31 protein-coding genes, 1 tRNA gene, 1 pseudogene and 1 other annotated feature are annotated in these 41,473 nt (G+C 56.3%); of the genes and pseudogenes, 19 read left to right on the top strand and 14 right to left on the bottom strand.

Going from position 1 to position 41,473, the window contains the following annotated elements:
- The 3 genes from QZL71_RS08340 to QZL71_RS08350 form a co-directional block, all read right to left on the bottom strand.
- On the bottom strand, positions 1–1,906 hold a 1,906-nt coding region (locus QZL71_RS08340), incomplete at its 3' end, for a YgiQ family radical SAM protein (RefSeq protein ID WP_294648469.1).
- 50 nt (positions 1,907–1,956) lie between these two features.
- The gene (locus QZL71_RS08345) at positions 1,957–4,842 is read right to left on the bottom strand and encodes a DNA translocase FtsK (RefSeq protein WP_294648470.1); all 2,886 of its coding nucleotides are present in this window, start codon (positions 4,840–4,842) and stop codon (positions 1,957–1,959) included.
- Between the two features lie 102 nt (positions 4,843–4,944).
- Positions 4,945–5,625: a ClpP family protease gene (locus QZL71_RS08350; protein ID WP_294648471.1), complete on the bottom strand. Its 681-nt coding sequence runs from the start codon at positions 5,623–5,625 to the stop codon at positions 4,945–4,947.
- Between the two features lie 261 nt (positions 5,626–5,886).
- Here QZL71_RS08350 and QZL71_RS08355 point away from each other — a divergent pair, with 261 nt between their 5' ends.
- From QZL71_RS08355 to QZL71_RS08375, 5 genes are all read left to right on the top strand, one after another.
- The gene (locus QZL71_RS08355) at positions 5,887–6,528 is read left to right on the top strand and encodes a redox-sensing transcriptional repressor Rex (RefSeq protein ID WP_005942917.1); all 642 of its coding nucleotides are present in this window, start codon (positions 5,887–5,889) and stop codon (positions 6,526–6,528) included.
- Positions 6,529–6,778: 250 nt separating this feature from the next.
- On the top strand, positions 6,779–7,396 hold the full coding sequence (locus tag QZL71_RS08360; RefSeq protein WP_005942920.1) for a thymidine kinase: 618 nt from the start codon (positions 6,779–6,781) through the stop codon (positions 7,394–7,396).
- 599 nt (positions 7,397–7,995) lie between these two features.
- Positions 7,996–9,387 (top strand): ABC transporter substrate-binding protein, encoded by a 1,392-nt coding sequence (locus QZL71_RS08365; protein WP_154259429.1) that lies wholly within the window; start codon positions 7,996–7,998, stop codon positions 9,385–9,387.
- A 204-nt stretch (positions 9,388–9,591) separates the two neighbouring features.
- The gene (locus QZL71_RS08370; protein ID WP_294648472.1) at positions 9,592–10,521 is read left to right on the top strand and encodes a carbohydrate ABC transporter permease; all 930 of its coding nucleotides are present in this window, start codon (positions 9,592–9,594) and stop codon (positions 10,519–10,521) included.
- Between the two features lie 10 nt (positions 10,522–10,531).
- Positions 10,532–11,389 carry a carbohydrate ABC transporter permease gene (locus tag QZL71_RS08375; protein ID WP_005942942.1) on the top strand — a complete coding sequence of 286 codons (858 nt, stop codon included), beginning with the start codon at positions 10,532–10,534 and terminating at the stop codon, positions 11,387–11,389.
- A gap of 84 nt (positions 11,390–11,473) precedes the next feature.
- Here the strand turns inward: QZL71_RS08375 and QZL71_RS08380 are convergent, their stop codons facing one another.
- On the bottom strand, positions 11,474–12,292 hold the full coding sequence (locus tag QZL71_RS08380; RefSeq protein WP_154256274.1) for a helix-turn-helix domain-containing protein: 819 nt from the start codon (positions 12,290–12,292) through the stop codon (positions 11,474–11,476).
- Between the two features lie 215 nt (positions 12,293–12,507).
- Between QZL71_RS08380 and QZL71_RS08385 the strand changes: the two genes are divergently transcribed.
- Together QZL71_RS08385 and QZL71_RS08390 are read left to right on the top strand one after the other, a co-directional pair.
- Positions 12,508–14,064 carry a glycoside hydrolase family 28 protein gene (locus tag QZL71_RS08385; protein ID WP_294648473.1) on the top strand — a complete coding sequence of 519 codons (1,557 nt, stop codon included), beginning with the start codon at positions 12,508–12,510 and terminating at the stop codon, positions 14,062–14,064.
- Positions 14,065–14,068: 4 nt separating this feature from the next.
- Positions 14,069–15,214 carry a glycoside hydrolase family 88/105 protein gene (locus QZL71_RS08390; protein ID WP_097780804.1) on the top strand — a complete coding sequence of 382 codons (1,146 nt, stop codon included), beginning with the start codon at positions 14,069–14,071 and terminating at the stop codon, positions 15,212–15,214.
- A 280-nt stretch (positions 15,215–15,494) separates the two neighbouring features.
- On the opposite strand, the gene QZL71_RS08395 is transcribed toward QZL71_RS08390, so the two are convergent.
- Positions 15,495–17,405, bottom strand: coding sequence for a hypothetical protein (locus QZL71_RS08395; protein WP_294648474.1), 1,911 nt, complete (start codon positions 17,403–17,405; stop codon positions 15,495–15,497).
- A gap of 7 nt (positions 17,406–17,412) precedes the next feature.
- Positions 17,413–19,512: an efflux RND transporter permease subunit gene (locus QZL71_RS08400; RefSeq protein WP_097780802.1), complete on the bottom strand. Its 2,100-nt coding sequence runs from the start codon at positions 19,510–19,512 to the stop codon at positions 17,413–17,415.
- Between the two features lie 249 nt (positions 19,513–19,761).
- Between QZL71_RS08400 and QZL71_RS08405 the strand changes: the two genes are divergently transcribed.
- The 4 genes from QZL71_RS08405 (at position 19,762) to QZL71_RS08420 (ending at position 23,318) form a co-directional block, all read left to right on the top strand.
- Positions 19,762–20,364: a TetR/AcrR family transcriptional regulator gene (locus tag QZL71_RS08405; protein ID WP_154259434.1), complete on the top strand. Its 603-nt coding sequence runs from the start codon at positions 19,762–19,764 to the stop codon at positions 20,362–20,364.
- Positions 20,365–20,431: 67 nt separating this feature from the next.
- Positions 20,432–20,507, top strand: a tRNA-Val gene (locus QZL71_RS08410).
- A 473-nt stretch (positions 20,508–20,980) separates the two neighbouring features.
- Entirely contained in the window at positions 20,981–21,562 is a 582-nt protein-coding gene (locus tag QZL71_RS08415) for a methyltransferase family protein (RefSeq protein ID WP_117950083.1), read from the top strand.
- A 274-nt stretch (positions 21,563–21,836) separates the two neighbouring features.
- A complete protein-coding gene (locus QZL71_RS08420; protein ID WP_294648475.1) occupies positions 21,837–23,318 on the top strand; it encodes a recombinase family protein in 1,482 nt (493 codons plus the stop codon).
- Between the two features lie 625 nt (positions 23,319–23,943).
- Here QZL71_RS08420 and QZL71_RS08425 read toward each other — a convergent pair.
- Positions 23,944–24,117 (bottom strand): annotated as a pseudogene (locus QZL71_RS08425) (argininosuccinate synthase domain-containing protein); the annotation flags it as partial.
- A 204-nt stretch (positions 24,118–24,321) separates the two neighbouring features.
- Here QZL71_RS08425 and QZL71_RS08430 point away from each other — a divergent pair.
- Positions 24,322–25,074 carry a DUF4866 domain-containing protein gene (locus QZL71_RS08430; RefSeq protein WP_097781449.1) on the top strand — a complete coding sequence of 251 codons (753 nt, stop codon included), beginning with the start codon at positions 24,322–24,324 and terminating at the stop codon, positions 25,072–25,074.
- A 113-nt stretch (positions 25,075–25,187) separates the two neighbouring features.
- Here the strand turns inward: QZL71_RS08430 and QZL71_RS08435 are convergent, their stop codons facing one another.
- The gene (locus QZL71_RS08435) at positions 25,188–26,522 is read right to left on the bottom strand and encodes a threonine/serine ThrE exporter family protein (protein ID WP_294648476.1); all 1,335 of its coding nucleotides are present in this window, start codon (positions 26,520–26,522) and stop codon (positions 25,188–25,190) included.
- Positions 26,523–26,631: 109 nt separating this feature from the next.
- Between QZL71_RS08435 and QZL71_RS08440 the strand changes: the two genes are divergently transcribed.
- Entirely contained in the window at positions 26,632–27,159 is a 528-nt protein-coding gene (locus QZL71_RS08440) for an FAD-binding protein (protein ID WP_294648477.1), read from the top strand.
- Positions 27,160–27,275: 116 nt separating this feature from the next.
- Here QZL71_RS08440 and QZL71_RS08445 read toward each other — a convergent pair whose 3' ends face one another.
- The 6 genes from QZL71_RS08445 to QZL71_RS08470 form a co-directional block, all read right to left on the bottom strand.
- Entirely contained in the window at positions 27,276–27,983 is a 708-nt protein-coding gene (locus QZL71_RS08445) for a FadR/GntR family transcriptional regulator (RefSeq protein WP_294648478.1), read from the bottom strand.
- Between the two features lie 111 nt (positions 27,984–28,094).
- Positions 28,095–29,105, bottom strand: coding sequence for a zinc-dependent alcohol dehydrogenase (locus QZL71_RS08450; RefSeq protein ID WP_294648479.1), 1,011 nt, complete (start codon positions 29,103–29,105; stop codon positions 28,095–28,097).
- On the bottom strand, positions 29,099–30,247 hold the full coding sequence (gene dgoD, locus QZL71_RS08455) for a galactonate dehydratase (protein ID WP_294648480.1): 1,149 nt from the start codon (positions 30,245–30,247) through the stop codon (positions 29,099–29,101). Before dgoD ends, QZL71_RS08450 begins: the two co-directional genes overlap by 7 nt.
- A gap of 89 nt (positions 30,248–30,336) precedes the next feature.
- On the bottom strand, positions 30,337–31,587 hold the full coding sequence (locus QZL71_RS08460) for an enolase C-terminal domain-like protein (RefSeq protein ID WP_097773820.1): 1,251 nt from the start codon (positions 31,585–31,587) through the stop codon (positions 30,337–30,339).
- A 29-nt stretch (positions 31,588–31,616) separates the two neighbouring features.
- Entirely contained in the window at positions 31,617–32,384 is a 768-nt protein-coding gene (locus tag QZL71_RS08465) for an SDR family oxidoreductase (RefSeq protein ID WP_207698472.1), read from the bottom strand.
- 54 nt (positions 32,385–32,438) lie between these two features.
- Complete coding sequence (locus tag QZL71_RS08470; protein WP_118526745.1) at positions 32,439–33,476, bottom strand: zinc-dependent alcohol dehydrogenase; 1,038 nt, start codon at positions 33,474–33,476, stop codon at positions 32,439–32,441.
- Positions 33,477–34,307: 831 nt separating this feature from the next.
- Between QZL71_RS08470 and QZL71_RS08475 the strand changes: the two genes are divergently transcribed.
- The 6 genes from QZL71_RS08475 to QZL71_RS08500 all read left to right on the top strand — a co-directional run.
- On the top strand, positions 34,308–35,381 hold the full coding sequence (locus tag QZL71_RS08475) for a TRAP transporter substrate-binding protein (protein WP_294648481.1): 1,074 nt from the start codon (positions 34,308–34,310) through the stop codon (positions 35,379–35,381).
- Between the two features lie 90 nt (positions 35,382–35,471).
- A complete protein-coding gene (locus QZL71_RS08480; RefSeq protein ID WP_179860418.1) occupies positions 35,472–35,969 on the top strand; it encodes a TRAP transporter small permease in 498 nt (165 codons plus the stop codon).
- Position 35,970: 1 nt separating this feature from the next.
- Entirely contained in the window at positions 35,971–37,251 is a 1,281-nt protein-coding gene (locus tag QZL71_RS08485) for a TRAP transporter large permease (RefSeq protein ID WP_207698469.1), read from the top strand.
- A gap of 207 nt (positions 37,252–37,458) precedes the next feature.
- Positions 37,459–37,710, top strand: coding sequence for a hypothetical protein (locus QZL71_RS08490; protein ID WP_294648482.1), 252 nt, complete (start codon positions 37,459–37,461; stop codon positions 37,708–37,710).
- 98 nt (positions 37,711–37,808) lie between these two features.
- Positions 37,809–38,065, top strand: a binding site (T-box leader).
- A 79-nt stretch (positions 38,066–38,144) separates the two neighbouring features.
- On the top strand, positions 38,145–39,089 hold the full coding sequence (locus QZL71_RS08495; protein WP_097777253.1) for a bile acid:sodium symporter family protein: 945 nt from the start codon (positions 38,145–38,147) through the stop codon (positions 39,087–39,089).
- Positions 39,090–39,321: 232 nt separating this feature from the next.
- Positions 39,322–41,473 (top strand): InlB B-repeat-containing protein (locus QZL71_RS08500; protein WP_294648483.1); only part of this gene is annotated, 2,152 nt, incomplete at its 3' end.

Raw genomic sequence — 41,473 nt, forward strand, 5'->3', positions numbered from 1 at the left:
TATGGCCCTTCTGGTTCGGGCGCACCGTATAGGTGCCGTCATTGTGGATCGTCACATCGGCGGCTTCGGCCCGGCGGGCAGAGCGCTGCACGGCGCGGCGGCCTGCGGCGGGCACCAGCAGGGGGATCAGGTCCTCCCGGTGGGTCATCTTCAGCGCCTTGACTACCTTCTCGGCGTTGCGAGGCTCGTAGTATTGCAGCAGCGCCCGCTGCAGCGCCTTGCCCTCGGGGGTCTTTTCCACAAACACCGGCTTCAGGGTGTAGGGGTCAAGGCCGGTGTAGAACATGCAGGTACTCACAGTGCCGGGGGTGGGGTAAAAATCCTGCACCTGTTCCGGGCGCATGTGGTTTTTGTAAAGATATTCTGCCAGATAGACTGCATCCTTGAGGGTGCTACCCGGGTGACTGGACATCAGATAGGGCACCAGATACTGCTTTTTGCCGGCCTTTTTGCTCAGCTCATAGAATTTATCCTTGAACTTGCTGAAGGTCTCGATGGGCGGCTTGCCCATATAGGCCAGCGTGTTGGGGGCACAGTGCTCCGGAGCCACCTTCAGCTGGCCGGACACATGGTACTCTACCAGTTCCTTGAAGAAGGTATCGTCCGGGTCGGCCATCAGGTAGTCGAACCGGATACCGCTGCGGATGAACACCTTTTTCACGCCCGGCAGCTCCCGCACCCGGCGCAGGATCTTCAGGTAGTCGCTGTGGTCCACGATCATGTGGGAGCAGGTGGTGGGGGCAAGACAGTGCTTGCCGCCGGTGCACATGCCCCGCAGCATCTGCTCCCGGCAGGAGGGAAAGCGGAAGTTTGCGGTGGGGCCGCCCACATCGTGGATGTAGCCCTTGAAATCCGGCTCGTGGGTCATGCGCTCGGCTTCTGCCACGATGCTGTCCGCGCTGCGGCTGGTGACACGCCGCCCCTGATGCAGCTGGATGGCGCAGAAGTTGCAGCCGCCAAAGCAGCCGCGGTTCTGGATGATGGAGAACTGCACCTCACGGATGGCGGGCACGCCGCCCATGCTCTCGTAGATGGGGTGGTAACGGCGGGTGTAGGGCAGGGCGTAGACCTTATCCAGCTCCCCGCGCACCAGCGGCTTTGCGGGGATGTTCTGCACCAGATACTTTTCGCTCTGCTTCTGCACGATGATCTGGCCGCTGACCACATCCTGATTGTCCATCTGGATGCGGCAGGCCTTGGCATACGCCGTCTTATCCGACGCCACCTTTTTAAAGCCTGCGCACTCCACGTAGCGCTCGGGCAGATGGTCGAAGTCGGTCATGTAACAGGTGCCGTCCACGTCCGTGATGCTCTCCACCGGCTCCCCGGCGGCAAGGCGGCGGGCGATCTCCACGGTCTGGTGCTCGCCCATGCCAAAGCTGATGATGTCCGCGCCGGAATCCTCGGCGATGCTGGGCAGAACGGTGTCCAGCCAGTAGTCATAGTGGGCAAAGCGGCGCAGGGACGCCTCCAGACCGCCCAGAATCACCGGCAGGTCGGGATAGGCCTGCTTGGCAAGGCGGGTGTACACGGTGGCGCTGCGGTCCGGGCGTGCGCCGCCCTTGCCGCCGGGGGAGTATTCGTCCTCGGCGCGGGGGATCTTTGCCACGGAATAGTGGCTGACCATGCTGTCCACGTTGCCGCCGCCGATGAAGAAGCCGTACTTCGGCTTGCCGAACCGCTTGAAGTCCTCGCAGTCGGTGTAGCGTGGCTGGGCCAGCACGCCGATCTTATAGCCCTCGGCTTCCAGCAGACGGCTGATGATGGCAGTGCCAAAGCTGGGGTGGTCCACATAGGCATCGCCGCCCACCACCACAAAGTCCAGCTGCTCCCACCCGCGGGCCTCCATATCGGCCCGGCTGATGGGAAGAAATTCGGTGTAGATCTTAGGGGAAGAGTTGTCCATTTGCTAATATCCTCATTCTTGGTTGAACACGGGCGAGTGCTCTTTTATTTTTATTCCTCCGGTTGGTTCATCTGCATTTCCAGCCACTGCTGGCGGCTGATAAGCACAGCGCGGGGCTTGGCACCCTCGTAGGGTCCGATGATGCCTTTTTGTTCCATCTCGTCCATGATACGGGCCGCGCGGGCGTAGCCCAGCTTGCAGCGGCGTTGCAGCAGGCTGGTGGAGGCCTGACCGGCATCGATGACCACCTCCACGGCCTGCTTGAACATCGGGTCGGTATCGGGATCCTCGTCGGAGTCCGCGCCGCCGCTGCCTTTCTTGCCGTCCTGAATGGCGTGCTTTTCCATGGCTTCGATCATGGCTTCGTCATACTGCACGGTGCCGCTCTGCTTGATGAAGTCCAGCACACGGCTGATCTCCTCATCCCGCACGAAAGTGCCCTGAATACGGGTAGGCTTGGGCGCACCCACGGGCATGAACAGCATATCACCCATGCCCAGCAGCTTTTCGGCACCGGAGCCGTCCAGAATAGTGCGGCTGTCCACCTGACTGGACACTGCAAATGCGATGCGGCTGGGGATGTTGGCCTTGATCAGGCCGGTGATCACGTCCACGCTGGGGCGCTGGGTGGCTACGATCAGGTGCATACCGGCGGCGCGGGCCTTCTGGGCGATGCGGCAGATGGAGTCCTCCACATCCTTGCCCACCACCATCATCAGATCGGCCAGCTCGTCGATGATAATGGCGATGTAGGGCATCTTTTCCAGATCAGGCCGTTCTGCGGCCAGCTTGTTGAAAGACTTGATGTCGCGCACATTGTTCTCTGCAAACAGATGATAGCGGCGCTCCATCTCCTGCACCGCGCTGCCAAGGGCACCTGCGGCCTTTTTCGGCTCGGTGACCACCGGCATCAGCAGGTGGGGAATGCCGTTGTACTCGGCCAGCTCCACCACCTTGGGGTCGATCAGCAGCAGCTTCACGTCCTCCGGGCTGGAGCGGAACAGCAGGCTCATGATGATGCTGTTCACGCACACGGATTTACCGCTGCCGGTGCTGCCTGCAATGAGCAGATGGGGCATCTTGCACAGGTCTGCCACCTGTGCCACACCGGCAATGTCCTTGCCAAGCGCAATGCCCAGAGGTGAGGTCATGCGCAAAAAGCTCTGGCTCTCGAACACGCTGCGGATATACACCGGGGTCTTTTTGTGGTTGGGCACCTCAATGCCCACGGCAGGCTTGCCGGGGATGGGTGCTTCCATACGCACGTCCGCCACCGCAAGGTTCAGGGCGATATCGTCTGCCAGCGAGGTGATGCGGCTGATCTTGACACCCGCCATGGGCTGCACCTCGTACCGGGTAACGGAGGGGCCCCGGGAGATATCCAGCACACGGGTGCGCACGCCAAAGCTTTCCAGCGTATCCACCAGCTTCTGGGCGTTGGCTTTCAGCTCTTCCTGCGCGCCGGGGTCGGTCTCGTCCTGCGATTTTTCAAACAGCTCAATGGGCGGATACTGGTACTGATAAGTATCCACCGGTTCGGTCTCGTCCACAGGGGCCGCTGCCGCGGCCTGCTCGGAAGCGGCAGGCTTTTCCATTGCCGCTGCCACCAGCGTGCTGATATCCTTTTCCTCCACCGGTTCGCTGGTAATGCTGATCCAGCCGTCCTCGTCGGGTGTGCCGCGCATGGCAACGGCGTTTTCGGCGCTCACCCGGGCGGGTGCCGCCGGGACTGCGGGCTGGATGGGCACGGCGGGCATCTCCGGCGTGATGGCCGCTGCCGGGCTTTCCGGCTGGGCCGTCGGCATTTCCGGGGTCATGACCGGAGTATCAAAGCTTTCCGCTGCCGCAGGCTGCACCGGCTGTGCAGCTTTTGCAAAGAAATCGGATGCATCGGTCTCCACTGCGTCCTGTACGATGGGCTGCGGGGCAGGTCTGGGGGCCGGGCGCAGCGGGTTCTGCCCAAAGGTGCCGCCCGGGCCCACGATGAGCGGCTCGATGGGTTCGCTGCCGCCCTCCTTCACCTCGGTGTGGTCGGGGCCAAGGTCTACGTCAAAGGAAGCCCGGGGCCGGGATACCCGTACCTGCACCGGCGTGATGGCCGGGGCGGCAGGCTCCGGCTGCGGGGCGGCCTCCGGCTTCTCCGCCTCCATCTCTTCGGTCACCTTGTGGCCCCAGTGGCGGATGCCGTTCAGCCAGTCCGGCACACCGATGCGGAAAGCCGGAGTTTCCATCTCCTCTTCGGCATCTTCCTCATCCCGGTATTCATCTTCTGCTTCGTCGTAGTCTTCCTCAGCCTCGGCTTCTGCCGCGCGGGCAGCGGCACGTTCAGCGCGGCGGGCTGCGCTCTGCTGCGCCATGGCCGCACCCTTTGCGTGCACGCCGCCAAACGCAGCGCACAGCCATTGCCACACCTCTGCCGGGGTCAGATCAAAAATGTACAGGCTGACACACAGTGCCAGCACGATCATGATAAGGGTTGCCGCAGGCCGTCCGCACAGCAGCAGCAGGCTGCCGCCCAGCAGTGCGCCCAGCGCACCGCCGCCGATCCATGCATTCACGCCGTTTGCATAGCAGGCAGCTGTCATCTGGAATGCCGACATGCCCTGCGGCTGGATATCGGAAAAAACGATCACCGTGCCGCAGGCAAACACCAGCCCCAGAACCAGCTTGAAGATCTTGGGCAGAAGGTCTTCGCCCCGGGTATACTGCACAGCAAGGCAGCACACTGCCGCGCCCAGCACAAAGCTGCCGCAGCCAAAAAGTCCGAACAGCACATCGTGCAGGGCCTTCCATGCCGAATCTCCCTCCACAAAGGCCAGCACCACCAGCAAAAGGCCTGCAAACAGGGTACCAAGCCCTGCCGGGAGCCGCTGTTCTGCGCGCTTTTTGCGCGATGCTGCGCGCCGTGTTGTCGTTTTACGTTTTTTTGTTGCCATGTTTCTTTGTTCCCCGCGTTTGTAGTAGACACACTATTTGATTTTATTATTGTACCACGCAGGGAAGAAAATGGCAAACCTATTGTTGTACAAAATCGGCCTTCATTTGCGTTCAATCTCTTTATACAGCCACGCCAGCGCATCCGAAAGCCCGCCCAGCTCATCAATGAGCTTTTCCTTCACAGCCCGGCGTCCATCCAGCACAGTGCCCATGTCCATCACCAGCTCGCCGGTGTGGAGCATCAGGTCGGTGTAGCGTTTTTCGGTCATGCCGCTGTGGGCCGCTACGAAGCCGGTGATGCGCTGCTGCATCTGCTCAAAGCTGCGCATGGTCTGCGGCACCCCCAGAATGACGCCGGAATGCCGCACCGGGTGCACGGTCATGGTGGCTGTGGGCACGATGAAGCTGCGCCGGGCGCTGACGGCAAGCGGGATGCCGATGGAGTGCCCGCCGCCCAGCACAAGCGTTGCACTGGGTTTGGACACGCTGGCGATCAGCTCCGCCAGCGCAAGGCCTGCTTCCACATCACCGCCTACCGTGTTCAGCAGCACCAGCAGACCTTCGATGCGAGGATCCTCCTGCGCGGCCACCAGCTGCGGGATGACATGCTCATACTTCGTGGTCTTCTGGCCCTGCGGCGCTTCCGAATGGCCTTCGATCTGGCCGATGACGGTCAGACAGTGGATCACATGCTCCCCGCGGGCCAGCGTGACCGTGCCCAGATCCTCGATCTCTTCTTTTTCCAGCCGTCCTGCGTCGGTCTGCTGCGTTTCATCGTTCATATGCTTTCCTCCTGCGTTTTTTGTCAGCATTCCCCAGCCTGTGCCGGGCTATGCAGACCCGCTGCAGCAAAAAAGCGGTAACATTTCATAAAAATTTTTTGAGAATGATTTGACATTCTCCATCGGTGCAGTATACTTTAAATAATTGACTGTAATATCTGCAATATGAACCCGTAAACGGATCGGGGTTTCTCTGCGCCGCATCTGTAAAGCAGGCAGCTGCGGCAAGTACTGCGATAGAGCGAAAGGAGAAAGTATTCTATGAACACTCCTGCAAGGGCTTCGCTTCCCGTTATCAAGCGTCTTCCCAAATATTACCGCTATCTGTGCTCTCTGCAGGCGGACGGCATCAACAGCATTTCTTCCCGCGAGCTGGCTGCTCAGATGGGCACCACCGCTTCGCAGGTACGGCAGGACTTCAACTGCATCGGCGATGTGAATGGCCGGCAGGGCATCGGCTACTCGGTGGAAAACCTGCTCTCCATTCTGGAAGGCCTGCTGTTCGGCAACGGCGACCGCCTGCCCACCATCCTGATCGGCTGCGGCCGTCTGGGCAAGGCAGTGAGCCGCTTTATCACCACCGATACCAACGGCTACCGCCTGATCGCCGCCTTTGACGTGGCACAGAGCGAGGTGGGCAAGGAGATCAGCGGCATCCAGATCCGCCATATCGACGAGCTGGAGTCTTTCTGTGCCGAGCATCACCCCAAGGTCGCAGTGCTCTGTGTGCCCCGCGACGGTGCGGAACAGGTCAGCGGCCGTCTGGTGGATCTGGGCATCGAGGGCTTCTGGAACTTCTCCCACTATGACCTCTCTGTGCCGTATCCCGATGTGGTGGTGGAGAACGTCCATCTGGGCGACAGCCTGATGAGCCTTGGCTACCGCCTGCGCAATCAGGACTGAATATACCTATTATAAGTAATAAGAGAACCCTCTCAGTCAAAGCCTGAGATGCCGCTGAACCCTCTCAGTCTCGCATACACTCGACAGCTCCCCCGAAAGGGTAGCTTTATGAGTGGGGACGGGAAAGTTTCTGCTTCTCCGGCGAAGGACAGCCTGCCCGGAAGATGCAGAAAAGCTCCCCCATCGGGGGAGCTGGCAAAGCCGTCAGGCTTTGGCTGAGAGGGTTCTTTCTGTAAGGAGAGTTTTTCAAATGGCAAAACTGTATTTCCGTTACGGCGCGATGAACAGCGGCAAAAGCACCGCCCTGATGCAGGTAGCCCACAACTACGAAGAACAGGGGATGCGGGTGCTGATCCTCAAGCCACAGGTGGACACCAAGGGCGGCGGTGAGCTGGTGAGCCGTCTGGGCGTGCGCCGCAAGGCTGATCTGCTGATCCCGCCGGAGACGGACGTGTTCGAGGCCGTGCGCACGGCCAACGCTGACGGTGCGCCGCTGGCCTGCGTGCTGTGCGACGAGAGCCAGTTTTTCACTGCGCAGCAGGCAGAACAGCTGTTCATGGTCACGGTGGATTTGAACATTCCGGTGATCTGCTACGGCCTGCGGGCAGATTTTTCGCTCAAGGGCTTTCCCGGCTCTACCCGCCTGCTGGAGCTGGCCCACACCATCGAGGAAATGAAGACTATCTGCACCTGCGGCCGCAAGGCCATCTGCAACTGCCGCAGGGTGAACGGCAGATTCGTCTTTGAGGGCGAGCAGGTGGCCATCGATCTGGAAAACGATGTGCAGTACGTGAGCATGTGCCCCCAGTGCTATTTCAAGGCAAAGCGCGCGTTCTACGCCGAAAAAGCTGCTTCGCGGGTCGAATAAACTTGTATACAAGGCTGCTGTGTCCAACGACACGGCAGCCTTTCTTTTTTATTCCCGGCCCACAGGCGCAGTCCACGCAGCAGCGCAAAATATGTTGCTGTCGGTGCTTCTTCACCCCCCAAAAGGGCGAAGAAGCACCGATTTCCACGCCTGCAGACCGGTGCCGGATGCCCGCTTCACGCAATTGATATATCAGAGTGAACATTTTTTGCGCTATTGATATATCAGTTCAAAGGCTCCCATCCGGGCTTTTTAAGCTGGTGTTCGTCCACAATATATGCAACGTTTCCACGTTCTGAAACGGAATGTTTACAAAATTATCGCAAAATTCGACGTTCCCTCTATGATGCATCCCAGTTTTCTATGCAAAATAGCGAAGTATACATGTTGCACAGTTTTTCGAGCCAAGTTTATTCATTTCAGCGAAGGCGTCAATTCTTGCGCGGAAACAAGAGCAATATTTGTACGTTTTTTGTTTAGATATCTGCAATTTGCGTCTTTCTTTTTGGTTGTTGTTTTGTTATCATAATTGTATACAACGGGGTATGTGCAGACCCCCGTTCGAGATGATGTTTTCTGTATTTAGGAGGAGAACAAAAATGAGCAAGGCAATTTCTCGTCGTGATTTCATGAAGGTCACCGGCGCTGTGGGCGCTGCCGGCCTTCTGGCTGCCTGCGGCGGCAACTCTGCTGCATCCAGCTCTGCTGCTTCCACCGCTTCTTCCGCTCCCGCTGCTTCTGCAGACGAGAGCCTGGCACTGTCTGACGGCCCTGTTTCCATGACCATCAGCTGGTGGGGCGGCGACAGCCGTCACGAGGCTTACCAGAACGCCATCAAGGAGTTCCAGGCTGAGCACACCAACATCACCATCGAGCCCACCTTCGCCGCATGGTCCGGCTGGGAAGAGAAAATGGCAGCTGCCTTCATCGCTGGCAACGCACAGGATGTGTGCCAGGTGAACTGGAACTGGCTGTACAACTACTCTGCTGATGGCAGCAAGTTCGTGGACCTGAACACTGTTTCCAAGTTCCTGGATCTGACCCAGTGGGATGACGCTGCCATGGACGCCTGCTACGTTGCAAACAGCCAGCAGTGCGTGCCCGTTTCCATGACCGGCCGTATCTTCTTCTGGAACATGACCACCTTCAACAAGGCTGGCATCACCGAAGTTCCCAAGTCTCTGGATGATCTGATGGCTGCCGGCAAGGCATTCAAGGAGAAGCTGGGCGACGATTACTACCCCATGCATCTGGGCGCATACGACCGTATGATCCTGATGGTGTTCTACCTCGAGTCCAAGTACGGCAAGGACTGGGCTGACCCCGTCACCTCTACCCTGAACTACACCGAGGACGAGATCGCTGAGGGCATCGACTTCATCAAGAGCCTGGTGGATGGCCACGTCATGATGAACCTGAAGACCTACTACTCCGCAAACTCTGATACCGCTACCCACCAGTCCAACGAGTGGATCACCGGTAAGATCGCAGGCATCTTCGAGTGGGATTCCGCTGCTTCCAAGTACTCCTCCGCTCTGGATGATGCCAACAAGGACGGCTTCACCGTTGGCGAAGAGATCAAGTTCGGCGACAACAACGGCGGCTTCTCCAAGGTCTCCATGGGTCTGGCCATCACCAAGACCAGCAAGTGCGTTGCCGAGGCTGCTACCCTGATCAACTTCCTGCTGAACGAGGAGAAGGGCGCTTCCATCATGGGTTCCGAGTGCGGCATCCCCGCTTCCAAGGCTGGTCTGGCTGCTGCTCAGGCTGCCGGCGCTGTCAAGGATCTGGTTGCTGAGGCAAACGCCAAGGTCATGGCCTTCACCACCAACAAGCTGGATCCCCTGTTCGAGAACAACGACCTGAAGGCTTCCGGCACCGGCATCTATCAGGAGGTGTTCGACACCGTTGACTACGACGGCGTTTCCGGTGCAGACGTTGTTGACACCCTGCTGGACGGCATGGAGTCTGTTGGCTACACCATCGGCTAAGTTACATTTTTGAGTGCCGCCGTGTGCGGTCACGCACAGAAAAGGGCACCCTTTGACTGAACCTGAGGGGCACCTGCCGCCCGACCGGCAGATGCCCCTTTTTTGTCAGGGATATATTACAAAATCTTGACAAAGCTGTATCCAGTCTGTTACCCCTTCGTCCGTCTCATGCTCCGAAATTCCTTAAAAAGGAGGATTTCCCAGATGAAAGAAAACAATGCTCCCGCTGTCGGGCGCACCCCGTTCCAGAAGTGGCTGGACAAATATCAGGGTCTGTTTTATCTGATCCCCTGGATCATCGGCTTCGTCGTCTTTAAGGCAGTTCCCTTCGGTCAGTCGCTGTACTACAGCTTCACCGATATGAACTTCTTCGAGAGCGGCACCAAGTTCGTTGGTCTGGCCAACTACATCACGGCCTTTACCACCACCAAGATCACCAAGGCGCTGATCATCACCTTCAAGTACGCTTTCATCACCGTGCCTCTGAAGCTGGTCTTTGCGCTGTTCATCGCATACATCCTGAACTTCAAGATCGCATGCGTCAACCTGTTCCGCACGGTGTACTACATTCCCTCCATTCTGGGCGGCTCTGTTGCGATCGCCGTTCTGTGGAAGGCTGTGTTCAGCGTGGACGGCCTGCTCAACACCGTGCTGCGCGCTGTCACCTTTGGTCTGGTGCAGGGCCCCGAGTGGCTGTCTGACCCCAGCTACGCGCTGTGGATCATCTGCTTCCTGCGTATCTGGCAGTTTGGTTCCGCCATGGTGCTGTTCCTGGCCGCTCTGAAGGGCGTGCCTGCAGACCTGTACGAAGCCGCTACCATTGATGGTGCCGGCAAGTGGCGTCAGTTCTTCTCCATTACCGTTCCGATGATCACCCCCATCATCTTCTACAATCTGGTCACTCAGATCTGCCAGGCTTTCCAGGAGTTCAATGGCCCCTACATCATCACCAACGGCGGCCCCCGTGGTTCCACCACGCTGATCTCTCTGCTGGTTTACAACTACGCATTCAAGTCTTATGACATGGGTATGGCATCCGCTCTGGCATGGATCATGTTCATCATCGTCTGCATCCTGACGATCATTGCATTCACCAGCCAGAAGAAGTGGGTCTACTACTCTGACGAAAGGTAAGGTGACCAGTATGGGAATGAAAGCATCGAACAAAATCGCGACCTTCTTCAAGTATTTCGTCCTGATCCTGGTCGGCGTCATCATGATCTATCCCCTGCTGTGGATGATCAGCGCTACCTTTAAGGACAACAGCGAGATCTTTGCAGGCATCAGCCTGTGGATCAAGCACCCCACTCTGGATGGCTACCGCGGCGCACTGAACAACTTCGGCGGTTCCATCAACATCCTGCAGGCCATGCTGAACACCTACAGCTACGTCATCCCCAAGGTGATCTGCACGGTGGTCTCCGCCTGTGTGGCTGCCTACGGCTTTGGCCGCTTCGATTTCCCCGGCCGTAAGCTGATGTTCAACATCATGCTGGCCACCCTGTTCCTGCCGCAGGTCGTTCTGAATGTGCCGCAGTACCTGCTGTACAACAAGTTCGGCTGGCTGGACAGCCCCTTCTATCTGGCTATCTGGGTGCACTGCGCATTTGCGACCGAGACCTACTTCGTCTACCAGCTGGTGCAGTTCATGCGCAATGTCCCCCGTGATCTGGACGAAGCCGCTGCCATCGACGGCTGCTCCTCCTTCCAGACCCTGTACAAGGTCATCGTGCCCATGCTTGGCCCCGCTCTGGTGTCCTGCGCACTGTTCCAATTCATGTGGAGCTGCAACGACTTCATGGGTCCGCTGCTTTACGTCAGCACTCCCGGTAAGTACCCGATGTCCCTGTTCGTCAAGCTGTCCATGGACGGTGATACCGGTTTCGCATGGAACAAGATCCTTGCTCTGTCCCTCATCTCCATCCTGCCGCAGCTGATCGTCTTCTTCTGTGCACAGGACCAGTTCGTTGAAGGTATCTCTGCCGGTGCCGTCAAGGGCTAAGCCCTTTCCCCGCACAGCATAAGATCATCTGATACAAACAAACACCCCCTGTGCCGTTCCCGTAGATGGCGCAGGGGGTGTTTCTTATTTCTTATGTCCTTTGCGGTACTGCAGTGGGCCAGTACCCATCACCTCGCGGAACACCCGGCGGAAATGGGCGGCGCTGGCAAAGCCGGTCTGCTCGGCCACCGCACTGATGGAAAGCTCGGTCGTTTCCAGCAGCTTCTGGGCCGCTTCGATGCGGCGGTTGTTGATGTAATCCACGATGGACTGGCCCGTTACCCGCCGGAACAAACGGCTCAGGTAGTAGGGCGAAAGATAAAACTGCGCCGCCACCTCGGTGAGGGAAAACTTCTGCCGGTAATTGGCCGCAAGGTAGGCGCAGATCTGCTCCACCGTTTCGTTGTGGGGACGCGCCACGGCGCTGCTCTCGGCAATGCACTCCTGCTCCACATAGTGCAGGATCAGCAGCAGGTACAGCGGGCCGGGGTAATCCTGCTCGGTGCTGGCGCTGGCCATCATTTCCAGCAGGGTACGGATGCGGCTCTGCCACTGCACCGGTGCATACAGCACTGTGCGCTCCCCGGGCGCAAACAGGCGGCCGAAATCCCGCCCGGCTGTGTTTTTCAAATCATGCAGCATCCCCAGCGGAAAGTGGCACCCCACGATCTGCGGCACGGCGCTGCCGGTCTGTGCAAAGCGGCAGCCGCCGGGGCCAAGCAGCACGGCGCTGCCGGGGTTTACCAGCACATTCCCACCCTCATATTCCAGCGTGACGCTGCCCTCCGACACCAGCAGCAGATAGCAGGTGTCCTCATCCGGCGGCAGCTCGTAGCGGTTCGCATTCAGACGCAGGGTGGCAGCGGCCACCTTGCCGGTGATCTTTTCACGTTCTGATCTCATAGGTAACTCCTTCAGTCGCGGCTGATGCCGCGCCAGCTCCCTCAAAGAGGGAGCCTCTGGCGAAGAGGAAAAGCTTTCCGGTATGCCAAAGCCTCCATCACGGATGGAAGTGGCAAACCCGCGAGGGTTCGACGGAAGGGGTTCCCTTCATTCTAATCTTTATCATATCATGTCCGCTTCCTGCGGGCAAGACAAAACCATCAGGAGGTTCTCCCATGAATCTGTCGCTTATCCGTTCCATGACGCGCAGCGCTGTTTTCGAGCTGGAAAACGGCCTGTGCTATCGTCCGGCCCACCCGTTCACCGTTACCCTGAACGGCAAGACCGTCTACGAAGCCTGCCAGACCAACGTGTTCTCCCTGTTCTCCCTGCTGCCCGGTACGGAGTACACGGTGGGTGTGCAGGCCGAGGGCGAAAGCCTGACCTGCACCTTTACCACCGAGGCCGAGACCTTCTTTGTGGATGCTTCCCGCTACGGTCTGGTGGCCGACGGCACCACGGACAACACCCTCAAGCTGCAGGCGGCTCTTTCCACCTGCCCCAAGGGCGGCACAGTGTACGTGCCCGCAGGCCGCTACCGCACCTGCAGCCTGTTCCTGAAAAGCAACACCACCCTCTATCTTGAAAAGGGCGCTGTGCTGCTGGGCGACAATGACCGCACCCACTACCCCATCCTGCCCGGCGTGATCCCCAGCGAGAACGAGGTGGATGAATACTACCTGACCGGCTGGGAGGGCAATCCCCTGAGCAGCTTTGCGGGTCTGTTGAACATCACGCAGGTGCACGATGTCGTTGTGACCGGCGAGGGCACGCTGGACTGCGATGCCGAGAACGGCGACTGGTGGGTAACGCCCAAGATCAAGCGCATCGCATGGCGGCCCCGCGCTGTGGCTGCTGTGGACAGCGAGAACATCTGCCTGCACGGCATCACGGTGCAGAACAGCTATTCGTGGACGATCCACCCCATCTTTGTCAAGCACCTTGACCTGCTGAACTTCAACATCAACAATCCTTACAATGCCCCCAACACCGACGGCATCGACCCCGAAAGCTGCGAGTATATCCGCATCATCGGCGTGAACATCCATGTGGGCGACGACTGCATTGCCATGAAGGCCAGCAAGGTCTTCCTTGGCATGAAGCTGAAAAAGAGCTGTGAGCACACCGTTATCCGCAACTGCCTGTTGGACAAAGGCCATGGCGGCATCGTCATTGGCAGCGAGATGAGCGGCGGTGTGAAGGATATGGTGGTCACCCAGTGCCTGATGGACCACACCGACCGCGGCCTGCGCGTCAAGACCCGCCGTGGCCGCGGCAACACCGCCGTCATCGACGGGCTGGTGTTCCGCAACGTGGAGATGCGGGGTGTCAAGGCACCCTTCGTCATCAACATGTTCTACTTCTGTGACCCGGACGGCCACGGCCCCTATGTTCAGTGCCGCGATGCCATGCCCGTGGACGAGTACACCCCGAAGCTGGGCAGCCTGACCATGGAGGACATCGTCGCCACCGACGCTCAGTTCGCGGGATGCTACTTCGACGGCCTGCCGGAGCAGCCCATTGAGCGCGTTTCCATGAAGAACGTCACGATTACCTTTGACCCCAATGCCGAGGCCGGTCAGGCCGCTATGGCGGATAACCGCCCTCTGGTGAAGAAGCTGGCCATCTACGCCGAGAACGTCAAGGAGATCGACCTGCACAACGTGAAGATCGAGGGCTACGAGGGCGAACGCCTGCACTTTGCAAATGTCGGCCATTTTGAGGAGGACTGATACCATGACCCATGAAGAAATTCTTGCCATGCTGGGCGATTACGTGGACTACCTGATCGCCAATTCCAGCGCCGAAGCACCCATGTGGAACATCGAGAAGGTGCGCAGCGGCAAGCCCAACAAGTGGAACTACATCGACGGCTGCATGATCACGGCCTGCCTGAGCCTGTACAAGACCACCGGCGACGAGAAGTATCTGAACTTCTCCAAGAGCTTCATTGATTCCTTTGTGCAGGAGGATGGCTCCATCAAGACCTACGACCCCAAGGAGTACAATCTGGATAACGTGAATCAGGGCAAGAACCTGTTCACCCTGTACGATATCTTTGGGGATGAAAAGTACCGCAAGGCCATCGAGACCATCCGCAGCCAGCTGGCCACCCAGCCCCGCACCAAAGAGGGTAATTTCTGGCACAAGGACATCTACCCGTGGCAGGTGTGGCTGGACGGCACCTACATGGCCCAGCCCTTCTACATGGAGTACGAGACCCGCTTTAACAAGATGCAGGGCTGCATCGACAGCTACAAACAGTTCATGAATATCAAAAAGCACATGCGGGACGAAAAGACCGGCCTGTACTACCACGGCTACGATGAGAGCCGCCAGATGTACTGGGCCGACCCCGTCACCGGCTGCAGCCCCAACTTCTGGCTGCGTGCCATGGGCTGGTTCATGGTAGCCATGGTGGACGTGCTGGAGCGGATGGACGAGCAGCTGTACAACGAGTACCGCGGCATCATGGCAATGCTCAAGCAGACCATTGAGGATGTGCACAAATTCCAGGACGAGGAGACCGGCATGTTCTGGCAGGTGATGGACCACCCCGGTGTGGAGGGCAACTACCTCGAGACCAGCGGCACCGCTCTGTTTGCCTACGCGGTGCTCAAAGGCGTGCGTCTGGGCTACCTGCCCAAACGCATGGCCGCATGGGCCGAAAAGGCCTTCTACGGCACCTGCGACAAGTACCTCTCCAAGAACCCGGATGGCAGTCTGCAGCTGGACGGCATCTGCCTGGTGGCGGGTCTTGGCGGCAAGGATCACCGCGACGGCTCTCTGGCCTACTACTTCAGTGAGCCGGTGGTCTGCAACGATGCCAAGGGTGTCGGCCCGCTGGTGCTGGCTTACACCGAAATGATCGCACGCAAGTAAACTTCATATCGTGGGCGGGCAGCTTTCTTGCCGGACACGAGTCGGGCCATTCCATCGCCCGCAGGGCTGTTGCAAAACAGCGTCTCTTTAAAATGTTGAAAACAGCCGCATTCACCGTACAAAACGGGCAGAACGCTGAAAACCCAAAGGCAGATCTCAAAAAAAAATGAGATAGGCAGCCCCTTTCGGGGAAGCCTATCTCATTTTTTCGTTGGGGCTGTTTTGCAACAGCCCCTTCTCTATGGAAAGAGGTTCAACATGAATTCTCGAAGATGTCTTATCAGAACTTGAACAGGTTCACGATGCGCTGCCACAGGCGGGTAAAGATATTGCCTTCCTTCACCGTCTCAGTCTCGGTTACAGTGGTGTCGGCAGCGGCCACGGTTTCAGCGGTCTTATAGACGAACTTCACGCTGCTCTCGGCATCGTCCGGTGCACCGGCAAAGCTGGTGTAGTCGTTCAGGCGGTCGGTCATCTCGTCCAGCACGGTCTTCAGGCCATGGAGCTGATCCTGATCCAGCGCGCCGGTCAGCTTGGAGATGCCTTCCTCGTTGAACTGGTTCAGGCCGTCGTTCAACTGGCCTGCGCCGTCATTCAACTGACCTGCACCGGTGTTCAGGGTATTCACGCCGTCATACAGGGTCTTGGTGCCTGCAGCCAGCTGTGCGCTGCCATCCTTTGCGGAGTGGGCACCGTCCGCAGCGGTCTGCACGCCTGCGGTGTACTGGTTCACGCTGGAAACAAAGAACTGGATCTGAGAAAGGCTGGTCTTCAGGGCGCGGACATCGGCCATATCCTGACTGTTCTCCACCTGATACTTCAGCTCGGCCTTGGCGGTGTTCTTTGCATCGGCATTGGTCACCATCTCCAGAGCGCCGGTCAGCATGGAAGCGTCAAAGTTCTGCATCAGCTTCAGGGCTGCTTCCAGATCGTGGTTCGTCTTGGTCGCGGACAGATACAGGGCCAGATCCAGCTGGCTATCCTTGAAGCTGGGAGCCTGCTCCCAGATGGTGCGCACCATCTTTTTGCGGCCGGCAGCAAGGGTCTTATCGTTCATGGTGAGGATGTTGTCGATCACAGCCTCGTAGTTCGACCATGTCATGTCCTCGTCGATCAGGCCGCCTTCCTTCAGGGTCTTGTTGGCAGAAGCCAGCACACCGTCAGCCACCTGCTGCGCACCGGCGTTCAGTGCTGCATTGTTGGCGCTCAGGGTGTCCAGACCGTTGGTCAGCTGGCCAAGGCCGTCGTCCAGAGCGGCAGCGCCGTTGTTCAGGGTGTTGGCACCGTCCAGCAGGGCCAGAACACCGCCTGCCAGCTGAGAGGTGCCGTCCACCAGCTGGGAAGCGCCGTCCATGAGCTGGCTCATGGCATCGTTCAGCTGGTTGATGCCATCGGTCAGGTCGTTGATGCTGCTCAGGTCAAACACATTGTCCGTGCCAAGAGCAGCGGTGCTGGTAGCGCAGGCCACCATGACCTGCGGGCAGGTAAAGTCTTCCACATCGGCTTCCACCGTCACGGTGTCCTGCAGATAGTCTTCGATGCTGTCCACCTCATCGGGCAGCAGGCCGGACAGGGAATCCTTCACGCCCGGCAGGGTGACAAAGGCGGCAACGCTGCTTTTGGCGGCGCTTTCGATCATACCGTGTTCTGCGGTCACGTTGGAAGCATCCCCGCCCAGAATGACGCCCACAGCGGTGATCAGCGGAGTGACGATGGTGCGGTCCTTGCCGTTCACGTTCACGGTGCCGGTCTCGTTGTTCTTCAGGTTGACGGTCACAGTCAGGTGGCCGCTCTTGCCAATGATGTCCTCAAGGGCGGCTTCCTGACCGTCCAGAGCGTAGGTCACCTTCACATCGATGGGCAGGGCCTTGTCGGTATTGCCCTTGTAGTAAACATCGGTGTCGTTGGTGTTCCACACCAGCTCTTCCCCGTTCTGGGTGAACTCGGCATCGCTCTCAGTGTTCTGGATGTCGGTCAGGGTGGTCTTGTCGGTGACGTTTGCAAGGCCGGCGGCGCTGTACAGGTGCTCGCTGACGGTGGTGCTCTTGATGGAGCCGTCGCCGTTCATCACAGCATAGACGGTCTCTGATTTGGAAAAGCTGCTCTTACCAGCTGCAAATGCGGGCATTGCACAGCCTGCGGCGAGGGTGAGAGCCAGCGCCGCACTGGCGAAACGAAGCGATTTTTTCATAACGTAATTACTCCTTTTCAGACTTCTTGGCGTTGGCGGATTCGGGTACCATCCACTTGAGGGTGGTGTGGCGGATGATCCAGTCGCACAGCATCAGGGCTGCGGGCAGCATCACCAGAATGACCACCATGCTGATCAGTGCGCCGCGGGAGATCAGCAGGCAGATGCTCTTCAGCAGCTCCATCTTACTGATGGCAGCCACACCGACGGTGGCGGCAAAGAAGGTCAGGCCGCTGGTCAGGATGGACTGGCTGCAGTGCTCCAGCGACTGCTGGGCGGCTTCCTTCGGGGTGCGGCCAAAGGCGCGCTCCTCGTGGTAACGGGTGGTCATCAGGATGGAGTAGTCCACGGTAGCACCCAGCTGGATGGTGCCGATGACGATGCTTGCAATGAAGGGCAGCTGCGTACCGGTGAAGTACGGGATGCCCATGTTGATGGCGATGGCGGCTTCAATGCTGGCCACCAGCAGCGCCGGGATGGAAATGCTCTTGAAGGAAACGGCGATGATGACCAGAACGGCCATGATGGACCAGACGTTGACGTTCTTGAAGTCCACATCTGCCACTTCGATCAGGTCCTTGGTCATGGCGCCCTCGCCGGTGATAACGCCCTCGGGGTCAACGGTCTTGATGAGGGAAATCATCTCGTCCAGCTGGTTGTTGATGGCGTCGGTGCCGGTCTTATAGGAGCTGTTGGCAAGGATCAGCTTGTAGCCGCCGGACTGCAGGATCTCCATGATGCTGTCGGGAAGCAGCTCGGTCTGGAAGCCCGGGCCGGTGATGGAATCCAGACTTACCACCTGCGTAATGCCATCCACGTCCTTGAGTTCATCACACAGGTCGCTCACCTCGGTGGCAGTCAGGTCGTCATGCACCAGAATGAAGTGGCTGGTGGTCATGCCGAAGTCCTCGCCCAGCTTGTTGGTGCCCACGATGCCGGTCAGGTCCTGCGGCAGGGAGTCGAACAGAGTGTAGTAGACCTCGGTCTTGTTCTGTGCGATGGCAAAGGGGATGAGGATGAGGATAAAGATAACCACGATGGGCACCGAGTGATTGGAGACAAAGTAGCTGAGCTTTTTCAGCTTGGGGATCACGGTGCGGTGCTTATACTTTTCCACCCATTTATCAAAGGTAAGGATCAGGGAGGGCAGGATGACCACGGTGCAGATGACACCGAGGGCAACGCCCTTTGCCATGACAAGGCCGATATCGCGGCCCAGCGTCAGGCGCATGGCACACAGTGCAAGGAAGCCCGCGATTGTGGTCAGGCTGGAAGCGGAGATGGATGTCATGGTCTTGCAGATAGCGCTGGACATGGCCTCCTCGTTGGAAGAGCGCAGCTCCTTCTCTTCCTGATAGCGGTGCAGCAGGAAGATGGAGAAGTCCATCGTGACACCCAGCTGCAGCACGGTGGCCAGTGCTTCGGTGATGTAGCTGATCTGGCCCAGAAAGATGTTGGTGCCGAAGTTGTACGCAATGGGGAACAAAAGACCCAGCATGAACAGCAGCGGGGTGATGGTGCTTTCCAGCGAAAGGAACAGCACCAGAAGGCTGGCACCTACGGCGATCAGGATGTACATGGGCATTTCCTGATTGACCAGTGCCTTGGTGTCCTGCAGGATAACGCTCATACCGCCGAAGAAGCAGTCCTTGCGCAGCAGCTTTTCGATCTGAGCGACGGCTTCCATGGTCTCGTCGCTGGCGCTGGGGGCGTCAAAGCGGACGATCAGCATGGTGGAATCGTTCTTGCCGAACATGAACTGCTGCACATCGGCGGGCAGCATCTCGGTGGGGATGCTGGGGTCGATCACATCGCTGAGCCAGAAGGTCTGGGTCACGCCGGGAACAGCCTCGATGTCCTTCTTCATGGCGATCAGTTCGTTTGTGGGTAAGCCTTCTACCGTGATCATACCGGTGGAGGCCAAATGGAAATCGTCCTCAAGGGCTACCTCGCCGATCATGGAGTCCAGATCCTGCGGCAGGTAGGTGAGGATGTCATAGTTGATGCGGGTAGCAATTGCGCCGATTGCGGAAGGGATCAACAGCAGGAATGCTACTGTCAGGATCAGCTTGCGCAGCCGCACAATGCCCTGTGCGATCTTTTTCATGAGAACCCTCCATAGAAAATGGTTAAAAATCTTAGTAAAATGACTGGCGGTCATTTCCAAGCAAACACTATTATAACCATGACAAACCGGGTGTCAAGTACAAAAATGACCAGAAGTCAGTTTTCTTATCAACTGCCTGAAATTGTATAGCTTTTTTGACTTGCACTATCGGGAAAGGACTGCTAAAATGATTGAGACAACACAAATGAGCGAATGAAAACGAGCGGAAAAGAGGAATCGTCAGGGAATATGGGTACCGTGGAGGGCAAAAAGCAGGAGAAGCGCCGGGCACTGCTGGAGGCAGCCTATGATCTGTTTCTGGAGCGAGGTGCCGCAAAAACCAGCGTAGAGGATATCACCAGCCGGGCCAAGGTGGCCAAGGGCACCTTTTATCTGTATTTTCAGGATAAAGGTGCGGTGATGCAGGCGCTGCTGGGCCGGGTGAGCTACCAGCTGCTGAGCAACGCGTGCGAAGCGGTGGAAAAGCAGACAGAGCTCGAAAACTTCCCGGACAAGATGGTGGCGGTGATCGACCACATCATCGAAGCACTACGGAAGGATACGCTGGTGCTCAAGTTTCTGGAGCACAACTTCATATGGCCGGGGCTGGACCAGATCGAAGCCAGCCGCGAAGCCGAGCCGCTGATGCGCAAGCTGCTGAATGTGGTGCTGACCAGCCCGGAAATGGCCGGCCGCACCGAGCGGGAGATCTACCAGCGCATCACGGCACTGGGCAGCATGTGCATGTCGGTGTGTTATTCCAGCGTGCTGGAGGGCAAGCCCGATGACATTGAGGCCATGAAGCCGGTGCTGTATGATATCGTCCGCAGGTCGCTGAAGGCGGAAAAATAAAAAATCACAGAAAAGTATTGCTTTTTTGCACAGGCTGTGGTAAACTATCTAAGTCGATATGACTTATGGACGGTTAGCTCAGCTGGTAGAGCATCTGCTTGACGTGCAGGAGGTCACAGGTTCGAGTCCTGTACCGTCCACCATACAGTTCGTACTCGAACCTGATTCTCTATGAGAAAGGGTTCGGGTACGTTTTTTGTTTGCAGGAGGTTCTGAGAAAGGACTACTCGGAACAGTAAACGAGCAAAGGCAGGGTATCACTATGACGGTGGTATCCTGCCTTTTGTTTTGCGGGATCGTGGTGATGGTATCCTGCCTTTTGTTTTGCGGGATCAAGGTCGCTTTGTGCGAACTTGATCGTCCTCCTATATGGCGCGTTTGGGGGTAATCGCTGCGTACGTGCGTACCGGGAGCCTGTACACCTCTGACAATGTGTAACACACTAGACTTTGTTCCAAAGTCTGTGTGCCAAGGGGCCAAGCCCATTAGAATCCCTGCGGAGCGTGTACGCACGTACACAGAAAAATGGCAAAATTTCACTATATCGGGGTGTTCTTTCATGGATGAGTGTGGTATACTCGGCTTAACCCAGTAAATTGGAATTTGGAGGTACACGATGATAATAAAAATTGTTACAATTTCACTGATGGCAGTGTTCTACATCTGCTATTTTGCAAAGTTGATTAGTCAGAAAAAGCAAGGCATAAAGACAGACCAATTAGGAAAAGGAAAAGAGGGATTTGTCAAATTTATAGAAGTAGCTCTTAAAATAATCACATATTTGCTTCCTGTAATACAGATTATCAGTATTGTGTTTTATTCGGGAACAGCACATATTGTGTTGCAATTTACAGGAGTTGTAATAACAATGTTCGGTGTACTTGCTTTTATTGTTTCTGTTACACAGATGAAGGAGAACTGGAGAGCAGGTGTGCAAAAAGAAGAAAAGACCAATTTGGTAACAACGGGAATCTATTCTATTAGCAGAAATCCTGCATTTTTGGGTTTTGATTTAATGTATATAGGAATATTGTTTTCGTTCTTTAATTGGTTCCTTTGCTTTGCCACAGGTTTTGCAGTGGTATTTTTTCATTTACAGATAGTCAATGTAGAGGAAGACTTTTTGATAGAAGCATTCGGAAATGAGTACCTGCAATACAAATCAAAAGTATGCCGATATTTAGGAAGAAAAAGATAAATTCCAGTTTGCCGTACTCATTCCAGCAGGGTTTGGGGCAGGCACGCCCCAACAAGAGCACTTCAAAAACGCGGGAGCGTTGCAGAAGTGCAGTCCCGGATGGGCAAGAAATTTTCAAGAATTGAAAATTTGTGGCCACGGGACGATTCTTGCTCTCCCCTTTTTCGCTGCGTTTCGCAATTTTCACATTTCAATCTGCTCGCAGATTGTTGACAAGCTGCGCTTGACCCGATACTATAAAGGCAAGTCGAATACACGCCAAGGAGGTGCAACCATGACCGCCGTGATCTACGCCCGCTATTCATCTGACAGCCAGCGAGAAGCGTCCATTGAAGGGCAGCTGCGCGACTGCAAGGACTACGCCGAGAAGAACGGCATCACTGTGGTCGGCACCTACATTGACCGTGCCTACTCTGCCAAAACGGATGACCGCCCGGACTTTCAGCGGATGATCAAGGACAGCGCGAAGAAAATCTTCGATGTGGTTCTGGTCTGGAAGCTCGACCGCTTTGCCCGGAATCGGTTCGATGCCGTGAACTACAAGTACCAGCTGGAAAAGAACGGTGTCCATTTGGTGTCTGCCATGGAACCCATTTCGCAGGGACCTGAAGGCATTATGGTGGAGAGTATGCTGATCGGCATGGCAGAATATTATTCCGCCGAACTTGCCCTGAAAGTAGCGCGCGGTGAGCGCGAAAACGCCCTCCAGTGCAAGTACAACGGCGGTATCGTTCCGCTGGGCTTCACCATTGGCAAGGAGGACCGACTGTACCATATCGACCCGGAGACGGCTCCCATCGTGCAGGAGATCTTCAGCCGGTATGCCGACGGCGAACCGGCCGAGAAGATCGCAGCATCCCTGAACGAGCGCGGTCTGCGTACCCGCACCGGGAAGCCGTTCGTGAAGAACAGCTTCTTCCAAATCTTCCGGAACCGCCGCTACATCGGCGAATACCGCTACAAGGACATTGTGACGCCGGGCGGCATTCCGGCTATTGTTGACCAGGATTTGTTCGACCGGGTGCAGCAGCGTTTCGAGCAGAACAGGATCGCCCACGGTCGGCCTGCAAAAGAGGATGTGAGCTATCTGCTGACCACCAAGCTGTTCTGTGGCAAGTGCGGCACCCTGATGGGCGGCGAAAGCGGCACCAGCCACATGGGAAACACCTACTATTACTACAAGTGCGGCAACGCCAAACGCCACGGCAAGGCGCACTGCGACCTGAAAGCCATCCGCAAAGAGCCTCTGGAACGGTTCGTGGTGGAAACTGCTATTAAGGTGATTTTCAGCGATGAAATCATCGAACGGCTGATAGATTTGATTATGGAAGCCCAGCAGCAGGAGAACACCCGACTGCCTGTTTTGAAAGACCAGCTCCGGGATACAGAGAAGCGGCTGGCAAACCTTCTGGAAGCCATTGAACAGGGCATCCTGACCCCGACCACCAAGCAGCGGCTGGACGAACTGGAAGCCCGGAAAGAAGCTCTGAACACCAGCATTCTGGAAGAAGAGCTGAAAAAGCCCGTCCTGACCCGCGAGTGGATGCGGTTCTGGTTTGAAAAATTCCGCAAGGGTGACATGAGAGACATGGAGCACCAGCGGCAGATCATTGATACCTTTGTCAACTCGGTCTACGTCTTTGACGACCGGGTCGTGCTCAATTTCAACTTCACGGACGATTCCAAAACCATCTCCCGTGAAGAGGTGTTGGGTTCGAGTGCTGTGGAGAATGCTCCACCATGCATAAGCCACTAACAGAAGTTAGTGGCTTTTTTTGCACTATACGCGGACTTATGTTAGTGTATAGAGAATTAGGGACTCGAACAGCACGGCCGCGCCGCAGGCGGGGCAATCAAAGCCCTAGCAGGGCTTTGATTAGTGCGCGGGTTCCAACGGTCAGGAATGTCTACCGGGGATGATGCTCAAAAGTCCAGCTGGTCAGAGAATGGTTTGAAATCTTTATGCCCCCTTTTCAGTCGTTTGTAGCAAGTTTGTAGCAGATCTGTAGCAAAATTCGGGGAGGATCGGCAAAATGGCTCCGAAAACCCGATTTTTTGCAGATTTTTGGGTATAAAATTTTATCCTCAAATTTTGTACAGAATGACGGTGGCAAAACAAAAAAGAAAAACGTCAAACGCGAGAGATTGCTCTCTCATGCGTTGACGTTTTTTCTGGTTTGTGGGGATTATTCTTCTGGCAGAGCCAAAACTTCATCTTTGACCAGTTGATTGGCCGAGTCAAAGGCTTCGATCATCTGGTTGGCTTTCGGATCTAAAACCTATTATTCAAAATGATAACACGGGGCTGTTGCACACGCCCCAACAAAAAAGACCAGAGTTATTTAGCCAAAAGGCTGAACCGGTCCGTAAAAAGTAGACAATGCGCCGCTTGCCTTGGCACGCTCTTCCAAGCCTTCCAGCTCACCCTTCTGCCCCACATTGCCGCACACGGCAATGACTTCGCAGTTGTTATAGTGCTCTTTCAGCCACGGGATGATAATCGATGTGTCCAGACCGCCGGAATATGCCAGCACGACCTTTTTGACTTCAGACATAGGAACTGCCTTCGTTCAAACCAACTTATATATTTTTCGATTTCCCTCGTGCAATTTCATGATTGCAGTGTCCATTATCCGGGCACTTGGAAAATGTGTAAAAAGTGTTCTGTATATAGCAGCAATATGAAAGCAGTATTTCACAGCTGGGCATTATGAATCTATAATAGGTAGCTGGAAATAAACAGAAAGAGGGTCTTTTTGATGGCAACGATATTTCCAAGAGAAGAAAAGGCAGAGGCACTGTTCGGGGAGATCCTGAAAAATCCAGAAGCCTGCCACCGCCTAATGGATACCTTCAACGACTCGCTGGACATGGCAGACGTACTGGATGCGCCGGCCGTGAGTGCACAGCAGTTTGCCGCAGCACTGTTCAATGCCTACGAGAACAAGGATCTGTCTGCCTTTCTGATGGCGATCTGCCAGCACAGTATGTTTGACCTGCTACGGAACGCTGCCCTGATCCCGTTCAAATTCAACGCCGATGGTCAGCCGAACCCGGTGATCCTGACGGATGATGCCGGCGTTCTTTTGCCGAACAACAAAGTTGCCGTGAGCAGTAAAGTATACGACCGGTTCATCCGGGTGTTCCAGAAGCAGGAAAAGGTAAAAATGTACCTTGCCAGCGGCTACTGCAAGTATCACGGCTACGACGAAGGCTCGATGGATGTGGTGGAGTACCACTACAACCAGCATTTGGGGCTGCTGCTGATCTACGAACTGCCGGACACCGTGAAGCAGAAGGTAACGGAAGCGGAGGCCTACTCCACCGTCTGGGATATCCAGATGAAGCTGCAGCACGCACTGCCCCGTTCCGTGGTCTACTATGGACAGGATACGCTCAAGGACGGAGGAACCCGCTACGATGAACTTGGCGTTTTTCTGCCGCTGGAACACTTTGCCGACCGGCTGGAACGCCATGTGGAAACTGCTACCAAGATCGTTTACGGGGAGTAAATGCCCTGTAAACGAACTCCTTTTATAAGTGCATCACAGCAAAACAAAACGCAGCGAACCGTTAAAAGATTCGCTGCGTTTTGCCTTATATGGGAGAATGGAAATGCTGCACATCAGGTGCAATAACGGAAAGTCTTGTCAGTGACAATACGGGCGAAGATCAACCCTAACGGCAGTGCCACGATGATGAGAATGGCATCTGCAAACCATGTGGCGGAGTCCATCAGAGACAGGATGCCCAGATTATAGATGGCACGGTAGAAATACAGTCCCGGTACCATGATAACGATGGACGGCACGGTGACGGAGATGCGGGGATAACCGGCGGCGCTCTTCAGGCAGGAGGCCAGCAGTCCGGACAGCAGTGCGCCCAGAAACGCTGCAACAGCGGGCGGAAAGCCCGCAAGGCTCACCAGCTCCAGTCGGAACGTGTTCGTTACCGCACCGATAAGGGCGGCGCAGACTGCCAGGTTCCGGGGACTGTTGAACATGAGCGAAAAGCCGAACACACCGCCAAAACTTGCCAGCAGCCGGAACACGATCTCTTCCGGGAGTGTCAGGCTCAGGGCAGGGAACTGCACCGGCTGCAAATGCAGCAGCAGTGCCATGATCCAAGCCGTCATGGTTGCCACCAGAATGATGAGGACGGCGTAGGCCAGACGTTCCAGCCCGGAGCGCATATCCAGCTTGGCAAGGTCGATGCCGCTGGTAATGAACGGAAAGCCCGGAATGATGAAGAGCATGGAGCAGATATACCCCGCCTCGTGCTGCGCCGATACGGCAAACAGCACCTCTGCCAGCTTCAGCAGGATGGCATACACGAGGCTTGCTGAACAGACCGACGCCGTAATGCCCAGAAACAGGGTGAAATGGTGCTTTGTCAGCTTGCACCGTACAAAGTTGCCGATGCCTGCACCGCAGAAGGCACACAGCATTTCCACAATGCCGCCGCCCAGCAGAAAGGTGAAGCAGCTGCAGGCCAGTGCAGCTGCAAAGCCCAGTGCGATGGGCGAATACAAGCCGTGGATGCGCTCGATCTCATCGAGGTGGCTGTGCAGTTCTTCGCCGGTCATAAATTTTCCTTCCCGGTCGAAGTCGTTGACGAAATGCTCCAGTCGGTTCAGCCGGGAGGTATTCACGCCCGTATTTGTCAGACAGAGTGACTGGGTATAACACTGGTCACCGTCAAAGCAGGTGAACTCAATGGACAACAGGCCGATGTCCGCTGTTGTTGTGACTCCCAGCTCCCGCGAAAGGGTGTTCATGGAGCTTCGGACACGCCATGCGCCGGTGCCGCATTCCAGCAGCATCAGCCCGGTGCGTCCAATGACGGAGGCTTTTTCCACAAGCCCCGCCTCGGTAATGGGAACGCCCTTGCTGGCCGACGCATAGTCGTGCCAGTAAACTTCCATGTGATTTTTGATGATCTCACTTTGCTGTTGTCCCATACCGGAAAGCCTCCTTTGTGATATGGGAATGTTGCAGCCGTTTCAAGACTGCGGTGCTATTATAAGGGAAATTGCAGGGCGGGTAAAACGTATCTTGGATATGTCGGCAATGTTCGTTTGGTATTTCAAAGAAGAAAATACGTTGCGTTTTTGGCGGCTCTGCGGTAGGATAGAAAAAACACGCCGAAAGGAAACTGCCGTGACCCTTCAACAACTCCGCTATGTCACGGCTGTTGCCGGCGCCGACACCATCGAGCAGCTGGCCGAGTACATCGGTGTGGAGCCTGCAGCCCTTTCCGCTACTGTGGAGCAGTACAATAAGGTTTGCACCGAGGGCTGCGACATCGACTTTGCCAAGGACCCGCACTTCCTGAATGCAGTTGCAAAGGCTCCCTTCTACGCCCATGTCACCACCCCGAGTCTGGGCTTTGCACTGGTGACCACCGGCGGCTTTGTGACCACCAATGACCAGCAGGTGCTGAACGAGGATTATCAGCCCGTCGAGGGCCTGTACGCTTCCGGCAACACCTGCGGTATGCGCTTCGGTCCCGAGTATATCACCCCGATCCCCGGTGTGAGCATTGGTATGTGCCTGACGCTGGGCCGCGAACTGGGCAAATACCTGGCTGCAAAGTAAGCAGCTGCCTTCGTCAAGGCCTGATCGGCTGCAGTAAAGCCCCATAAGCAATAAAAGATCCCGTCCACTTCTGGGTGAACGGGATCTTTTTTGCGTATCAGACAGGAAAAAGCGGCTCAGAGGTCGTTCTGCTCCTGCCCCAGATTATCGGATTCCAGATCGTACAGGCCGTGCTGCAGATGCTCTTCCATCATGACCCGGGCACGCTTGGCGTCATGCTTGCGGAAAGCGTCCAACAGAATGCCGTGGTAGTAGATGCCGCCGTAGTAACCGTTGGAAAGAATGAGCATCTTACCCAGACTAGCACGGCGCTGGAAGGTCTCGTTCATAATGGCAATGGTGTAATCGTTGCCGCAGGCGTTGATGATCTCCATATGGAACGCCACGTCCGCGTTGATGAACTCTTCGCACTTGCCCACAGAGGCCTTCATGGCCTTGAGGTGGCCCTCCAGTTTGGCAATCAGCTCCGGCGAGGCGGTCTGGGCCACCTGTGCGCAGACTGCCGGTTCCACGATGCTGCGGAACTCCAAGATCTGCTTCATGGTCTCGGTAGCATCGATGGTGGGAGCCGGTTCCTCCACATTGGAATAGAAGGCCGAAAGATCGTCCGAGATCAGGAAGGTGCCCTTGCCGTGCACGCTTTCCAGAATGCCCAGCGCAATGAACTGCTGCAGGGCGCTGCGCACGGACACACGGCTGACCCCCAGCTCTTCGCACAGCTGGTTTTCACTGGGAATCTTCTCGCCCACGGTCCAGTTGCCGTTGCGGATATTTTTGCGGATATAGTGGGCAATCTTTCCGGTGACGCTGCCCTTATCGGCCATAGTGGAACACCTCTTTGTATTACAACTTTTTCTAACTATATCATAGGATGTTGCAAAAGTAAATCAAAATCAGCGAAAACTGGCAGAAAAAACTTGTATGCAGACAACTGCTCACGGGATCAGGACGGCTTTGGTCAGGCTTTCGTCCCGGTGCACAAGGCGGTCGAACACCTGCGCACCCTCGGCCAGCGGAAAGCTCTGCCACAGGCCGGTCAGGCCGGCGCGGCCCTCGGCAATGGCCTGCAGGCAGACCGGGTACTCCCCGGCGGAGGAATAGCTGAACTGCACATCGATCTGCTCGGTGATGCAGCGCTGCAGCGGGAAGTCGATGGTCCGGGCGTGGTTGCCAATGACCATGATGCGTCCGCCCTTGCGCACCAGCTCCATGGCCTGTGTAAAGGAGCTTTGGGAACCGACGGCATCGTACACCACATCGGCACCGCGCTCTGCGGTGAGCTGCGGCAGCTGAGCGCAGTCCAGTGCACCCAGCTGTGCGGCCAGCTGCATGGGCCGGGCGTGGTGGCCGCTTATGCAGACCTGTGCGCCCTGACTTTTTGCGGCAATCAGGGTCATCAGGCCAATGGTGCCGTCACCGATCACGGCAGCGGTCTGCCCGGCGGCAAGGCCGCTGCGCAGCACGGCGTGCATTCCCACGGCAAACGGTTCCACAAGGCAGCCCTGTTCAAAGCTGACGGTGGGCGGCAGGGCATACAAAGTGCGGGCCTTTACGGCGATGTACTGGGCCATGGCACCATTTTTGCGGTACTCGGTGCAGGCAACGCCTACGATGCGGCGCTGTGCGCAGAGGTTGTGCATCCCGTGGGTGCAGAACCAGCAGCAGCCGCAGTATTCGGTGGAATCAAAGGTGACGCGGTCGCCCACGGCCCAGCTCTGCACGGCTTCGCCCAGCTGCGCAATGGTGCCGCTGGCTTCGTGGCCCATGACCAGCGGCGGGATGCGCCGCCCGTTCTCACCGCTGCTGCCGTGCACATCGCTGCCACAGATGGCGCAGGCCTTTACCTCCACCAGCACCTCGTCCGGTGCCGGTTCAGGGCGGGGAACATCCCGGTATTCAAAGGTATGCGGTGCGGTGAACACCAGTGCTTTCATCATGTTTACCATTCTGCCACGCTCCCGTCCTCATGCCTCCAAACCGGGTTCTTCCAGCTATGCGGGGTTTGGCCCTCTTCCTCCACCAGAGCCTTGTTCACCTCTACGCCAAGGCCAGGCTTCTGGGGCAGGCTGACAAAGCCGTTCACGAACTTGAAATCCTCGGGGTTCAGCGCATAGTCCAGCACGCTGCGGCCCTCGTTGTAGTGGATGCCGATGCTTTGCTCCTGAATGGCCGCGTTGTAGCAGGTGGCATCCAGATTCAGGCAGCTGGCAAGGGCCACCGGGCCAAGCGGGCAGTGGGGAGCAAGGGCCACATCGTGGGCTTCGGCCATGGCGGCGATCTTCTTGCACTCGGTCAGGCCACCGGCATGGGAAAGGTCCGGCTGCACGATGTCCACGCCGCCAATGGCCAGCAGATGCTTGAAATCGTACTTGGTGAACAGGCGTTCACCGGTAGCAATGGGGATGTTGCAGGCCGCCGCAATCTCGGGGAAATACTCCATGTTATCGCAGAGAACGGGTTCCTCAATGAACATGGGGTCGAACTCTTCCAGCTTTTTGGCCACGATCTTTGCCATGGGCTTGTGCACCCGGCCGTGAAAATCAATGGCAATGCCAAAATCCTTGCCGCAGCTCTCGCGCACGCTGGCTATGCGCTCCAGCAGGGCATCGATCTTGGCGTAGCTGTCCAGAAACTGCAGCTCGTCGGTGCCGTTCATTTTGATGGCGGTAAAGCCCTGCTGCTTCTTTTCCAGCGCAGCGCGGCCCACATCGGCGGGGCGGTCGCCGCCCACCCAGCTGTACACCCGCATCTTATCGCGGCAGCTGCCGCCCATCAGCTGCCAGACCGGCACATTGAAGTATTTGCCCTTGATATCCCACAGGGCCTGATCGATGCCGGAGATGGCGCTCATCAGGATGCCGCCGCCGCGGTAGAAGCCGCCGCGGAACAGCACAGTCCACAGGTCTTCGATCTTCATGGGGTCGGCACCAATGAGGTACGGCTCCATCTCATGGATGCACTCGCATACGGTGGCGGCGCGGCCTTCCAGCACCGGCTCGCCCCAGCCGGAAATGCCTGCATCGGTGCTGATCTCAATAAAAGCCCAGCGGGGACGCACCAGCCATGTCTGAAGTTTTGTGATCTTCATAGCAATGCTCCTTTGAGAACAAAAAACACTGTACGATTCCAGCCGTTTTTCTCCGTCAGGGATCGTACAGTGTCAAAGATTATTGCAAATTACGGAGTCTGCAGGCTGCCGTCGCGGTTGCGGGTCTGGGTCCAGGTGGTCACAGTATTCTCACAGGGATACTTTGCGGCCTCCTTCTCATTCAGGTCTACGCCGAGACCGGGCTTGTCGTTGGCGTAAACAAAGCCGTCGTTGCCGTACTCGGGCATACCGGGGAACACTTCCAGCAGAGCGCCGTGGTTATCCTTCAGCTTCTGGATGACGAAGTTGGGCGGTTCGATGCCGCTCCACTCTTGCAGGCCCAGATTCTGAGCGGCCAGATCGATGTGGATGTTGGCTGCATGGGCCAGCGGGCTCATGTCGCCGGGGCCGTGCCAGCAGATGCGCACACCATACTGCTCGCAGAACATCTGCAGCTTGCGGGCCGGGGTAATGCCGCCCACCTGGCTCAGATGCACGCGCATGTAGTCGATGCTGCGGTTCTGCACCAGCTTCTTGTACTCGGCAGGGTTGTTGAACAGCTCGCCCTGGCTCAGCGGGGTCACGCTGGTCTGCTTGATCTTATCCAGCCATTCCACCTGCTCCAGAGGCACAACGTCCTCCATAAAGAACAGCTTGTAAGGCTCCATCTCCTTGACAAAGGTGACAGCCTCGGTGGGGTGGATGCGCTCGTGCACATCGTGCACCAGATCAATGTCGAAGCCTTCCTTGGCACGGATGCCGTCGAACAGCTTCAGGGTGTCGCGCATATACTTCTTGCTGTCCAGATACACGCCCGGCTCTGCGCCCTTGGCTGCCCACTCCGGAGCAGGGCCAAAGCCGCCGCCGCCGTAGCCGCCGCACTGGCAGCGGATGTGCTTGACACCGATGGAACGATACTTCTCGATGTTCTCGCAGATCTCGTCCACATTGGCACCGTCCACATGGCGGTACACCGGCACACCGGCGCGCATTTTGCCGCCGAACAGGTCGTACACAGGCATGTTGGCCATTTTGCCCTTGATGTCCCACAGGGCCATATCCACACCGGAGATGGCATTGTTGACGATGGGGCCGCAGCGCCAGTAGGCGTTCTGGTGCATCAGCTGCCACAGGTCGGAGATGTTGCGCACATCCTTGCCGATCAGCAGCGGACGCAGATAGGTCTCAATGAGATGCTGCACGGTCAGGTGGCGGTAAGCGAAGGTGGCGCAGCCCAGACCGTACAGGCCCGGCTCGCTGGTCTCCACCTTCACCACCACCAGATTGATGCCCTCGGGGGCGGTGCAGATCACTTTAATATCGCGTATGGTAGGGGCCATGACAGGGTTCCTCCCTTTTTATGTGTTGATTACTTGACCAGATAGCCGCCGTCAACGGGGATCAGGGCACCGTTCAGGTAGTCGGATGCAGCGGAAGCCAGGAAGACGACGGGACCCTTCATATCCTCGGGCAGGCCCCAGCGGCCAGCGGGGATGCGCTTGGTGCACTCGTCCTTGCGCTCCTGCGTCATGTTGGCGCACATCTCGGTGTCCATGTAGCCCGGGCAGATGCAGTTGATGTTGATGCCGCGGCCGGCGCAGTCAACAGCAACGCTCTTGGTCAGCTGAGCAACAGCGCCCTTGGTTGCGGTGTAGGCAGGCACAGTGGTGCAGCCGAAGTAGGAAGCCATGGAGCCGATGGTGATGATCTTGCCGCCAGTGGGCTGCTTGAGCATGACCTGCAGAGAACGCTGGATCATGAACCAGACGTGGTCCAGATTGATCTTCATGACCAGATCCCACTGCTCTGCGGGGAACTCCTCGGGCAGATAGCGGCGCTGGATGCCTGCAGCGGGGACCAGAACGTCCAGACGACCGTCCAAAATCTGCAGTGCTTCGTCGAAGGCGCGGTTCAGGTCCTCGCGGTCAGCCAGATTGCCGATGACAGAGTAGGCTTCCAGACCCTTGGCGCGGTACTCCTCGCACACCTTCTCGACCTTTTCCTTCTGCACGTCGATGATGACGACCTTGCAGCCTGCCTCCAGCAGACCTTCGGCCATGCCGCGGGACAGACCCTGTGCGCCGCCGGTAACGATCGCATGCTTGCCGGCAATATCAAACTTAGTAAGAGCAGCCATAATAATGATCTCCTTCTATTTTATAATGTACGTGTTTATATCAGGGCCAGAGGGTCAGTCCTCTGCGCCGTCGAACAGGATAACGGTCTTCTTGACAGCCGGATCGGGATGAACGATGTTGTCGAAGACCTTTTCGATCTCGCTGAACTTGACGAAGGTGGTTGCAAGACCTTCCATGTGGTACTTGCCCTCGGCCATCTTCTGTGCAGTGGGGACCCACTGGTTCAGGCTCATGCGGGTGCCGCAGATGGTCAGCTCGCGGCCATTGATCATCTGCTGGGTGATCTTTTCGGGCACGGTGCAGAAGCCCATGGGGACCACGCGGCCTGCATTGCACACGATGCCGGGCTGCATGATCATGGTCAGGCTGCCGGGGAAGCAGGCGGAGTCGAATGCGACGGTGCAGCCGTGGCCGTTGGTGATCTTCTGCACTTCGGCAACGATGTCCTGCGTTTTGCTGTTCACGGTGTAATCGGCACCGAACTGCTTGCTGCGCTCCAGACTGCTGTCGCTGATGTCGCAGCAGATGACAGTTTTAGCGCCCTTGAGCTTGCAGGCCTGTGCAATGATGGTGCCGATGGTGCCGGTGCCCAGAATGAACACCACATCGTCCTCGCACACGCCTGCACGGCTGGTGCTGTGCTCGCCGATGGTCAGCGGCTCGATCAGAGCGGCATCCTTCCAGGGGATGCTGTCGTCGATCTTGTAGACGTAAGGCTCTTCGACGCACCAGTATTCACGCCAGCCGCCGTTGGTGCCGCTGCCGCGCACCAGAACGTGCTCGCAGACATTGCCGCGGCCATGCTTGCACTGGTAGCACTCGCCGCAGCGGATCACGTAGTCAATCACGACGTGGTCGCCCACCTTGATGTTTTTGCAGTCTGCGCCAACCTTGGTGACCAGACCAACATTCTCGTGGCCGGGGATCAGCGGGTAGCGGGAGTTGGGGTTCTCGCCCTTATAAATATGGATGTCGCTGCCGCAGACACCAGCAGCCATCATCTTGATCTGGACTTCGTTGTCCTTCGGTTCAGGGATCTCAGTCTCGCGCATCTCAAAGTGGAGCGGCTCGGTGACCCAACACTCTTTCATAACAGTAGACCTCCTTGTTGGTGATCAGTGATCTTCTTGTAAATGTTCCGTCGTCGTATCTTGTTGTAATACAAGATTCATTGGCTTTAGTATACACGACAATACAAGAAAAGCAAGAGGAAATTTGAAAAAATAGGGTTTTAAGGATGATTTTCGACTAACTGCACAATTCTGAGCATGCCGTTTTGTGATACAAGACGGAAACCAATGTCAAGACAAGTGCCCGGCAGAGCATAAGAGCGGAATAGAAGGAGCATTAAAAATAAAGATACGGCAAAGAATAGCAGCTGCGGGCAGAAATTCTGACGAAACTGGACATGTATCACAGAAAAAACGGAAGGACGGATCGTTTTATGGATATTTCCTATTATAAATGCCTCTTGCGGAAGATGAACTTGTTTCGGCCAAAAAACAAGTTGGGGTGTGCCAGCGGTGCCGGATCGGGTCGGAAGAGGGGAGAAAGAGGCGGTGGACGGTGGAAGCCGGCAGAAAAAAATGAAGCCAAAAAGTGAAAAACGTCAACTTGAACGGACAAAAAGCACAGGAATATGAAGAGATGTGACAACGATAAAACGTCAAAAAAGTCAAAAGTGTAACAAAAGTGGCTAAAAATCTTGAGTTTTACCTTTGAATTGTACAGATTTGCATTTTGAAACAAGTGCACTCTGCACAAAAAACATGTAACTTGTAAAAAGAATGTTGACAAGGCTTGTATTACATGCTATTATGTTGGCAACAGAAAGTCCCACGCAGGTGGGCGCCAGAAAAGTACGTGCAGACCGGCTGACACAAGCCCGGTCATGATGTTTAAGAAAATTGGAGGACAACAAGATGAAACAGTACATCAACCGCCGTGATTTCCTGAAGGCTGCTGGCGTGACCGCAGCTGCCGCTGCTCTGGCTGGCTGCGGTGTCACTTCCGGCTCCACCGCCACTGCATCCAGCACGGCTGCATCCAGCACCGCCGCTGCCGGCAAGTACGATGATGTCAAGGCCGATGTCACCCTGACCATGAGCCATCAGATGGCTGCAAGCCACTCCATCAACAAGACTGCTGAGGAGTTCGCTCGTCTGGTCGCTGAGAAGTCCGAGGGCAAGATGAAGGTGGACGTTTACTCCGCTGCAACTCTGGGCACCGAGACCGAGAACCTGCAGGCCCTGACTAACGGCACTCTGGATCTGGCCGTGATCGCTGCCGAGTTCTATGCAAACTACGTGGACGAGGCCGGCTGCCTGTGCCTGCCCTTCGTATACAGCAGCTACGACGACTGCGCTGAGAAGCTGGCCGGTGAGGCTGGCACCACCGTTGCACAGATGATCCTGGACAAGACCAATGTCCGCATTCTGGACTACTACGTGCTGGCATTCCGTCAGATCTTTACCACCGATAAGCCTCTGAACACCGTGGACGATATGTCCGGCCTGATCATCCGCATCCCGGACTCCTCTACTTATAAAGAGACCTTCACCCAGCTGGGCGCTGCTCCCACTCCTGTGGCATGGGGCGAGACCTACACCGCACTGGATACCGGTCTGGTGTCCGCTGTGGAGAACATCCCCGAGTCCATCATGTCCGCCTCCATGCAGGAAGTGTGCAAGTACGTCAACGTTTCCAACCACATCATTGGACCCACCACCATCTCCGTTTCCGAGCAGGTGTTCCAGAAGCTGACCGAAGAGCAGCAGAACATCCTGACCGAGGCCGCTAAGGAAGCCTGCGAGTTTGGCCTGAATGCTACCAAGGACGGCAGCGATGCAAACTTCGACGCTCTGGAAGGTGCCGGTCTGGAAGTGGTGGACACCGATGTTGACAGCCTGAAGGCAAAGATCAACTACAACGCATATGCTTGTGCAAAGACCGATGTCGGCAAGCAGATCCTGACTTCCATGGGTGTTGCTCTCTGATAGACCGTCCGTCTTTCCCTGAAAAAATGTGCGGGCAGGCCGCAAAGGGCTTGCCCGCACTTAATTGAAGAAAAGGAGATGAGCCCCCGCATGAAAAATGTGCGTAAAACGGTGGATAAGATCCTGAATGTGTGCATTCTGGTTCTCTTCATCGCAATGTTCGGTGTTACCACCCTGAACGTTATCATGCGTTATATCTTTAACTCGCCGCTGAGCTTTGCAGTCGAGTTTGGCCGCTACACCTTTGCAGGCATGGTCTATCTCGGCTCCATCTACGTCATGCGCGACGACGGCCACATCGGTCTGGACATCGTGGTGGATGCTCTTCCGGAGCCGCTGCACACCATCGTGAAAAAGTTCTCCCGCGTGCTGGTTCTTGCCTATCTGGCCATATTCTTCTGCATGAGCACCCGCATGGTTATTGAGAACTGGACCAACCGTTCCAGCACCATGCATCTGCCCATGTCTGTTGTGTATCTGGCCATGGTCATTGGCAGTGCCGGTATGTTCATTGAAGAGCTGCTTCTCCTGCTGGGCAAGGGCGGCAGCGAAAAATTAGATGCAGGCGACATGGGAGGTGGCATGTAATATGTGGATGATCATTGGTATCTTCTTTCTGATGCTGCTCATCGGCGTGCCTGTTGCGTTCGGTGTTGGCATCTCCTCCATGCTGTATCTGGCCCTGAATGGTAAGGATCTCGTCATCCTCACCCAGCGCATCTTCGCTGGCGGTGACTCCTTCACCCTGATGGCAATTCCGCTGTTCATCTTTGCAGGCGAGATCATGAATGCCTGCGGCGTTACCAAGCGCATCGTCGGCTTTGCAAACGAGCTGGTCGGCTTTATCCCCGGCGGTCTGGCACACGTCAACATTCTGGCATCCATGCTGTTTGCAGGCGTTTCCGGTTCCACCTCTGCCGACGTTGCTTCCATCGGCGGCATGCTGATCGGCTCCATGGACGAAGCCGGTTTCGACCGCGACTACGCCACCGCTGTCACCGCTGCATCCGCAACCATCGGTTCCATCATTCCGCCATCTATCCTGATGGTGCTGTACAGCTCCATCACCGGTATCTCCGTTGGTAAGCTGTTCATGGCAGGCGTGATCCCCGGCATTCTGGTGGGTGTCAGTCAGATGATCTACGCTTTCATCAAGGCAAAGAAGAACCCTGCCAAGTACGACGGCGATGTGAAGGTCAAGTTCGACTTCAAGCGCATGGTCAAGTCCTTCATCAATGCTCTGCCTGCGCTGGTCATGCCTCTGATCATCATTGGCGGCATCCTGTCCGGTGTGTTCACTGCAACCGAGGCCGGTGCAATCGCCGGTGCTTACGGTCTGATCATCGGCATCTTCGTCTACAAGGAGTTCACCTTTGAGGGTGCCATCAAGACGGTCCTCAGCGCAGCCCGCACCTCCGGCATGACCATGCTCATCGTGGCAAGCACTACCGCATTTGGTTACTGCCTGGCCATCGAGAAGTTCCCCGAGCAGGTGTCCGCTCTGCTGACCGGCATCTCCACCAACCCCAACGTCCTGATGCTCCTGATGATCATTGCCATGTGCATCATCGGCATGTTCATGGATACCACCTCTGCCGCCATCATCATGGTGCCCATCTTCTACCCCATCGCCGCAGCTGCCGGCATCGACGGCATCCACTTCGGCATGGTCATGGTGCTCACCTTCATTCTGGGCGGCATCACTCCTCCCGTTGGCGTTACCCTGTACATCGCAACCGCTGTTGCAAAGATCAAGTTCACCAATCTGCTCAAGGAAATGTGGCCGTTCATCCTTCTGTTCATCGCGGTCATGTTCGCAGTTGCTTACTGCCCGGCTATCTGCCTGACCATCCCCAACATGCTGGCCTGATCTGCAGCCGGACAGCAGATGCTCATGAAAAGCTTTTTCTAAATTTTCTCCTAAATCTCCTATCCCTTGCTTTGCATTCTCCATTACTTCCCAACGATTTCCCAAAACAGAAACCATTCGTGCAGAGGTCAGGCTGCTTTCATCCCTCCCGGGTGGAAGCGGCCTGATTCTCTTTTTTTGCCAAAGACCCGGAAAGGAGCATTGTTTATGGCACAACTTGTTACCCTTGGCGAGACCATAGCCGCCTTTGCGCCAGACCGCATGGGCCCGCTGCGCTATGTTTCCAACTACGGCATCCGCATTGCGGGGGCCGAGAGCAACACTGCCATTGGCGGCGTAACGCCGGAGAACATCCCGGAGTTCCGCAAGGCGGGCTGCCTTGGCGTGGGCCTTGCCAGCAGCCTGATGCCGAAGGGCAAGGCCGTCTGCCCGTTGTGGGTGGGCGGCTTTGCTGCGTGAACCACTTTCACTCCTGAAATGAACTGCATGAAAAATCAGAAGGCCTCATTCTATTGACTTTGCCTTTGCAGGGGAGTATACTCCATGTCACCAAGAATATTACGGCTATGACGAGAAAAAGTACCCGGAAGGAATGCTGCAGAGAGCTGCCGGTTGGTGCAAGGCAGTGCAGGGCATCCGTGGGAAGATCCTCTCCGAGCTTTTCGGCTGAATGGGCGGTGTGCGCCCCAGTAAGCAGGAACGGCAGGCCTCCGTTATCACGGGCCGCGCGTTGTTGGACGTGCACTGAGTGGTCAGCGTTGTGCTGGCAATAAGAGTGGTACCGCAGAGGATTTTACACGCCTTTGTCTCTTACAGACCGTAGGGGACAAGGGCGTTTTGTTTTGCGGATGCTTTTGTCCCAAAGCATGTCAGAAGGAAAAGGAGAAGCAATTATGAAAACACTGGAAAAAGTAAGCGACTTTGTGGGCAAGTACATGGCCGCCATTGTTATTGTGGTGGCCGCGGGTGCCCTGTTCTTCCCCGGCCCGTTCAGCGTGGTAAAGACGGCGTGGGTCAATAACCTGCTGGGCATCGTGATGTTCGGCATGGGCCTTACCCTGAAGCCGGAGGACTTCAAGGTGGTGTTCAGCCGCCCGAAGGATGTGATTGTGGGCTGCGTTGCACAGTTTACCCTCATGCCGTTTCTGGCATGGGCGCTCACGCAGGTGTTCCACCTGCCCACCGAGCTGGCCATTGGCGTGATCCTGGTTGGCACCTGCCCCGGCGGCACCTCTTCCAACGTGATGACCTACCTTTCCAAGGGCGACGTTGCACTGTCCGTTGGCATGACCGCTGTTTCCACCGTGCTGGCTCCTCTCCTCACTCCGCTGCTCACCCTGCTGTACGCTGGCCAGCGTGTTGACGTGAACCCCATGAGCATGTTCATGTCCATCGTCAAGGTGGTGCTGGTGCCCATCGCACTGGGCTTTGTGGTCAATCACTTCTTCCATAAGTTCACCGAGGAAGCCGTCCGCGTGCTGCCTCTGGTCTCCACTACCGCCATCGTGCTGATCATCTGCGCCGTGGTCTCCGCCAACAGCGCCAAGATCATGACCAGCGGTCTGCTGATCCTTGTGGTGGTCATCCTGCACAATGTGCTGGGCTACCTCACCGGCTTTGGCGTGGGCAAGCTGCTCAAGCTGGACTCCACCAAGTGCCGCGCGATCTCCATCGAGGTGGGTATGCAGAACTCCGGCCTTGCAACCAGTCTGGCCGCCGCACACTTTGCACAGTATCCGCTGGCTACCATTCCCGGCGCTGTGTTCTCCGTGTGGCATAACATTTCCGGTGCGATCCTCGCCAACTTCTTTGCCCGCACAGCAGAGAAGAAGGATTGATCTTTCATAACACAACAAAGCCCCCCGGCAGACGAAGACCTGCCGGGGGGCTTTGCTGTGCCTGCGGGCCGGGCAAGTGCAACAAAACCGGCACAAATCATGCTTTTCACGCTGCTTTTAGGGCGATTCACGCAGGTTTGCTTCCAAAATGCGGTAAAGTGTGGGATAATCAAGATACTGTAATATATACCCCCCCCCCGTAAAAATGCGAGGGGAAAAAGGAGGTTGTACCATGAAACAAGGCAAACTTATCCGGCGTGCAGTATCGGCGGCGCTGGCCGGATGCATGATGTTCACCTTTTCCGCTCCGGCGCTGGCCGAAAGCACCGATGCGCTGATGCAGTTGAGCATGACTCGCCGCAGCGCCGTGAGCGTGCTGGACGCGGAAAATGGTGACACAGCTAACTATGGCTTTACTATCGATCTTAACGGAACAACAAAAACGGTTAATGAATCAAACTGCAAGGATATTTTCGAAGATGAAAAACTCAGCTATGATCCTACTACAAACAAGCTGACGAACAAGGGCACCATAAGCGGAGAATTGACCATTGACGCGCCAAATGTGGATGTAGAACTGACAGGAAATAGCTTTGTTATTTACGGCTCAAATCCAAACCTGAACATCAAAAACGCGCGGAATGTAACGCTCTCTACAAATAGCTTCTCTGTCGTGGGCGGTTTGTACAGCGGCAATGCTGAAATCAATTGCTCAGGCAAACTGACGATCAAGAACTCTGACTTTACATGGTCGGCGATCCAAGACAATCTGACCGTGCATAATGCATCGGAGATATTGGTCGAGGGTCGGTTCAGTACAGTGGTCGGTGGCGATGTGAAAATTGAATGCGCCTGCCCGGCGACCTTTAAAAATAACCAAAACGGCGGAATTGCAAAGAGCATTACCTACGCTGGTGATGATGTTTACTACACCAGTGATGCAGCAGATACTGCAATTGACCCGAATGTTATGCCCATCCCAGTAGAAACGGCAAAGTATGTGCGCATTGCGCCGAAAATGCGCTACAACATCTATACTGCAGAAGATGCAGCCATCAAGCTGCAGGGGCAGAATACAGAACTGAAGACTGCCTTTGCGGGCGAAAAGGTCACCGTGACCGCAGCAGGCAAAGAAAACGCTGAGTTTACCGGCTGGACTGACCTGGACAGTGTGCTGACGTCTGACCAGCTGAAAGCAAAAGAAGTCACCTTTACCATGCCGGACAAGAGCGTGACTCTGATCCCGAATTACAATGTTGTACAGGATTATGGCCTTGAGGTGGGCAGCGAGAACACTACACCAACCCGCGTTACCAGCAAAAACTGTAAAGACATTTTAGGAAATGGTATGCTGAGTTACGACCCGACCACCCAAACGTTGAAGTCGAATAGCCCAATAAAGCGCTCGTCTCTGAAAATCAATGCACCTCAAAAAGACATAAATCTGGATGGTAAAGATCAGATTGCTGTGGCTGCAAAGTTGATTGTGGAGAATGCACATAATGTGAAGGTCAGCAGTGATAAGTATGCTGCGATTTTCGCCAGAGATGATACCAGCACGATCGACTGCACCGGCGAGGTGGATATCAGCGGCGGATTCATGGCCGTGAACGGAAGCCTGAATATTATAAATTCCAGCAAAGTAAACATTTATACAAACTGTGCAGCTGCGGTGAATTACGATGCGACTATCACCAGCAAGGGTGACGTGACCATTGAGAGTACCGATGGTAGAGCGGCGAAAAACCTGACGATCGACAAGGCTGATAATGTTACTGTTATAATCAAGGACACACAAGCGATTTCCGAAAACACCAAGATCACGGCTTCCGGCACTGTGATCCTGAAGAATACCGCAGAGGGTGGCCCTGTGGGCACTGTTGACTTTACACAGGCAGGCGACAAGGACTACGTCTACTATACCAGCGATGAGCCGGATGCAAAGCTGATCGACCCGCGCATTCATCCGCTTGCAGAAGCGGCAGGAAGCAGCTACCTGCGCATTGAGCCGAGGGAGACTTACTACAGCATTACCGTTGCGAACGGCACCGCGCAGGTGGGCGACGACACCACCGGCCGGATTACTACCGCCTTTGAGGGCGAAACGGTCACCGTCAAGGCCAACGCACCCACCGATGAGGATGCCGCCAAGGGCGTGAAGTTCCACCACTGGAAGGTGGAAGAGGGAAGCGCCAGCTTTGCCCCGACTGCGGGCAGTCTGGGTTCTGCGACTGAAGCAGGCACCGCAGAGATCAGCTTTGATATGCCCAAAGGCAATGTGAAGCTGACCGCCGTTTACAGCGTTCCCGCTTCCGTGCTGAGGAGTACCGTTACTGTTGAGGGCGGCACGGCAAAGTCCACTCTGGGCGAGGGCAGCGATATCC

It is taken from the genome of uncultured Faecalibacterium sp. (assembly GCF_900066275.1).
Taxonomy (GTDB): Bacteria; Bacillota; Clostridia; order Oscillospirales; family Ruminococcaceae; genus Faecalibacterium; species Faecalibacterium taiwanense.

Coding starts and splice junctions, on each gene's coding strand:
- QZL71_RS08345 (WP_294648470.1), bottom strand. CDS start 4,842: ATGGCAACAAAAAAACGTAAAACGACAACACGGCGCGCAGCATCGCGC.
- QZL71_RS08350 (WP_294648471.1), bottom strand. CDS start 5,625: ATGAACGATGAAACGCAGCAGACCGACGCAGGACGGCTGGAAAAAGAA.
- QZL71_RS08355 (WP_005942917.1), top strand. CDS start 5,887: ATGAACACTCCTGCAAGGGCTTCGCTTCCCGTTATCAAGCGTCTTCCC.
- QZL71_RS08360 (WP_005942920.1), top strand. CDS start 6,779: ATGGCAAAACTGTATTTCCGTTACGGCGCGATGAACAGCGGCAAAAGC.
- QZL71_RS08365 (WP_154259429.1), top strand. CDS start 7,996: ATGAGCAAGGCAATTTCTCGTCGTGATTTCATGAAGGTCACCGGCGCT.
- QZL71_RS08370 (WP_294648472.1), top strand. CDS start 9,592: ATGAAAGAAAACAATGCTCCCGCTGTCGGGCGCACCCCGTTCCAGAAG.
- QZL71_RS08375 (WP_005942942.1), top strand. CDS start 10,532: ATGGGAATGAAAGCATCGAACAAAATCGCGACCTTCTTCAAGTATTTC.
- QZL71_RS08380 (WP_154256274.1), bottom strand. CDS start 12,292: ATGAGATCAGAACGTGAAAAGATCACCGGCAAGGTGGCCGCTGCCACC.
- QZL71_RS08385 (WP_294648473.1), top strand. CDS start 12,508: ATGAATCTGTCGCTTATCCGTTCCATGACGCGCAGCGCTGTTTTCGAG.
- QZL71_RS08390 (WP_097780804.1), top strand. CDS start 14,069: ATGACCCATGAAGAAATTCTTGCCATGCTGGGCGATTACGTGGACTAC.
- QZL71_RS08395 (WP_294648474.1), bottom strand. CDS start 17,405: ATGAAAAAATCGCTTCGTTTCGCCAGTGCGGCGCTGGCTCTCACCCTC.
- QZL71_RS08400 (WP_097780802.1), bottom strand. CDS start 19,512: ATGAAAAAGATCGCACAGGGCATTGTGCGGCTGCGCAAGCTGATCCTG.
- QZL71_RS08405 (WP_154259434.1), top strand. CDS start 19,762: ATGGGTACCGTGGAGGGCAAAAAGCAGGAGAAGCGCCGGGCACTGCTG.
- QZL71_RS08415 (WP_117950083.1), top strand. CDS start 20,981: ATGATAATAAAAATTGTTACAATTTCACTGATGGCAGTGTTCTACATC.
- QZL71_RS08420 (WP_294648475.1), top strand. CDS start 21,837: ATGACCGCCGTGATCTACGCCCGCTATTCATCTGACAGCCAGCGAGAA.
- QZL71_RS08430 (WP_097781449.1), top strand. CDS start 24,322: ATGGCAACGATATTTCCAAGAGAAGAAAAGGCAGAGGCACTGTTCGGG.
- QZL71_RS08435 (WP_294648476.1), bottom strand. CDS start 26,522: ATGGGACAACAGCAAAGTGAGATCATCAAAAATCACATGGAAGTTTAC.
- QZL71_RS08440 (WP_294648477.1), top strand. CDS start 26,632: ATGTTCGTTTGGTATTTCAAAGAAGAAAATACGTTGCGTTTTTGGCGG.
- QZL71_RS08445 (WP_294648478.1), bottom strand. CDS start 27,983: ATGGCCGATAAGGGCAGCGTCACCGGAAAGATTGCCCACTATATCCGC.
- QZL71_RS08450 (WP_294648479.1), bottom strand. CDS start 29,105: ATGGTAAACATGATGAAAGCACTGGTGTTCACCGCACCGCATACCTTT.
- dgoD (WP_294648480.1), bottom strand. CDS start 30,247: ATGAAGATCACAAAACTTCAGACATGGCTGGTGCGTCCCCGCTGGGCT.
- QZL71_RS08460 (WP_097773820.1), bottom strand. CDS start 31,587: ATGGCCCCTACCATACGCGATATTAAAGTGATCTGCACCGCCCCCGAG.
- QZL71_RS08465 (WP_207698472.1), bottom strand. CDS start 32,384: ATGGCTGCTCTTACTAAGTTTGATATTGCCGGCAAGCATGCGATCGTT.
- QZL71_RS08470 (WP_118526745.1), bottom strand. CDS start 33,476: ATGAAAGAGTGTTGGGTCACCGAGCCGCTCCACTTTGAGATGCGCGAG.
- QZL71_RS08475 (WP_294648481.1), top strand. CDS start 34,308: ATGAAACAGTACATCAACCGCCGTGATTTCCTGAAGGCTGCTGGCGTG.
- QZL71_RS08480 (WP_179860418.1), top strand. CDS start 35,472: ATGAAAAATGTGCGTAAAACGGTGGATAAGATCCTGAATGTGTGCATT.
- QZL71_RS08485 (WP_207698469.1), top strand. CDS start 35,971: ATGTGGATGATCATTGGTATCTTCTTTCTGATGCTGCTCATCGGCGTG.
- QZL71_RS08490 (WP_294648482.1), top strand. CDS start 37,459: ATGGCACAACTTGTTACCCTTGGCGAGACCATAGCCGCCTTTGCGCCA.
- QZL71_RS08495 (WP_097777253.1), top strand. CDS start 38,145: ATGAAAACACTGGAAAAAGTAAGCGACTTTGTGGGCAAGTACATGGCC.